This window comes from Xenorhabdus stockiae (assembly GCF_002632825.1).
Lineage (GTDB): Bacteria > Pseudomonadota > Gammaproteobacteria > Enterobacterales > Enterobacteriaceae > Xenorhabdus > Xenorhabdus stockiae.
The window spans coordinates 1-57,671 of record NZ_NJAJ01000009.1 but is presented as its reverse complement, the minus strand read 5'-3'; the positions used below and the strand labels follow the sequence as shown (position 1 = coordinate 57,671).

46 protein-coding genes, 2 pseudogenes and 1 other annotated feature (1 of these 49 running past the window's edge) are annotated in these 57,671 nt (G+C 43.0%); of the genes and pseudogenes, 30 read left to right on the top strand and 18 right to left on the bottom strand.

Features of this window, described 5'->3' with window-relative positions:
* Together exbD and exbB are read right to left on the bottom strand one after the other, a co-directional pair.
* Positions 1-242: the 5' portion of a TonB system transport protein ExbD gene (gene exbD, locus Xsto_RS06080; protein ID WP_099108776.1), read on the bottom strand. Its footprint begins 184 nt before the window's first position; the window shows 242 of its 426 coding nt (coding positions 1-242); its start codon is at positions 240-242; its stop codon lies beyond the left edge, outside the window.
* 6 nt (positions 243-248) lie between these two features.
* Entirely contained in the window at positions 249-1,280 is a 1,032-nt protein-coding gene (gene exbB / locus Xsto_RS06075) for a tonB-system energizer ExbB (RefSeq protein ID WP_099124387.1), read from the bottom strand.
* A 543-nt stretch (positions 1,281-1,823) separates the two neighbouring features.
* Here exbB and metC point away from each other — a divergent pair.
* From metC to Xsto_RS06050, 5 genes are all read left to right on the top strand, one after another.
* Entirely contained in the window at positions 1,824-3,017 is a 1,194-nt protein-coding gene (gene metC / locus Xsto_RS06070; RefSeq protein ID WP_099124386.1) for a cystathionine beta-lyase, read from the top strand.
* 233 nt (positions 3,018-3,250) lie between these two features.
* Positions 3,251-3,922 (top strand): DedA family protein, encoded by a 672-nt coding sequence (locus Xsto_RS06065; RefSeq protein ID WP_099108779.1) that lies wholly within the window; start codon positions 3,251-3,253, stop codon positions 3,920-3,922.
* Positions 3,923-4,166: 244 nt separating this feature from the next.
* A complete protein-coding gene (yqhD, locus tag Xsto_RS06060; RefSeq protein WP_099124385.1) occupies positions 4,167-5,327 on the top strand; it encodes an alcohol dehydrogenase in 1,161 nt (386 codons plus the stop codon).
* Positions 5,328-5,352: 25 nt separating this feature from the next.
* Positions 5,353-6,198: a 2,5-didehydrogluconate reductase DkgA gene (dkgA, locus tag Xsto_RS06055; protein ID WP_099108781.1), complete on the top strand. Its 846-nt coding sequence runs from the start codon at positions 5,353-5,355 to the stop codon at positions 6,196-6,198.
* A 229-nt stretch (positions 6,199-6,427) separates the two neighbouring features.
* Positions 6,428-6,766, top strand: coding sequence for a DUF2007 domain-containing protein (locus Xsto_RS06050; protein WP_241537889.1), 339 nt, complete (start codon positions 6,428-6,430; stop codon positions 6,764-6,766).
* A 710-nt stretch (positions 6,767-7,476) separates the two neighbouring features.
* On the opposite strand, the gene Xsto_RS06040 is transcribed toward Xsto_RS06050, so the two are convergent.
* Positions 7,477-8,133, bottom strand: a complete 657-nt coding sequence (locus Xsto_RS06040; protein ID WP_099108784.1) for a YtjB family periplasmic protein — start codon at positions 8,131-8,133, stop codon at positions 7,477-7,479.
* A 126-nt stretch (positions 8,134-8,259) separates the two neighbouring features.
* Here Xsto_RS06040 and serB point away from each other — a divergent pair, with 126 nt between their 5' ends.
* From serB to Xsto_RS06020, 4 genes are all read left to right on the top strand, one after another.
* Positions 8,260-9,237: a phosphoserine phosphatase gene (serB, locus tag Xsto_RS06035; RefSeq protein WP_099124384.1), complete on the top strand. Its 978-nt coding sequence runs from the start codon at positions 8,260-8,262 to the stop codon at positions 9,235-9,237.
* A gap of 32 nt (positions 9,238-9,269) precedes the next feature.
* Positions 9,270-10,655, top strand: a complete 1,386-nt coding sequence (radA, locus tag Xsto_RS06030) for a DNA repair protein RadA (protein ID WP_099108786.1) — start codon at positions 9,270-9,272, stop codon at positions 10,653-10,655.
* 211 nt (positions 10,656-10,866) lie between these two features.
* On the top strand, positions 10,867-12,093 hold the full coding sequence (nadR, locus tag Xsto_RS06025) for a multifunctional transcriptional regulator/nicotinamide-nucleotide adenylyltransferase/ribosylnicotinamide kinase NadR (RefSeq protein ID WP_099124383.1): 1,227 nt from the start codon (positions 10,867-10,869) through the stop codon (positions 12,091-12,093).
* A 753-nt stretch (positions 12,094-12,846) separates the two neighbouring features.
* Positions 12,847-13,575 (top strand): ATP-binding cassette domain-containing protein, encoded by a 729-nt coding sequence (locus Xsto_RS06020; protein WP_099108788.1) that lies wholly within the window; start codon positions 12,847-12,849, stop codon positions 13,573-13,575.
* Positions 13,576-13,637: 62 nt separating this feature from the next.
* Here Xsto_RS06020 and ettA read toward each other — a convergent pair whose 3' ends face one another.
* Positions 13,638-15,305 (bottom strand): energy-dependent translational throttle protein EttA, encoded by a 1,668-nt coding sequence (gene ettA, locus Xsto_RS06015; RefSeq protein ID WP_099124382.1) that lies wholly within the window; start codon positions 15,303-15,305, stop codon positions 13,638-13,640.
* Between the two features lie 614 nt (positions 15,306-15,919).
* Between ettA and sltY the strand changes: the two genes are divergently transcribed.
* A complete protein-coding gene (sltY, locus tag Xsto_RS06010) occupies positions 15,920-17,836 on the top strand; it encodes a murein transglycosylase (protein ID WP_169926598.1) in 1,917 nt (638 codons plus the stop codon).
* Between the two features lie 56 nt (positions 17,837-17,892).
* On the top strand, positions 17,893-18,213 hold the full coding sequence (gene trpR, locus Xsto_RS06005; RefSeq protein WP_099108791.1) for a trp operon repressor: 321 nt from the start codon (positions 17,893-17,895) through the stop codon (positions 18,211-18,213).
* Positions 18,214-18,438: 225 nt separating this feature from the next.
* On the opposite strand, the gene yjjX is transcribed toward trpR, so the two are convergent.
* A complete protein-coding gene (gene yjjX / locus Xsto_RS06000) occupies positions 18,439-18,963 on the bottom strand; it encodes an inosine/xanthosine triphosphatase (protein ID WP_099108792.1) in 525 nt (174 codons plus the stop codon).
* A 55-nt stretch (positions 18,964-19,018) separates the two neighbouring features.
* Between yjjX and gpmB the strand changes: the two genes are divergently transcribed.
* On the top strand, positions 19,019-19,666 hold the full coding sequence (gene gpmB / locus Xsto_RS05995) for a 2,3-diphosphoglycerate-dependent phosphoglycerate mutase GpmB (RefSeq protein WP_099108793.1): 648 nt from the start codon (positions 19,019-19,021) through the stop codon (positions 19,664-19,666).
* Here gpmB and robA read toward each other — a convergent pair.
* Complete coding sequence (robA, locus tag Xsto_RS05990; RefSeq protein ID WP_099108794.1) at positions 19,663-20,544, bottom strand: MDR efflux pump AcrAB transcriptional activator RobA; 882 nt, start codon at positions 20,542-20,544, stop codon at positions 19,663-19,665. The genes gpmB and robA overlap by 4 nt on opposite strands.
* A gap of 730 nt (positions 20,545-21,274) precedes the next feature.
* Here robA and creA point away from each other — a divergent pair.
* Positions 21,275-21,751 (top strand): protein CreA, encoded by a 477-nt coding sequence (gene creA / locus Xsto_RS05985; protein ID WP_099108795.1) that lies wholly within the window; start codon positions 21,275-21,277, stop codon positions 21,749-21,751.
* 123 nt (positions 21,752-21,874) lie between these two features.
* Here the strand turns inward: creA and arcA are convergent, their stop codons facing one another.
* The gene (gene arcA / locus Xsto_RS05980; protein ID WP_099108796.1) at positions 21,875-22,591 is read right to left on the bottom strand and encodes a two-component system response regulator ArcA; all 717 of its coding nucleotides are present in this window, start codon (positions 22,589-22,591) and stop codon (positions 21,875-21,877) included.
* A gap of 705 nt (positions 22,592-23,296) precedes the next feature.
* Positions 23,297-23,412: a sequence feature (Thr leader region), on the top strand.
* A gap of 36 nt (positions 23,413-23,448) precedes the next feature.
* On the opposite strand from arcA, the gene thrA reads away from it, so the two are divergent.
* From thrA to thrC, 3 genes are read left to right on the top strand one after another with little or no spacing between them, the layout of a single operon-like run.
* Complete coding sequence (gene thrA, locus Xsto_RS05975) at positions 23,449-25,908, top strand: bifunctional aspartate kinase/homoserine dehydrogenase I (RefSeq protein WP_099124380.1); 2,460 nt, start codon at positions 23,449-23,451, stop codon at positions 25,906-25,908.
* Positions 25,890-26,840, top strand: a complete 951-nt coding sequence (gene thrB / locus Xsto_RS05970) for a homoserine kinase (protein WP_099124379.1) — start codon at positions 25,890-25,892, stop codon at positions 26,838-26,840. Before thrA ends, thrB begins: the two co-directional genes overlap by 19 nt.
* A gap of 14 nt (positions 26,841-26,854) precedes the next feature.
* Positions 26,855-28,147 carry a threonine synthase gene (thrC, locus tag Xsto_RS05965; protein ID WP_099124378.1) on the top strand — a complete coding sequence of 431 codons (1,293 nt, stop codon included), beginning with the start codon at positions 26,855-26,857 and terminating at the stop codon, positions 28,145-28,147.
* A 79-nt stretch (positions 28,148-28,226) separates the two neighbouring features.
* Here thrC and yaaA read toward each other — a convergent pair whose 3' ends face one another.
* A complete protein-coding gene (gene yaaA, locus Xsto_RS05960) occupies positions 28,227-29,003 on the bottom strand; it encodes a peroxide stress protein YaaA (RefSeq protein ID WP_099124377.1) in 777 nt (258 codons plus the stop codon).
* A 198-nt stretch (positions 29,004-29,201) separates the two neighbouring features.
* Between yaaA and tal the strand changes: the two genes are divergently transcribed.
* Positions 29,202-30,155 carry a transaldolase gene (gene tal / locus Xsto_RS05950; protein WP_099124376.1) on the top strand — a complete coding sequence of 318 codons (954 nt, stop codon included), beginning with the start codon at positions 29,202-29,204 and terminating at the stop codon, positions 30,153-30,155.
* 228 nt (positions 30,156-30,383) lie between these two features.
* Positions 30,384-30,959, top strand: coding sequence for a molybdopterin adenylyltransferase (gene mog, locus Xsto_RS05940; protein WP_099124374.1), 576 nt, complete (start codon positions 30,384-30,386; stop codon positions 30,957-30,959).
* A 114-nt stretch (positions 30,960-31,073) separates the two neighbouring features.
* Here the strand turns inward: mog and Xsto_RS05935 are convergent, their stop codons facing one another.
* Together Xsto_RS05935 and Xsto_RS05930 are read right to left on the bottom strand one after the other, a co-directional pair.
* Positions 31,074-32,468 carry a glycoside hydrolase family 1 protein gene (locus Xsto_RS05935; RefSeq protein WP_099108804.1) on the bottom strand — a complete coding sequence of 465 codons (1,395 nt, stop codon included), beginning with the start codon at positions 32,466-32,468 and terminating at the stop codon, positions 31,074-31,076.
* A gap of 98 nt (positions 32,469-32,566) precedes the next feature.
* Positions 32,567-33,952, bottom strand: a pseudogene (locus Xsto_RS05930) (PTS transporter subunit EIIC); the annotation flags it as partial.
* A 713-nt stretch (positions 33,953-34,665) separates the two neighbouring features.
* Between Xsto_RS05930 and Xsto_RS05925 the strand changes: the two are divergent.
* Positions 34,666-35,307 (top strand): ArsR/SmtB family transcription factor, encoded by a 642-nt coding sequence (locus tag Xsto_RS05925; RefSeq protein ID WP_099124444.1) that lies wholly within the window; start codon positions 34,666-34,668, stop codon positions 35,305-35,307.
* Between the two features lie 715 nt (positions 35,308-36,022).
* Entirely contained in the window at positions 36,023-37,312 is a 1,290-nt protein-coding gene (locus Xsto_RS05920; RefSeq protein ID WP_099124373.1) for an MFS transporter, read from the top strand.
* Positions 37,313-37,441: 129 nt separating this feature from the next.
* Here Xsto_RS05920 and Xsto_RS05915 read toward each other — a convergent pair whose 3' ends face one another.
* The 4 genes from Xsto_RS05915 to satP form a co-directional block, all read right to left on the bottom strand.
* The gene (locus Xsto_RS05915) at positions 37,442-38,611 is read right to left on the bottom strand and encodes an MFS transporter (RefSeq protein ID WP_099124372.1); all 1,170 of its coding nucleotides are present in this window, start codon (positions 38,609-38,611) and stop codon (positions 37,442-37,444) included.
* An 18-nt stretch (positions 38,612-38,629) separates the two neighbouring features.
* The gene (locus Xsto_RS05910; RefSeq protein ID WP_099124371.1) at positions 38,630-39,808 is read right to left on the bottom strand and encodes a cysteine desulfurase family protein; all 1,179 of its coding nucleotides are present in this window, start codon (positions 39,806-39,808) and stop codon (positions 38,630-38,632) included.
* Positions 39,809-39,856: 48 nt separating this feature from the next.
* Positions 39,857-40,558, bottom strand: coding sequence for a hypothetical protein (locus Xsto_RS05905; protein WP_169926597.1), 702 nt, complete (start codon positions 40,556-40,558; stop codon positions 39,857-39,859).
* Between the two features lie 609 nt (positions 40,559-41,167).
* Positions 41,168-41,740 carry an acetate uptake transporter gene (gene satP, locus Xsto_RS05900; protein WP_099108809.1) on the bottom strand — a complete coding sequence of 191 codons (573 nt, stop codon included), beginning with the start codon at positions 41,738-41,740 and terminating at the stop codon, positions 41,168-41,170.
* Between the two features lie 349 nt (positions 41,741-42,089).
* On the opposite strand from satP, the gene dnaK reads away from it, so the two are divergent.
* Positions 42,090-44,003, top strand: a complete 1,914-nt coding sequence (gene dnaK / locus Xsto_RS05895) for a molecular chaperone DnaK (protein WP_099108810.1) — start codon at positions 42,090-42,092, stop codon at positions 44,001-44,003.
* Between the two features lie 106 nt (positions 44,004-44,109).
* Complete coding sequence (gene dnaJ / locus Xsto_RS05890) at positions 44,110-45,246, top strand: molecular chaperone DnaJ (RefSeq protein WP_099108811.1); 1,137 nt, start codon at positions 44,110-44,112, stop codon at positions 45,244-45,246.
* 156 nt (positions 45,247-45,402) lie between these two features.
* Here the strand turns inward: dnaJ and Xsto_RS05885 are convergent, their stop codons facing one another.
* Entirely contained in the window at positions 45,403-46,248 is an 846-nt protein-coding gene (locus Xsto_RS05885) for a DMT family transporter (RefSeq protein ID WP_099124370.1), read from the bottom strand.
* A gap of 346 nt (positions 46,249-46,594) precedes the next feature.
* Here Xsto_RS05885 and nhaA point away from each other — a divergent pair, with 346 nt between their 5' ends.
* A complete protein-coding gene (gene nhaA, locus Xsto_RS05880) occupies positions 46,595-47,779 on the top strand; it encodes a Na+/H+ antiporter NhaA (RefSeq protein WP_099124369.1) in 1,185 nt (394 codons plus the stop codon).
* A 207-nt stretch (positions 47,780-47,986) separates the two neighbouring features.
* Positions 47,987-48,907 carry a transcriptional activator NhaR gene (nhaR, locus tag Xsto_RS05875; protein WP_099108814.1) on the top strand — a complete coding sequence of 307 codons (921 nt, stop codon included), beginning with the start codon at positions 47,987-47,989 and terminating at the stop codon, positions 48,905-48,907.
* A gap of 75 nt (positions 48,908-48,982) precedes the next feature.
* Here nhaR and rpsT read toward each other — a convergent pair whose 3' ends face one another.
* The gene (gene rpsT, locus Xsto_RS05870; RefSeq protein WP_092513125.1) at positions 48,983-49,243 is read right to left on the bottom strand and encodes a 30S ribosomal protein S20; all 261 of its coding nucleotides are present in this window, start codon (positions 49,241-49,243) and stop codon (positions 48,983-48,985) included.
* 348 nt (positions 49,244-49,591) lie between these two features.
* Between rpsT and ribF the strand changes: the two genes are divergently transcribed.
* The 5 genes from ribF (at position 49,592) to ispH (ending at position 55,505) form a co-directional block, all read left to right on the top strand.
* A complete protein-coding gene (gene ribF, locus Xsto_RS05865; protein ID WP_099108815.1) occupies positions 49,592-50,524 on the top strand; it encodes a bifunctional riboflavin kinase/FAD synthetase in 933 nt (310 codons plus the stop codon).
* A 58-nt stretch (positions 50,525-50,582) separates the two neighbouring features.
* Positions 50,583-53,396, top strand: coding sequence for an isoleucine--tRNA ligase (ileS, locus tag Xsto_RS05860; RefSeq protein WP_099124368.1), 2,814 nt, complete (start codon positions 50,583-50,585; stop codon positions 53,394-53,396).
* Complete coding sequence (lspA, locus tag Xsto_RS05855) at positions 53,396-53,923, top strand: signal peptidase II (protein ID WP_099124367.1); 528 nt, start codon at positions 53,396-53,398, stop codon at positions 53,921-53,923. Before ileS ends, lspA begins: the two co-directional genes overlap by 1 nt.
* 177 nt (positions 53,924-54,100) lie before the next feature.
* Positions 54,101-54,571 (top strand): FKBP-type peptidyl-prolyl cis-trans isomerase, encoded by a 471-nt coding sequence (gene fkpB, locus Xsto_RS05850; RefSeq protein ID WP_099108818.1) that lies wholly within the window; start codon positions 54,101-54,103, stop codon positions 54,569-54,571.
* Complete coding sequence (gene ispH, locus Xsto_RS05845) at positions 54,552-55,505, top strand: 4-hydroxy-3-methylbut-2-enyl diphosphate reductase (protein WP_099108819.1); 954 nt, start codon at positions 54,552-54,554, stop codon at positions 55,503-55,505. Before fkpB ends, ispH begins: the two co-directional genes overlap by 20 nt.
* 106 nt (positions 55,506-55,611) lie before the next feature.
* Here ispH and Xsto_RS05840 read toward each other — a convergent pair whose 3' ends face one another.
* Together Xsto_RS05840 and Xsto_RS05835 are read right to left on the bottom strand one after the other, a co-directional pair.
* Positions 55,612-56,370 carry a GNAT family N-acetyltransferase gene (locus Xsto_RS05840; protein WP_169926594.1) on the bottom strand — a complete coding sequence of 253 codons (759 nt, stop codon included), beginning with the start codon at positions 56,368-56,370 and terminating at the stop codon, positions 55,612-55,614.
* Between the two features lie 182 nt (positions 56,371-56,552).
* Positions 56,553-57,191 carry a LysE family translocator gene (locus Xsto_RS05835; protein ID WP_099124365.1) on the bottom strand — a complete coding sequence of 213 codons (639 nt, stop codon included), beginning with the start codon at positions 57,189-57,191 and terminating at the stop codon, positions 56,553-56,555.
* A 136-nt stretch (positions 57,192-57,327) separates the two neighbouring features.
* Here Xsto_RS05835 and Xsto_RS05830 point away from each other — a divergent pair.
* Positions 57,328-57,671 (top strand): annotated as a pseudogene (locus tag Xsto_RS05830) (IS982 family transposase); the annotation flags it as partial.

The following is a 57,671-nucleotide window of genomic DNA, read 5'->3' as shown; positions in this document are numbered from 1 at the left end:
ACCTGTTGATCACCGACAAATAACTGGCTGTCTGCTTTTACCGTCAGAAAGACCGGTTTCTCCGGCCGTGGCTGTGGTTTGGCTGTTGATGCCGGTAAATCAACCTTGATATCAACGGTTGCCAGTGGTGCGGCCACCATAAAGATGATCAGCAACACTAACATGACATCAATAAAGGGTGTGACGTTAATCTCGTGTAATTCACCGCTATCGTCCAAATCTTCATTAAGACGTATTGCCATAATTAATTACCTTGCTTCTGCTTTATCAGTTTTTCTGTCAGCCAAATCAAGATCACGACCAAGCAACAAAATTGCCTGTGCCGCAGTATCACCAACCTGCCCACGGTATGATGAAATAACACGGGCAAAAATGTTATAGATAACGACCGCAGGAATTGCAGCGACCAGACCTAGTGCGGTTGCCAGCAGTGCTTCTGCAATACCCGGAGCAACAACGGCAAGGTTAGTGGTTTGTGAATGGGCAATACCAATGAAGCTGTTCATGATCCCCCAGACAGTTCCGAACAGGCCGACAAACGGTGAAATTGCACCGATAGTTGCCAGATAACCGTTTCCACGTCCCATATGGCGGCTGATTGCAGCAACTGCACGCTCCATACGGAATGATGTACGCTCTTTTGTACCGTCTTTATCGATACTTTCGGCAGATAAGCTGCGCTCAGTCTGTGCTTCGCTCAGTAACAAGCGGCTAATGCTGTTCTTACCGAAATCAGAGGAAATTTTTACTGCTTCATCCAGACTGGCAACATCAGCTAAAGCCAGTTGTTCTTTACGCAAGCGACGACGCGCTATTAACAGTTCAGATCCTTTAGAGAAAAAGAGTGCCCATGTAATAATAGAGGCAATCACCAGACCAATCATGACGCTTTTTACGACTGCGTCAGCATTCTGATACATACCAAAAACGGAAAGATCCGTCGCAAAACCGCTGGACAGATTTTCTGTTTCTGTCGCCACTGTGGTTTCTACTGCACCAGCTTCTGTTATTTCAGTAACTTCTGTAGTGACTGTTGGCTGTTCTGCCGTCGCTGCCTCGCCCGTTTTCTGCGCTTCACCTTGCTGTGTCTCTGTTTTCACTTCACTAGCCTGTGGAGCCACGGAAGATACCGGTGTTTCCGGCGCTGCTACCTGAGTGGCAGCCTGATTTTCTGGCGCGGTAACCGCTGTAGTTGGTGCAGTATTAGCTGGTGTAGTATCAGCCCATGCTGAACCTGTTAACCCGAATGCCAATAGAATAGAAGCTGTCAAATTACGCATCAGTTAGCCTTACTCTCTTTTTTATAGATTCTGTTACTTAGCAGTGAATCGCTACTCATCTTGCTAATCCTGATATATCTGTCGCCTTTCAAACCGCCTCTTTGTTGGCTGAAGCTCGAAATCGATTAGGTATATGTTTTATCACTTTTTGCCCAGTTTCATGTTTTTCATCACATAAGGGAAAAAGTCCGTTCCAAATGATATCAGACATTGAGCGATTTGATAGTAATTATCATTACTATTTAATAAAAAAAGTGGTAATAAAAAGGAGTTACTCCATCCATTTTTTCTTTTTGTACCGTTCTCACTCACCTTGAATTTTTGTCAAGTTGTAAGAATCCCTTTGTAAAAAACCGGACTATTCTTTTAACTTGCTAATGATCATACACAATGGATTTCAAGATGCGTCGCGGCGGCAAGGGAGTTCATCCCCAGGAGCATAGATAACTATGTGACTGGGGTGAACGAGTGCAGCCAACAAAGAGGCAACTTGAAAGACGAAGTGCATATTTAAGCAATCGTGATGAGTCAGGGGAGGGTTATATGTCAGAAAAAAAATTGGAAACCAGGCTAGTTGAAGTCGGGAGAAAGCGTAAATACACACAGGGAGCGGTTAATCCTATTATCCAGCGCACTTCATCCGTCATTTTCAAGACGGTTGATGATATGAGGCATGCGATAAAAAACAGGGCTAACGGTGAGCTGTTTTACGGGCGGCGTGGCACTCTGACGCATTTTGCTTTTCAGGAAGCAATGGCTGAACTGGAAGGTGGTGTGGGCTGTGCTTTGTATCCTTCGGGTACTGCCGCTATTACCAACAGCATTCTGGCATTTGTAGAAACAGGTGACCATGTTCTGCTAACCGGTACAGCTTATGAACCGACTCAGGAATTTTGCAAAAATATTCTTAAAAAGATGCATATCTCTACTGATTATTTTGATCCTCGACTCGGTGAAGAGATTGCCTCACTCATTCAGCCAAACACAAAAGTCATCTTTCTTGAATCCCCCGGTTCTCTCACTATGGAGGTTCAGGATATTCCCGCTATTGTACAGGCGGCCCGACGGGTTAATCCCGATATCGTTATTATGATCGATAATACCTGGGCTGCGGGTGTTCTTTTCAGAGCACTGGATTTTGGTGTCGATATTTCTATTCAGTCCGCGACAAAATATATTATCGGCCATTCAGATGGCATGCTCGGTACGGCTGTTGCCAATAAACGCTGTTGGGATCAATTACGGGAAAGCTCTTATTTGATGGGGCAGATTGCTGATCCTGATACTGTTTATTCCGCAAATCGAGGGTTACATACTCTGGCTGTCCGCTTAAAGCAACATGAAGAAAGCAGCCTTATCATTGCTAATTGGCTCTCCCAACGCCCCGAAGTCGCTGAGGTTTATCACCCTGCACTGCCTTCCTGTCCCGGTCATAACTATTTCCAACGCGATTTTACGGGTTCCTGCGGGCTGTTTTCTTTTATGCTGAATGTCAGCCTGACTCCCGGACAGCTCTCTGACTATCTGGATAATATGCAATATTTTAAAATGGCATTTTCCTGGGGAGGATTTGAATCACTCATTCTGGGCATTTCCCCTGAGTCACTCGCAATCCTGCGTAATTATCATTTTCCCCAAAAAACAGGAACGTTAATTCGTGTGCATATCGGGCTGGAAGATCCCCAGGATTTAATAGATGATCTGGATGCTGGCTTCTCCCGCATTACGTTGAGTTAACTGTATTTATTTTTATACTCTTCATTTTACAGGTGCTTCTTTGCTGGCAGTTTCCCCCCGCCACCACAACGCATCCTGTAATCCATGATGTGTATATGCTGAATCAAATCAACTATCCTGCTGTCGTTTTGCGGTACACTGGAACACATGGACTTGTATGATTAATTCGATTGTATGACACTGGTTGTACAAAAATTGTCATAAAGATATTGTACCGAAATTACAGGATAAATATGGAAACGTTAAGCGGGATCGTGCAAGCGCTTTGGCAGCATGATTTTACCCTACTCGCCAATCCCGATGTCATCTGGATTATTTATGGTGTTATCTTCGTCACACTGGTATTGGAAAACGGTTTATTGCCTGCCGCATTTCTGCCCGGTGATACTCTTTTGATCCTCACCGGAGCTTTAATTGCCAAAGGTGTCATGGGGTTTGTTCCGACTGTCATATTATTGACGATTGCTGCCAGTCTCGGATGCTGGCTGGGGTATTTGCAGGGGCGCTGGCTGGGACACACCCGAATGATCAAAAACTGGCTAGCCCAGCTTCCGGCAGAGCAGCGCCAACGGGCGAATGTCTTATTTGCCAAACACGGTTTAACGGCATTGCTAATCGGCCGTTTCCTCGCTTTTATCCGTACTCTCCTACCCACCTTCGCAGGTATTTCCGGTCTGAACAGCAAACGCTTTCAATTTTTTAATTGGTTAAGCGGCTTCTTATGGGTCATCATAATTGTGAGTTTTGGCTATGCCCTGAATCAGATACCCTTTGTTAAAGCACATCAGGATTTGGTCATGAATATTTTGATGATCTTACCTGTTATTCTGTTAATCAGCGGACTAGGTGCTTCGCTATTGATGTACTGGCGTCATAAAAAAGCATCATCACACAAAAACAAATGAGCAAATCGGTTATTTACCGCTGTTCCCAAAATCACACTATTTTTTCTAGCTATTAACTTATCAACAAAAAAATTAAACAATCCGAGTCCACTCAGACAAGCATCATACAGCCAATAATCTGGCATTAAGATACATGATCCTGCATAGAGTGGACTCTATCACTGCAATAAACCAACATAACTCAATAACCGAATGTTAAAACATGGGAAAAGTTTTTGTTATTCAGTCAGTAAGGATTGTTGTTATGCAAAACTTCACACTACACACCCCAACCAAAGTCATTTTCGGTAAAGGACAGATAGCCCAGTTACGCAATGAAATACCTCAGGATGCCAGAATATTGCTACTTTATGGTGGTGGCAGTATTAAGAATAATGGCGTTCTTGCTCAGGTTCATGCTGCACTGGAAGGTTATTCCGTTGACGGATTCGGCGGAATTGAACCAAACCCTGCCTATGAAACACTTATCAAAGCGGTGGAACATATACGCCATCACGATATCAATTATTTACTGGCTGTGGGTGGCGGCTCGGTCATTGATGGCACAAAATTCGTTGCTGCCGCAGTCAATTATCCCCATGAAGATTTATGGGAAATTTTGACAACCAACGGTGAAAATATCACTTCTGCACTTCCGTTCTCATGCGTTCTGACGCTACCCGCCACAGGCTCTGAAACAAATAATATTTCGGTGGTCAGCCGCCTGAAAACACACGATAAGCTGCATTTTGTATCACCTTTTATTTATCCTAAAGTCGCTATTCTCGATCCTGAAGTCACTTATTCCCTTTCTCCCCGCCAAACCGCAAATGGTATTGTTGATGCATTTGTACACACACTTGAGCAATACCTGACTTACCCTGTCAATGCAAAAGTACAGGATCGCTACGCCGAAAGTTTGCTTCTCACATTACTGGAAGAAGGGCCAAAGGTACTCAAAGATCCCAGAGATTATGATGCGCGAGCCAATATTATGTGGACGGCAACTCAGGCCCTCAACGGGCTTGTGGGGGCAGGCGTTCCACAGGACTGGGCAACCCACATGCTGGCACATCAGTTGACAGCTTTTCACAATTTAGATCACGCTCAGACACTGGCGATTATTTTGCCGCATCTCTTACAGGAAAAGCGGGATACTAAACACGCAAAACTTCTGCAATATGCTGAGCGTATCTGGCATTTTACGGAAGGAACGGAAGAACAGCGTATTAATCAGGCAATCCATGCCACTCGTGAATTTTTTGAAAGTCTCGGTGTAAAAACCCATTTCTCTGATTATCAGCTTGATGGCAGCTCTATACCGGGAATGATCCAAAAACTAGAACAGCAGGGTTTGGTTGCTTTAGGTGAACACCAGGATATTACGCTTGAAGTTAGCAAGCGGATTTACGAGGCGTCCATCTGATATTCCAAATCTGGAGGAGGTAAGAATGGGTCAGCAGACAATTATTAAACTCGTTGACGGAAATCTCATGCCGCAATTAGGAATTGGAGTCTGGCAGGCGAGTAATGAACAGGTTGTTAAAGCCATCGATACCGCGCTGAATGTGGGTTATCGCTCTATTGATACAGCCGCGATTTATCACAATGAAACAGGTGTCGGAAAAGCATTGCGGGAAAGTTGTATCCCACGCGAGGAGGTTTTTATCACGACCAAGCTGTGGAATGATCGCCATCAGGATGCAAAAACCGCACTGCAAGAGAGTCTGGATAGATTACAGCTGGAGTATATTGATCTCTTTCTAATTCACTGGCCGGTTCCCCAACAGGATAAATATGTTGAAACATGGAAACAATTTATTGAGTTAAAAGAATCGGGGCTCGTCCGCAGTATCGGGGTATGTAACTTTCATATTGAACATTTGCAGAAACTATTTTCAGAAACAGGCATTGTGCCTGCTATCAATCAAATCGAACTGCATCCCCTGATGCAACAGAGGCAACTGCATTCATGGAATGCCACACACCATATTATCACTGAGTCCTGGAGTCCGTTATCCCGGGGCGGTAAAGGTGTTTTTGATCATCCATTAGTTGAAAGTCTGGCAATTAAATATGATAAAACACCTGCTCAGATTGTTATCCGCTGGCACCTCGACAGTGGCATGATTGCTATTCCTAAATCAGTCACGCCTTCACGCATTAAAGAAAACTTTGATGTTTTTGATTTCAGGCTGGAGAAAGAGGATCTGACTATCATGGCTGGATTGGATATTGGTAAACGCCTTGGCCCCAATCCCGATACTTATAATCTGACAGTCCTCAATTTAGGATGATACTCATATAAAACCACCAAATGATCTGCCTTAATAAACGACGAAATCGTTCCTCCAATCAGGCCTGAATTCTGTTTTATACAGAGTTCAGGCTGTTTAAATATGCTCATATCTGATGTTAAATTATACTTTGGTTAATGGGTACGAATATTGCCTACGGTTTGATTAAGGAGTGCTTATGTGGAACATATCTCCGAAAATAGGGTATATGCAGTATCTGGCAACGTTTATGTCGCCGATAGAAGCTCATATTATTCGGGGCAGAATGCTATCAGAAGGCATCTATGCCCAAATATTAGATGAAGGAGTGGTATGGAATACTTATATGTGCTCCCATGCCTTTGGTGGTGTGAAGCTGCTGGTTCATTATTCTGAGCATCAACGTGCTGAAAAAATACTTTCAGGTATTTATGATAATCAATATTTATTAGACGAAAAAAATGCAGAAATTAAAGACCCGGTTTTAAACCAATCAATCCCCCCTTTATATGAATTAACAAACACGGCATTAGTTATATTATTATTTCTGATATTTGGTATTGCATTACCCTTAAAATTTAATCACTGAATACTAACATTGGATAAAAAGCAGAATATTCCTATATTCTCGCTGTAAGAATGATAATTAAAAAACTCATTAACATTATAGGAAATATAAATAATAACTATATTTAATATCTATATATAAAGAGAGGTCTATCTTTACCTCATCACTTTAGATAAAGCAAAAATAGATTGCACAGCGGAAAAGGAAAACAAGAGTAATAAAAGGAAAAACGTTTATTTATAGTGATACTCAGAAAACATTTTCATGGTGAAATTTTATAATACCGGAGTAAATGATAATGACTTACATAATAATTTCTTTATTCATGCTTATCCCTTTTTTCTTTTTGATAAAGCACCTTTTATTATCACATCATATTTATCACAATGTTTCAGGAATTATACTGACAATTCTGGCTATTTCTTTTCATATGTATGTTTTTCGTTTTGATCACATTCCGCTGCTTAGTTCAGCTCTACCGCATCACACCATCATTTTTTACGGTTCAATAGCGGCGGCACTGTTACATTGTGTGATTTATTCTATTTGCGTCAAATTGTATTACGATAAATAGCGGTAAGGAACAGCGCTGTGTTTGGCTTCATTTTAGTCAGCAGACCATCTTGCTCAATACAGCACCGTTTCTTTTCTGCCCGGAAAACTATTTCTCAAAGCACTTTTTATTTAAATAGTCTTTATTTAAATAAAGGTAGTTCTGGCACCAATACCAGTTAACGGGCAGATTCATCTCCTTTATTATTTTCATCCGATGATTTGGTTTTGGCAGTCAACAAATAAGGGGATTGCTGCCAACGGCTGGGAGCTAGCTGTAATAAATTATGAGCAAGAATAAAGCCAATCGCCAGAGCTAATAGCAACATGACCCTGAGCAGATTAGTCGTATTATCCACCTGCTTGGCTTCTGTTGCCAACCTGTGTGTATCCAGAGTCAGGCGCAGAAAACCTTTCGGTTTATTTTTTCCCGGTATAGGAACCACAATTTGCTGATTGAAATAACTGCCCGCTTTTTTACCATCCAAAGATAACCGTTCCCGGACAGAAACCAGTTCGCCACTCCGCGCAATCTGTATTCCGTTTTCCAGATAAACACTGGCATCGAGAATACGACTTTTATTGGTTAAATAGTTCAGATTATCCATAATCTTTTGATTATTGACTTCCTTGCTGCCATTCTCCATATCAGCAGACAGGCTGAATGCAACCTGTTTTGCCAATGTCCTTGCCAGATCTTCAAACTGATCCATATGGGCCTGTTGTTGTGAACGGCTAAAATAGGATACGCCCTGCATCAACAAGACCAATAATGCTATACATATTAAGATAATTGCGGTTTTGTGCAGTCGAAATTTTAATTTTGCTTTACTCATAGTTATCCCACCTAATGCTCGTTACATTCCATGTTGCCAGATGCAGTAGTGATAGGATAGTTTGAAAAGCATTTTTTGCCTGCCCTATTTATTACATGTTACATGGAATTACAGGAGTCGATATTCATGTCTAACAATCTGGCCTATCGTTACTTACCCGATGAAATCCATAAATGGCCGGGATTACCACTATCTCTCAGTGGAGATGAAGTCATGCCACTGGATTACCGAGCAGGAGACAGAGGCTGGCTGTTGTATGGCCGCAATCTGGATAAACAACGGATCAGTGATTTTCAGCATCGTCTGGGAGTCGCTATTGTTGTTGTTTCCTCATGGCGCATTGATGATTATCAGGTTGTTCGTATCGCCGGCGGCTTGTCGCCGCGTATCAAACGACTGGCGGATGAGTGTTGTCTGGATGTTGTTCCGTTGGGACAGATCCCCCGTCTGCGTTCACCCGGTTTATTAGTCATGGATATGGATTCAACTGCCATTCAGATTGAATGTATTGATGAAATTGCACGACTGGCTGGTGTAGGTGATAAAGTTGCTGAAATTACAGAGCGAGCCATGCAGGGAGAGTTAGATTTCTCAGAAAGCCTTCATCAACGGGTTGCCCAACTGGCTGGCGCTGATGCCGCAATATTGCAGCAAGTCATGGATACTCTGCCTCTTACATCCGGTTTAACCAGCCTTGTCCGCAAACTACAATCCCTCGACTGGCATGTCGCCATTGCCTCCGGAGGCTTTACTTTCTTCGCTGATACTCTGCGCCAGCAACTACGTCTTTTTGCCTCCGTTGCCAACCAACTTGAAATAAAAGACGGCAAATTAACCGGCAAAATCAAAGGGCCAATCGTTGATGCGAAATATAAAGCCACCACATTAATACGGCTGGCAAAAGAGCTGGATATCCCCCTTAGCCAGACTGTCGCCATAGGCGATGGTGCTAACGATTTGAAAATGATCCGCAAGGCAGGTCTGGGCATTGCCTATCACGCAAAACCAAAAGTATACACGCACGCTAAAGTAGGTATTCGCCATGCGGATTTAATGGGCGTTCTGTGTGTTTTGAGCGGTGGCCTGAAACACGAAGAACGTTAAAAATTATTTTGTAGAAGTATAGGGAGAATAGAGTGGCAAAAGCAGCAAAACGGGCATTTGTCTGTAACGAATGTGGGGCAGATTACCCCCGCTGGCAGGGGCAGTGTACTGCATGTCAGGCATGGAATACCATCACGGAAATCCGTTTAGCCGCGGCGTCCTCTCCCCGCAATGAACGTTTCAGCGGTTACGCAGGGGATGCCGGAGTCAGCAAAGTACAAAAACTTTCTGAAATCAGTCTGGAAGAATTGCCCCGATTTTCTACCGGATTTAAAGAGTTTGACCGCGTACTGGGGGGAGGCGTCGTTCCCGGTAGCGCTATTTTGATCGGCGGTAATCCGGGAGCGGGGAAAAGTACCCTGTTACTGCAAACCATGTGTCTGCTATCTGAACAAATGAAAACCTTATATGTCACCGGTGAGGAATCGTTACAGCAGGTCGCCATGAGAGCACACCGACTAGGCTTGCCGACAGATAAACTGAACATGCTGTCAGAAACAAGTATTGAGCAGATTTGCCTGATTGCCGAGCAAGAGCAGCCTAAGCTGATGGTTATTGACTCCATTCAGGTTATGCATATGGCTGATATTCAGTCTTCTCCCGGCAGTGTGGCACAGGTCAGAGAAACAGCGGCTTATCTGACCCGATTTGCCAAAACCCGGGGAGTTGCAATCATTATGGTCGGCCATGTGACTAAAGATGGCTCTCTGGCAGGCCCGAAAGTACTGGAACACTGTATTGACTGCTCAGTGATGCTGGATGGTGAAGCCGATTCCCGTTTCCGAACTCTCCGCAGCCATAAAAATCGTTTCGGTGCAGTTAATGAGCTGGGTGTATTCGCCATGACTGAACAGGGGCTACGGGAAGTCAATAACCCTTCTGCTATCTTTTTAAGTCGTGGTGATGAAATTACTTCCGGCAGTTCTGTCATGATTGTCTGGGAGGGTACTCGTCCTCTGCTGGTGGAAATTCAGGCACTGGTCGATCACTCTATGATGCCTAATCCACGCCGGGTAGCTGTAGGGCTTGAGCAGAACCGACTGGCAATTTTGCTGGCAATATTGCACAAACATGGTGGTTTGCAAATGGCTGATCAGGATGTCTTTGTTAACGTCGTGGGTGGTGTGAAAGTGACAGAAACCAGCGCCGACCTTGCTTTACTGCTCTCTTTAGTTTCCAGTTTCCGTGACCGCCCTCTGCCCCGTGATTTGGTTGTCTTTGGTGAAGTCGGGCTGGCAGGAGAAATCCGCCCTGTTCCCAGCGGTCAGGAGCGTATTTCAGAAGCGGCTAAACATGGCTTTAAACGAGCAATTGTGCCCTATGCCAATATGTCCAAAAAATCATTGCCTGACATGAAAGTATTCGGCGTTAAAAAATTGTCAGATGCTCTGTCTGTTCTTGATGATCTGGATGATTAATATATACCTCGTCTTTCAAGTTGCCTCTTTGTTGGCTGCACTCGTTCGCCCCAGTCACATAGTTATCTATGTTCCCGGGGATGTACTCCTTTGCCGCCGCGACGCACCTTGAAATCCATTGTGTATAGCCCGATAACCGGCCAGTTTTGTTTTTACCTTTCCCTGTTGGCATGCTATGTTGTTTAGTATACTAAACAACATAGGGGGTTATATGGGGCAGTTTGACTATTTAAAAGAGGCAATTAAACAGGCGAATCACACTTTACAACAAGTTGCTGATGCAAGTGGCATGACGAAAGGCTATTTAAGCCAGCTCATTAACGGCAAGATAAAAAGCCCGAGTGCACAGAAATTAGCATCTCTTCATCAACATTTAGGATTGGCGTACCCTATGGAAAAGAAAACTATCGGTGTTGTGTTTGGTAAATTTTATCCGTTACATACTGGGCATATCTATTTGATTCAGCGAGCATCCAGCCAGGTCGATGAATTGCACGTTTTTCTCTGTTACGATGAATTACGGGATCGGGAGTTGTTTATCAACAGTTCCATGTCTCAGCAACCTACCGTCAGTGATCGCCTGAGATGGCTGTTACAAACATTCAAATATCAGAAAAATATTCATATCCATTCTTTTGATGAACAAGGTATCGAACCCTACCCAAACGGCTGGGAAAAATGGAGTCAGAGCGCAAAACAATTTATGTCTGCAAAAGGCATTACCCCTCAGTATATCTATTCCAGCGAAGCACAAGACGTTCCTCTCTATAAAGAGCATTTTGGCATTGAAACCATTCTTGTCGATCCACAACGTTCATTTATGAATATCAGCGGCAGCCAGATACGGCAGGCGCCTTTCCGCTATTGGGAATATATTCCAACAGAAGTAAAACCTTTCTTTGTACGTACGGTTGCCATTCTCGGAGGCGAATCCAGCGGGAAATCCACACTGGTCAATAAACTGGCCAATATGTTTAACACAACCAGTGCATGGGAATATGGGCGTGAGTATGTATTTTCCCATTTAGGGGGAGATGAGATGGCGCTGCAATACTCTGATTACGATAAAATAGCTTTAGGTCACGCTCAATATATTGATTTTTGTGTAAAATACGCAAACAAAGTTGCTTTTATTGATACTGATTTTGTCACAACACAGGCATTTTGTAAGCGCTATGAAGGAAAAGAACACCCCTTCGTTCAGGCACTGATTGATGAATATCGATTTGACTTAGTCATCTTATTAGAAAATAACACCCCTTGGATCGCTGACGGGTTAAGAAGCCTGGGAAGTGAACAGGATCGTAAAGCGTTTCAGCAATTGCTTGAAAGTATGTTGAAGAAAAATAATATTGATTATGTATGTGTTAACTCACCTGATTATGATCAACGTTTTCTTCAGTGTGTAGAACTGGTTCAAGAAATGTTAGCGTATTAACAATTGTTCATATTCTCCAAAATAAATTTCAAGTTGCAGCAACCGAAAATAAACAATTATACCGGGCGGCAACTTGAAAGATTAAAGTATATATACTATTAGCCTAAACTGTTATTAGCGTAATGATTAATTAAAATGATTTATTTTCTATGGCAATTTTTGTTATTTTATGTTTTATTCTCGATTGTACTCTAATTAAATGTTTCGTTTAGTTATTTTTACAATAGTAACAAAATAGATTCTGTTAATAATATTTTTTGATGCTTAGGTTTCTCCGTTTAGGCTTGAATTGTCAGAAGATAAGTCATTTAATGGACGGACCTGTTGATTTATCTATATAAAATTCTTTTATTATCAATGATAACCACACATTTTACATGTGTTTTCTATTAAAGGATGGAGGTGATGTAAAAAAAACATTATATTTTTTATATGAGTAAAATGACTTTTTTCCTTATTATAAAATTGGAATAAAAACAGAATAATTTATACCTTTTTTATGTATGTTGTCTTTTTCTTAGTAACGACGAAAATCATTAACATTTTACTCTAAGACTAAGAAATATCTCATTTATCATATAATAATTGTAAATAATAATTGACATAAGTTTAGTATATTATTACCGAGATATTTCACAAATGAACTATTTGAATTCATATTATGTCTTATTGATATTAATAATACTGTAAATAGATTTAGATAACATATTTAAGGAAAAAGCTTTAACTTTTTAACCTAATTGTGTTGAGAATATGAACTTAAATCAATTTAAATCGATTGAAGTTATCAATATTTCATATGGTTTAACTGGTAATACAGTTAATTATGAAATGATTTCAGACATCACATTTTCTATTATACCAGGTGAAATTACTTTGATAACAGGGCCGAAAGCATCCACAAACAGCACATTGCTATCGATTGCTTCGGGTATGTTACAACCAGATCAAGGAGATGTATTCATTAATAATAACAAGCTAAAACTAATGAGTGATTCCGAGTTAGGTCAGTTTCATTCACAAAGTAGTGGGTTCATTTTCCAGAGTTTTAATTTATCCAGTGAACTTACGCTGTTAGATAACTTGTTATTGTCTAATTCTTACGGATTATCCCTTTCCCGGGAGCTGGCAGTAAAAATTGCACAGAAGTCGTTAGATATTGTGAAATTAGGTGATAAGAGCCGTTACTATCCAGGTGAGCTTTCTGAAAATGAAAGACAGCGAGCAGCTATGGCAAAAGCCATCGTGAAAAGACCTGAATACTTGTTTGCTGATGAACCGACTCGTCACCTGAACCATCAGGAATTAAAGATGTTTATTGATATCTTTAAATTTATCGCTCATGAGCAGAAAGGCACCGTCGTTATCGCCTCTCAGGATAAGCGCCTGATTCAATATGCTGACAGCATGATTACTCTGGAAAGCGGTAAAATTGTTAAGACATATGAGTCCTTTCAGGAACGAAGAGTAATGGTATCCTGATTGTTATTTCCTTAAAAAAACGGCCTGATATCAGGCCGTTTCCTATTTCACTTAAATCAGTTTTACTTGCTGATTTTTTTATACTTAATACGGTGCGGTTCCAGTGCTTCAGCACCCAGAGTACGCTTCTTGTAATCTTCGTATTCGCTAAAGTTCCCTTCAAAGAAAGTCACTTTACCTTCATCCTGATAATCGATAATGTGCGTTGCAATGCGGTCAAGGAACCAGCGGTCATGGGAAATAACCATCGCACAGCCAGGGAATTCCAGCAGGGCATTTTCCAGCGCACGCAGTGTTTCGATATCCAGATCATTGGTTGGTTCATCCAGCAGCAACATGTTGCCACCAACCTGTAGAAGTTTTGCCAGATGCAGACGGCCACGCTCACCACCGGATAATTCACCCACGCGCTTGCCCTGATCCACACCCTTAAAGTTAAAGCGGCCAACATAGGCGCGGCTTGGGATCTCAAAGTTACCAATGCGCATAATATCCTGCCCACCGGAAACTTCTTCCCATACCGTTTTCTTATCATCCATGGCATCGCGGAACTGGTCAACAGAGGCCAGTGTTACTGTTTCACCCAGCGCGATTGAACCGGAATCAGGCTGTTCCTGACCGGACAGCATACGGAACAGAGTTGATTTACCGGCGCCATTCGGACCAATAATCCCGACAATTGCGCCTTTTGGCAGAGAAAAACTCAGGTTGTCGATCAGAACACGATCACCATAAGATTTGGTCAGGTTGCTGACTTCCAGTACTTTGTCTCCCAGACGTGGGCCTGGTGGAATAAACAACTCACTGGTTTCATTGCGCTTTTGATACTCAACATTGTTAAGTTCTTCAAAGCGGGCCAAACGTGCCTTACCTTTAGCCTGACGCCCTTTTGGATTCTGACGAACCCATTCCAGTTCTTTCTCAATGGATTTACGGCGAGCCGCTTCTGAAGCAGCTTCCTGCGCCAGACGAGCATCTTTTTGCTCCAGCCATGAAGAATAGTTACCTTCCCACGGAATACCTTCACCACGGTCAAGTTCCAAAATCCAGCCAGCCACATTATCGAGGAAGTAACGGTCATGGGTAATTGCAACGACAGTGCCTTCATAGTCGTGCAGGAAGCGTTCCAGCCACGCCACAGATTCTGCATCAAGGTGGTTGGTTGGTTCATCCAGCAGCAGCATGTCTGGTTTTTCCAGCAGCAGGCGACAAATTGCCACACGGCGACGTTCCCCCCCTGACAGGTGCTCAATTTTAGCATCCCATGCAGGTAAACGCAGAGCATCCGCCGCTCTCTCAAGCTGATTATCCAGATTATGACCATCATGAGACTGGATAATCGCTTCCAGTTCACCCTGCTCTTTTGCCAGTTTGTCAAAATCTGCATCAGGATCAGCATATGCAGCATACACTTCATCAAGACGTGTCAGCGCATGTTTAACTTCGCCAACGGCTTCTTCTACCGCTTCGCGAACAGTGTGCTCAAGATTAAGTTTAGGCTCCTGTGGCAAATAGCCGATTTTAATCCCAGGCTGTGGGCGAGCTTCCCCCTCAATATCTTTATCAATGCCCGCCATGATACGCAGTAAGGTCGATTTACCGGCACCATTCAGACCAAGAACACCGATTTTTGCTCCGGGGAAAAAACTAAGAGAGATATTTTTCAGAATATGCCTTTTCGGGGGAACAATTTTTCCAACCCGGTGCATACTATAAACATATTGAGCCAATGTAATTTACCTTTTGATAATTAAGGGAATATCTATATTCATTTACGTTTAAGGGGCATGGATGGGGTATTTTACCCTAAATTAATGCCGTCGTGTTGCTACCTGTTTAGCATTCTTTCCACACGATCAAACAGAGATGAGGTAATGATCTTTATCTTCCGGGCTACCTCTTCGTTGGTTTCGCGTCGGCTTCCCTCACTCGTCCCAGACTCCGTTTTTATCAATAGATGTTTATCTATTCTTCCAGAAATTAATGAGAAGTTCCTGCCCCACAGCGGAAATCAGCCTTTTGACTGAGGAAATTCGTTTCCGACGAATTTGCCATTTCCTTGCCACTGCGATGTATCTTGAAACTCCTTGGGAATTAAGAATGCTGAAATGCAGCTTTTCCATTTTATCATCTAATTGAAATGATTAACGTATTGTATGAATCAAATGAATTAATAACCGATTATGGCAATAATATTTAATTCATATCTTTTTTCTTACTTAAACTTGCAATCAAACCACTAATTTTTACATTCATTAGTATGATAAAACACTTCAATATTATTATAATTAAAACAATTAATGTATTGTTCGTTGCCGTCAATTTTCTGGAGGAGTATGTGACTATAAATAAGTGGCAGCATTTTATCATGGCTGTCAGTCTGGCTTCTGTTGTTGGTATAGCACAGGCTGATTCTCTGGAAGCCCAGCGTGAGCGGTATCAGGCAATAAAACTCGCATGGGATGCGAAAAACATGCAAGAAGTTGAACGGTTAATGCCTACACTGAAGGATTATCCCCTGTATCCTTACCTTGAGTACCGGCAATTAGTTCATAACCTAAAAATGACATCTCCTCAGCAGGTACGCCATTTTATTGACACTCACCCAACCCTGCCACCGGCTAATTCCCTGTCATCCCGATATATCAATTTACTGGCGAGTGACGGAAACTGGCATAGCCTTCTGGCATTCAGCCCCCATAAACCAAATACTGTAGTAGCAAGCTGCAATTACTATTTTGCTAATTGGGTAACCGGAAAGCACAAGACGGCGTGGGAAGGTGCCAGAGAAATTTGGTTACGAGGGAGTTCGTTACCCGATGATTGTGACAGTTTACTGAACGTCTGGGAGCGTTCCGGCTATTTATCCGTAAATTTAATATTGCAACGTATCGAACTTGCCGTAAACGAGAATAACACGACACTTGCCAATTATCTTATTAATCGCCTGCCCTTCGACTACCATAGCTTAAAGGCTCATTTACAAAAACTACAAAGTGATCCCACATCTGTTGAACATTTTGCCAGAATGGTAAAGCCAACGAACTTTACCCGCTTCTTTGTCACTAATGCGTTTTCCCACTTTGCCCGTAAAAATACAGAAAAAGCCCGGCTCAGTATTCCTTCCATCGCCCGGGCACAAAAAATGAATGAAACAGAAAGACAGAAATTAAAAGATATCGTGGCCTGGCAATTAATGGGGGAGATTACACCGGAACAAGAAAAATGGCGGGATAACGCAATTCGCACATCACATTCCAGTACATTAATCGAACGTCGTGCCCGTCTGGCTCTCAGGAATGCTGATGAAAAAGGGTTAGCTGAATGGTTAAGTCTTTTACCTAAAAATGTCCTGCAAAAAGATGAATGGCAATACTGGCGCGCCATCACCTTATTGAATACAGGAAAGAAAAAAGAAGGAGACTCAATACTACGTAAGCTAATGGAACACCGTGGTTTCTACCCTATGGTAGCAGCACAGAAATTACATCTGCCCTATCCTCTGGTTATCAATAAGTCAGAAAGGCCTGACGCTTCCATTGCGAAATTGCCACAGATTAAGCGGATACGTGAATTAATGTATTGGCATATGGATGATCTGGCACGTTCAGAATGGATCAACCTCGTTGCAGCACAAAACAGCACAAAACAAGAGCAGCTAGCCCGCTATGCTTTTGAACAGAACTGGCCTACCCTCAGTGTGCAGGCTACGATTGTGGGCAAAATGTGGGATCATCTTGAAGAGCGTTTTCCTCTGGCATGGCAAAATGAGTTTGCTCATTTCACCTCAGATAAAAGTATTTCACAAAGTTATGCCATGGCTATTGCACGACAGGAAAGTGCGTGGGATCCACAGGCTCGCTCACCGAAAGGGGCAAGCGGATTGATGCAACTCATGCCAGCAACAGCAGAACATACCGCAAAGAGTAAAAAAATTGATGGCTACGCCAGCAGTAACCAATTGATGAACCCGACCATGAATATCAAACTTGGCACTGCATATCTGGAATCGGTGTACCAGAGTTTCGGTAATAACCGCATACTCGCCAGTGCTGCTTATAATGCAGGCCCCAGAAATGTTGAGCGCTGGCTGGCTAATAGTGCAGGAAACATCAATGCCATCGCATTCATCGAAAGTATTCCATTTGCTGAAACACGTGCCTACGTCAAAAATGTTCTGGCTTATGACATGTTTTATCATAATTTTATGGGAAAATTAGTTAATGTCTTAACCGATTCAGAATGGCAAAGACGGTACTAATTTCAGATACAATTATGGTATGATTTTGTACTAGTTAAATAGTATGGCTAAAAATTATGACACAAAATCATTTGATTGACCCTGCACTTTCCCCAGAAGAGGGTGATGACTGGTTTGCTTTTGTAGAATTATTACAAACAGCATTCGAACAAAATTTGCAACATCAGATTTTGCAGTTATTATTGACACCCGATGAGCGTACAGCACTATCAACCAGAGTTCGGATTATTCAAGAATTAATGCGAGGGCAAATGAGCCAGCGCGAGCTGAAAAACGAACTGAGTGTTGGGATTGCAACAATCACGCGTGGTTCAAATAGCCTGAAATCAGCGCCAGCACACGTCAAAGAATGGCTGGAAACACAATTATTGAAGTAAATCTATTGTGGTAATAATCGGTTAGAAAAGAGCATTTCGATATTATTATACACAATGGATTTTAAGGTGCGTCGCGGCGGCAAGGGAGCTCATCCCCTGGAGCATAGATAACTATGTGACTGGGGTGAGTGAGCGCGGCCAACAAAGAGGCAACTTGAAAGACGAAGTGTATAGATACAGAGGCCATAACGTCATGGCCTTCTGTGACTGGATCATAAAAGTTGGTTATTCAATATCTTTGTAAATTTCATGATGAATAGGAACGAGAGCCAGTATCAATGCCTGATGATAAACACTAGTGCGAGTCAGGATACCATTGGTAAAAAAGCCAATTGCCCCGCCTTTCTGTTTGATATTATCAACACCGGTCAAATAAGCCATTTCGTGACCAAGCTCACGCCCTTCACGAATGCCTTCCAGTACCTTTTCAGGCAGCATCAGGCTGGCAGAACGCGATTCACCCCGAATTTGTTTATATTCAATAACCATCCAGGCAAATGTCATGTCATCTTCGATTCCGGCTTCAACACCGACCCAAAAATCGGCTTCCGGCCGAACCTGACGAGCAGCCATAACCCGATGGCGGGCACCAGTACGAGTTTCAGTATTACCAATTGGCTGTTGAGGAACACTGCTATCTACATCGACATCTTCTATACGATATGTTCCTGCTCCAAAAACATCATCAAATGCAAGGCTAATCGCTTTTATTTTCGCAGGGTTAGTGGTTGCAGCAATAACATGGTACATAATAAATAAGTAATCCTTTGAACTATTTCATGATGCAGTATAACGGAAAATAAATATGTTACAGGTATATCTTGTTCGTCATGGCGAAACAGAATGGAACTTGGCTCGTCGTATTCAGGGACAATCTGACAGCCCATTAACTGAAACCGGACGACGTCAGGCACTCTTGGTAGCACAAAAAGTAAAATCAGAGAACATCACACATGTTATCACTAGTGACCTCGGTCGCACACGCCAAACCGCAGAAATTATCGCACAAGCTTGCGGTTGTGAAGTGATATTAGAACCTCGTTTACGGGAAATAAATATGGGTGTTCTTGAAAACCGTGATCTGAACTCCCTGACCCAAGAAGAAGAAACATGGCGTAAAAGTCTCGTTGATGGCACACCAAATGGGCGGATACCAGAAGGCGAATCCATGAGTGAGTTATCTGAACGGATGCGTGCCGCACTGGAAAGTTGCCGTGACCTGCCAGCCGGAAGCCGCCCTTTACTGGTAAGCCACGGGATGGCATTAGTCAGTCTGGTCTGTTCAATTTTAGGATTACCGGCCAACTCGGAACGCCGCTTACGGCTGAGAAACTGTTCTATCTCAAGAGTCGATTATCAGGATAGCCCATGGCTGGCTCCTGGCTGGATCGTTGAAACAGCGGGCGATATCACACATCTGGATATGCCCGCACTAGATGAGCTGCAAGGTTAGCGCTGAATCGGGATGAGATATTCAAATTCCACAACGTGGCTTTGAGACTCATCCTGCAATTTTTTCCTTTCAAGATTAGTGAGATAGTATCGCTCAACATCATACCCTTTTCTGCGGGTAATATTTAATTGAGGTAAACAGACAGTGTAGATATTGGAGAGAAACTCATCGAGCTGATCTTCTTTACCAAAATAACTGAATGAAATGTACTCCCCACCCGGTAAAACAACCGGCTGGCTATCCTTGGTGTCAAAGGTCGCATACTCCGGCTCTATTGCCGTGGTATAGAAAACTGTCTGCTCATCCTCATGCTCCGCGCTGACGGTGGAGTGATGCAAGCCATACAATTTAGGCGGCAAGACTTCCGCGTGTTGCAAATAAGCAATCCAGTAATTGTGGCGCATTTCCGTACAGGCTTTTGACCATTGCTCCAGAGTGTAAGAACAGCTGTGCTCAATACCCGTCAGCAACTGATCTTCCAGAATCACAAACTTATGTTCAGGTAACGGTTTGTTATCCAACATAATAGGAGCACAAAGACCGCTAGCACACCACTCTTCACTTCGGCGGTAAGAGGCTGGCGTCCGATTAAACTGTTTTTTGAATGCTCTGGTAAAGGTTTGTTGAGAATCAAAACGATATTGCAGAGCAATGTCCAGAATGGGACGACTAGTCAAACGCAGCGCAACAGCAGCTTTAGACAGCCGTCTGGCGCGGATATAAGAACCAATCGCTTGTCCTGTAACATCCTTAAACATGCGCTGTAAGTGCCACTTGGAATAACCTGCTTTTGCTGCAACATGATCGAGGGACAGAGGACGATCCAGATTATTATCCAGCCAATGCAGCAGATCTCGAATGATGTTGGTTTGATCCATACATCTCCCTAATTCATCAAGACAAAAAGAAAACCATACAACTGTAAGATAACTGACTGTTATAAAAAAATTTAAGAATGAAAATGCTATATAGATTAATTAATAATGAGTACCTATCATTTCCAAACACTAAGATGATTTTAACTACCTGATTTTTCACTTCATCAGGCATACCGTCGTTTTCACAACACAGTCCTTTTCCCTGTCATGACAGCAATACCTATTGTGGCTATCCAAACAAACGTTACTTTATTGCTACTCCTAAGAAGCGGCATTTTCTCTTGCGTGATAAAACAAAGCACCATGACATAATCGCAATGGATAAAGTCAGACACTAAATTAAACAAGAAAAATCTTGGAATAAACTAATGGTAAATCTGATCATTTGCAAGCTTAGCTTTAGGATCCTTTACAACAAATGAAAAGATCAATAATTAGATAATCGTCTCCTACCTGTTTATATTAGTAGATGAAAATCATCTGACCTTCGATTCCAGCGGCTTTCGATAAAGAAAGAATTTTCACGCAGTATTTAGAAAATAATGGAAATCCTGAAGGCCAGCTTAAAGCCCTTTTGTTTACTCATTTTGCATGTATATTTAGCTATAATGCCATGTTTTTCTTTATAGATACATAAACTAATCAAATGACGTTACAAAAATCATTAATTCGCATTATATGCTAATACTGGATATTTTCACTGCCTTTATTTAATTAAAGTGGACTAAATATGGTAACAATTAAGAAAATAGTGATTGCTGTTGTCCTGCTGTGTTCTCCAACGATCCTGCACGCTGAAGAGATCGGCTCTGTTGATACTGTGTTCAAATTTTTTGGCCCGGATAACAAAATAATCATTGAAGCTTTTGATGATCCTGATGTTAAAAATGTGACCTGCTATTTAAGCAGAGCAAAGACAGGAGGTATCAAAGGAGGCTTGGGATTAGCGGAAGATACTTCTGATGCCGCAATTTCCTGTCAACAGGTTGGCCCGATCGAAGTAGCAGAAAAGATCCTTAAATCGCCGAAAAAAGGGCAAGTTGTTTTCCAGAAAAGAACGTCGCTGGTATTTAAAAAACTTCAGGTTGTTCGCTTTTTCGACCCAAAACGTAATTCTCTGATCTACCTTACTTATTCCGATAAAGTTATTGATGGTTCACCAAAAAATGCCATCAGCGCCGTACCGATTATGCCGTGGAAAGAGTAAGGTACTACAATCAATAAAATTAAAAGCCCTGATGCCATTAGGTATTCAGGGCTTTTAAAAAGATAAAGTATTTTTACGAATACGATATTTTTTAGAATAAATCGCTGGTAGGCATGGTATCGATTAGTCTTCTAAATCGCCACAAAAACGATAACCTTCACCATGAATGGTAGCGATGATTTCCGGAGTATCCGCTGTAGATTCAAAATGTTTACGAATCCGGCGGATAGTCACATCGACAGTACGATCATGTGGCTTCAGCTCACGCCCGGTCATCTTTTTCAACAGTTCTGCACGAGTCTGAATTTTCCCCGGATTCTCACAGAAATGGAGCATCGCACGGAATTCACTGCGTGGCAGTTTATAATGATCTCCCATCGGGCTGACCAAAGAACGGCTGTTGATATCCAGCTCCCAGCCATTAAACCTGTAGCTTTCAACCTGACGACGTTCTTCACCTACATGGCTCAGATTCATCGTACGGGAAAGCAGGTTACGTGCCCGAATGGTTAACTCCCGTGGGTTGAAAGGCTTAGTGATGTAGTCATCAGCACCAATTTCAAGCCCAAGTATCTTATCCACCTCATTATCACGCCCAGTTAAAAACATCAGGGCAACATTCGCCTGTTCACGTAATTCACGGGCAAGGAGTAACCCGTTTTTGCCTGGCAGATTGATATCCATAATCACTAAGTTGATATCGTTATCTGACAAAATGTTGTGCATTTCTGAGCCATCAGTGGCTTCATAAACAACATACCCTTCAGCTTCAAAAATGCTTTTCAGGGTATTGCGTGTGACAATTTCGTCTTCAACAATCAAAATGTGCGGGGTTTGCATAGTTGCTACCTAAAATCGCTAAAAAAATAGAACCTGTATGACATAAGCCGTTATTATTAATAGAAAATATTCTGTTCTCGTTCTGAATCACAGAAAACGGGCTCATGTCTAAAAAATAAATGTTGTTGATATGTTTTACGCTAAAAGCACCTGTTACTTTTCTCTGAGGGTACATACCTAAAAAACCCCAATCAGAACAGGAGCTATATTAGTCTATTAACAGCAATATAACAGCTAGTAATGCATTTGCCCTCTAAAAAAACCAACTTTTGTTGATACATATCAAAATCAATTGTAGCACGTTAACATTATTTGTAATTGTTAATTTTAAATTAACAATATTGTTATATTCCTGGTGATTTTATGTTAATTAAAAGTAGTGTTATCTCCAACCTCTAAAGAGATCACACGACACTCAAATGTTAAAATCAGCGTGTTTTATCATAAAGACGAAATAATTACAAAATATGTTTTTTATAAAATTAAATGCTAGTAAAAATATTTGAAGCCGGATAATGACCAAATCAGTTAAAGATACTTTGAACGATTACAACACAGAAAATGGCGCTTTTTCCCGCTGTAATTGTAAAAATTATTTGACTTCGACCACACTTTCCTTTAACCAATAGGGGTCGAACAGAATAAAAAGACAGACAGGAAACCATGCGAGACATCAGCCCGAAAAATACAATTACCTCAAAAGTAATCACTGCAAACACAATCACCACGATTACCACCGGAACTACAGGTTACGGTGCGGGCTGACGCATAGAATAAAATAGTAAAAAGCCCGTATCCAACAAGATACGGGCTTTTTTTTGACCCTTTTTTAACAGTAAGTCAGGAGAGAAATACCAATGCGTGTACTTAAATTTGGAGGCACTTCAGTCGCAAACTACCAACGCGTACTGAGTGTGGCAAATATCGCTGAAAGTGAGCTACCCCTTGGGCAGGTTGCTCTAGTCCTTTCTGCCCCCGCAAAAATCACGAACCATTTAGTGGCAATGGTCGCTAAGACGGTTGCAGGGCAGGATATTGTTTCCAACATCAGCGATACTATCCAAATATTTACTGATTTACTGTCGGGGTTAAAAGAGCATCAGCCGAATTTCGATTATGAAAACCTGAAAACGCTCATGGAGCGTGAGTTTGCGCACCTGAAACAAACACTGCATGGTATTTCTCTGTTGAAACAGTGCCCGGATAGCATTAATGCCTCCCTGATTTGCTGCGGCGAAAAATTATCCATTGCTATTATGGCTGCCGTATTACAAGCCCGCGGGCATAAAGTTTCTGTGATCGATCCGGTTAAAAATCTGCTTGCTCATGGGCATTACCTCGAATCCACCGTTGATATTCACGAATCCTCCAAACGTATTGCAGCCCTGAATATTCCTTCTGACCATATTATTCTGATGGCCGGTTTTACGGCCGGTAATGATAATGGTGAGCTTGTCGTTCTCGGACGTAATGGTTCTGATTACTCAGCCGCGGTGCTGGCCGCCTGTTTACGAGCCGATTGCTGTGAAATCTGGACTGACGTAGATGGCGTTTATACCTGTGATCCACGATCTGTTGCCGATGCCCGTCTGTTGAAAAGCCTGTCATATCAGGAAGCAATGGAACTTTCCTATTTCGGTGCAAAGGTGCTTCATCCCCGGACTATTGCCCCTATCGCCCAGTTCCAGATCCCCTGCCTGATTAAAAATACTGTCAACCCTGATGCGCCGGGTACCTTTATCGGAAACGGGCAAAAAGATGACAGCATGCTTATTAAAGGGATCACTAACCTGAATCATATGGCGATGATTAACGTTTCAGGCCCCGGTATGAAAGGCATGGTAGGTATGGCAGCAAGAGTCTTTGCTGTGATGTCCCGTTCAGGTATTTCCGTTGTGCTGATCACTCAGTCTTCATCAGAATACAGCATCAGTTTCTGTGTACCGCAAAAAGAGCTGAACAGAGCACAGAAAGCGCTGACCGAAGAGTTTTATCTGGAGTTAAAAGATGGTGCGCTTGATCCTATTGATGTTATCGATAATCTCGCCATTATTTCTGTCGTGGGTGACGGAATGCGTACACAGCGTGGCATCTCTGCCCGTTTCTTCTCGGCACTGACCCGCGCCAATATCAATATCATTGCTCTCGCGCAAGGCTCATCAGAGCGTTCCATCTCCGCAGTGATTGACAATGATAACGCAACAACCGCAGTGCGGCTCTGCCATCAAATGCTGTTCAATACCGCTCAGGTGGTTGAAGTCTTTGTTGTCGGCGTAGGCGGTGTCGGAAGTGCATTAATCGAACAAATCCGCCGCCAGCAGTCATGGCTGAAGCAAAAACACATTGATCTGCGTGTATGCGGAATTGCCAACTCACGGGCGATGTTAACCGATATGCAGGGCATCAGTCTGGATAATTGGCAGCAGGCTTTGTCAGAAGCCAGCGAACCTTTCAGCCTGAGTCGTTTAATCCGGCTCGAAAAAGAGTACCATCTCCTGAATCCGGTTATCGTTGATTGTACATCTAATCAGTCTATCGCTGAGCAGTATTCCAGCTTCCTGAGTGATGGCTTCAACGTTGTTACGCCGAATAAAAAAGCCAATACGCTTTCCATGGCCTACTATCGTGAGATCCGTCGTGCGGCAGAAAACTCAAAACGTAAATTCCTGTATGACACCAACGTAGGCGCAGGCTTACCGGTTATCGAAAATCTACAGAATTTGCTGAATGCCGGTGATGAGCTGGTTCAGTTCAACGGGATCCTGTCAGGTTCTCTGTCTTATATCTTCGGTATGCTGGATGAAGGGATGACGCTTTCCCAAGCAACCTTACTGGCAAAAGAAAAAGGCTTCACTGAACCTGATCCTCGTGACGATCTCTCTGGCATGGATGTTGCGCGTAAGCTCTTAATTCTGGCCCGTGAATCCGGTTATGAACTGGAATTGGAGGATATTCACGTTGAGCCGGTTTTACCTGCCTCATTTGATTCCAATGGTGATGTCCCTGACTTCCTGCAACGTCTGCCACAGTTGGATCAGGAATTTACCCGCCGGGTTGTCGATGCCGCAGAGCAAGGAAAAGTGCTGCGCTATGTCGGTATTATTGAACAGGGCCGCTGTATGGTGAAAATCGCTGCGGTTGATGGTAATGATCCGCTGTATAAAGTTAAAAATGGTGAAAACGCACTGGCTTTCTATACCCGTTATTATCAGCCTATTCCGCTGGTACTGCGCGGTTACGGCGCTGGAAATGATGTAACGGCAGCGGGTGTTTTTGCTGATATATTACGCACTTTGTCATGGAAATTGGGAGTGTAATGATGGTCAGGGTTTATGCACCTGCCTCTATCGGAAACGTTGGAGTTGGGTTTGATGTGCTCGGTGCGGCGGTTTCTCCGGTTGATGGCTCACTGCTTGGGGATTGTGTTTCAGTCAAAGCTGCAGAAAAGTTTACGTTAAGTAATGAAGGGAAATTTGTCAGCAAGCTGCCCGGAAATCCCAAACACAATATTGTTTACCAATGTTGGCAACTCTTTTGCCAGCGTTTGGGTAAAGAACTGCCCGTTGCCATGACACTGGAAAAAAATATGCCAATAGGCTCCGGGCTGGGTTCCAGTGCCTGTTCAGTTGTTGCTGCACTGGTCGCCTTAAATGAATATTCCGGCCATCCTTTTGATCGCGACCAGTTACTGGAGATGATGGGAGAGCTGGAAGGACGCATTTCCGGTGGCGTACATTATGACAATGTCGCCCCTTGTTATCTCGGCGGTCTGCAACTCATCACGGCGCAAGAAAATGCCGTTTGCCAATCCATTCCTGCTTTTGAAGACTGGCTGTGGGTGATGGCCTACCCCGGCATCAAGGTTTCTACATCAGAAGCCCGCGCCATTTTGCCTGACCACTATTCACGCAGTGATATCATTAATCATGGCCGTTATTTTGCCGGATTTATCCATGCCTGCCATACCCGGCAATCCAGTTTAGCCGCCAACTTAATGAAAGATATTGTCGGCGAACCTTATCGCACACAACTTTTACCCGGTTTTGCAAACGCTCGTGAAGGAGTAAAAAAACTGGGGGCGCTGGCATGCAGTATTTCTGGCTCTGGCCCGACACTGTTTGCAATTTGCAATGAAATGGCAATAGCTGAAGAAGTCGCTCAATGGCTGCAACAACATTACGTACAAAATGATGAAGGTTTTGTTCATATTTGCCGTCTGGATCTCGCAGGCGCACGACAGATAGGGTAATAGGTAAGATAATAATGAAATTATATAATTTAAAAGACAGTCACGAGCAGGTCAGCTTTTCACAGGCCGTTAAACAAGGATTAGGAAAACAGCAGGGATTATTTTTCCCACAAGATTTACCTGAATTCAGTCGTGCCGAAATTGATGAATTATTAAAACTGGATTTTGTCAGCCGCAGCCAGCGTATACTTTCGGCTTTTATTGGCGACGAAATCCTGACTGACCAGCTAGCTGAACGTGTTAAAAATGCGTTTGCTTTCCCGGCTCCTGTATCGACTGTCGAAGATGACATCGCCTCACTTGAGCTTTATCACGGCCCGACACTGGCCTTTAAAGACTTTGGCGGCCGCTTTATGGCACAGATCCTGGCTCAGATTGCAGGAGAGCAGCCGGTCACTATTCTGACCGCAACTTCCGGTGATACCGGTGCAGCAGTTGCTCATGCCTTTTATGGTCTGAATAACGTGCAAGTTGTGATCCTCTATCCAGAAGGAAAAATCAGCCCGCTACAGGAAAAACTATTCTGTACATTAGGTGGCAACATCCATACTGTTGCGATTCAAAGTGACTTTGACGCCTGTCAGGCATTGGTTAAACAGTCATTTGATGATGAAGAACTGAAACAGGCACTGCATCTCAACTCTGCAAATTCCATTAATATCAGCCGTCTTTTGGCGCAGATTTGCTATTACTTTGAAGCCGTTGCACAAATTCCGGCAGAAAAACGTGACCAACTGGTCATTTCAGTTCCAAGTGGCAATTTCGGCAATCTGACCGCGGGTCTGCTGGCAAAATCAATGGGATTACCAGTGAAGCGTTTTATCGCAGCGACTAACATTAACGACACCGTTCCCCGTTATCTGGCAGAAGGAAAATGGCTGCCGAATCAAACCATTGCCACCCTTTCCAACGCAATGGATGTCAGCCAGCCTAATAACTGGCCACGCATTGAAGAACTGTTCCGCCGTAAAGACTGGGCACTCAGCGAACTGGGTAATGGCGTTGTCGATGACAAAACCACGCAGGACACCATGCGCGAACTGGCAGCAAAAGGCTATATTTCTGAGCCACATGCTGCGGTTGCTTATCGCATTCTGCGTGACCAGTTACAGGATGGTGAATATGGCTTATTCCTGGGAACTGCGCATCCGGCAAAATTCAAGGAAAGTGTCGAAGAGACACTCGGCCAGACATTACCATTGCCACAAGAATTAGCAGAACGTGCAGATATGGAATTGTTATCCCACCTCCTGCCTGCTGATTTCGCTACATTACGCAAATTTCTGATGGCAAAAGCCTTGAAATAACCTAGCATTTGTCACTCCACTCATTATTGTGGAGTGACACTATTTATTAATGCTTACTGGCTATCAATGCTAAGGGTTATCAATGCTGCTCAGGGCGTTTAAACACCAGTTCATTTTCTTTAGATAAGGATTCATCAAACGCATATCCTTCCAGACTAAACTCCACCAGCCGCGTAGGATCAGTTAATTGGTTCTGAATGATAAACCGGCTCATCAGGCCACGGGCTTTTTTCGCATAGAAGCTGATAACTTTGTATTTGCCATTTTTTTCATCCAGAAAGACCGGCTTAATAATCCGGGCTGCCAGCTTTTTCGTATTGACGGATTTGAAATACTCGTCGGATGCCAGATTTACCAGAACATCATCCCCCTGTTGTTCCAGTGCCGCATTCAGGTTTTCCGTGATGCGATCTCCCCAGAATTTATACAAATCCTTACCACGGGGATTTTCCAGTTTGATCCCCATTTCCAGACGGTAAGGCTGCATCAGATCAAGTGGACGCAAAACCCCATATAATCCGGATAACATTCTTAAATGACTCTGGGCAAAATCAAAATCAGCATCTGAGAACGTTTCTGCCTGCATCCCGGCATAAACATCGCCTTTAAAAGCTAAGATCGCCTGACGGGCATTTTCCGGTGTAAAATCCGGCTGCCATTCACCAAAACGTGCGGCATTCAGCCCCGCCAGTTTGTCACTGATCCCCATCAAGCTGCTGATTTGTGCCGGCGTTAACGTACGACAAACATCAATTAACTGTTTTGACTCCTCCAGTAATGCAGGTTGGCTATACTTTTTTGTGGCAAGCGGACTTTCATAATCAAGTGTTTTGGCCGGTGAAATAGTAATAAGCATGATTTTGTTCCGAATTTTTGAATGGTTATTCTCAATAATCGAGGCTTTTCCTCTCCAATTTAGCAAAAATAACCGGAAAAAGGGGAATAACAACGATAGGATTTTCCTAGCTTACGAGCCGAGCCTGACCATGTTATTATCACAGGATGGCGAGGCAACAATGCCAAAGATTTTACGTATAACGATGAGATATTAAACATGACCGATAAACTGACTTCCCTGCGTAAACTGACAACAGTTGTAGCAGATACCGGGGATATCGCGGCAATGAAACTGTATCAGCCGCAAGATGCAACAACTAACCCTTCTCTGATTTTGAACGCTGCCCAGATCCCGGAATATCGCCAACTGATTGATGACGCCATTGAATGGGCACGTGCTCAGAGCAATTCCCGTGAACAACAGATCATTGATGCCGGCGATAAATTGGCGGTTAACATCGGTCTGGAAATTCTGAAACTGATCCCCGGCCGTATTTCCACTGAAGTTGATGCCCGCCTCTCTTATGACACCGAAGCCAGTGTCGCAAAAGCAAAACGCCTGATCAAACTGTACAACGAAGCAGGCATCAGCAATGATCGTATTCTGATCAAACTGGCTTCCACATGGCAGGGTATCCGCGCTGCGGAGCAACTGGAAAAAGAAGGTATCAACTGTAACCTGACTCTGCTGTTCTCTTTTGCTCAGGCTCGTGCTTGTGCGGAAGCCGGTGTTTTCCTGATTTCTCCATTCGTTGGCCGTATTCTCGACTGGTACAAAGCAAACAGCGATAAAAAAGAATTCGCACCAAATGAAGATCCGGGTGTGATTTCCGTTTCTGAAATTTACCAGTACTATAAAGAACACGGCTATAACACTGTTGTTATGGGTGCAAGTTTCCGTAACTCCGGTGAAATTCTGGAACTGGCTGGTTGTGACCGTCTGACTATCTCTCCTGCATTGCTGAAAGAACTGTCTGAAACGGCAGGCGAAGTTGAGCACAAACTCAGCTATGAAGGTGAAATCAAGCCACGTCCTGCAGCAATGACTGAAGCTGAGTTCTATTGGGAACATCATCAGGATGCGATGGCAACCGAAAAACTAGCGGAAGGTATCCGTAAGTTTGCTATCGATCAGGGTAAACTTGAAAGCATGATCGCTGACTTGCTGTAGTCCTGAGCGGCACGCTATACCCATTGGATTTTGAGTTGCATCGCGGCGGCAAGGGAGAGAATCCCCGGGAACATAGAGAACTATGTGACTGGGGTGAACGAGCGTAGCCAACAAAGAGGCAACTTGAAAGACGAAGTGTATATTTTTTCTTCCTTAAAGGCGACATAATAACCGTGTCGCCTTTTTCACTTTCACTATTTTAATCATTTGCTGTTAATTGAGGTTCGCATGAATGTATTACGCATTGGCCTCGTGTCTGTTTCTGATCGTGCTTCCAATGGTATTTATCAGGACAAAGGTCTACCTGCATTAGAAGAATGGTTGGGAAAAACGATAACGACGCCTTTCAGTATAGAAGCCCGCCTGATCCCTGATGAGCAAATCCTGATTGAGCAAACTCTGTGCGAATTAGTTGATGAATTGGGCTGCCATTTAGTTCTGACAACAGGTGGAACAGGCCCTGCTCGTCGTGATGTTACCCCGGATGCAACTCTGGCAGTTGCTGATCGTGAAATGCCCGGATTTGGTGAGCAGATGCGCCAAATCAGCCTTCAATTTGTACCCACCGCAATTTTATCCCGTCAGGTAGGCGTGATCCGCAATCAGGCCTTAATTCTTAACCTACCCGGGCAGCCTAAAGCTATAGCAGAAACGCTGGAAGGGCTGAAAGATGATAGCGGAAAAGTCTTAGTACCCGGAATTTTTGCCAGTGTACCTTATTGCATTCAGTTGCTAGATGGCCCCTATATCGAAACTGATGAAAGCATTGTCTCAGCCTTCAGGCCTAAAAGTGCCCGCCGTTAAGATCTTAATGCTGGCTGACTGTTGTTATTACTCAACTTGTTATTGCTCAACCAGCAGAAGTTATATTTTGAAAAGGTTCTGAATACATCAGAACCTTTAAGAAACAGAGCGGGCTCAAATCAGGCTGCCACCATGAGTTTCAATAACCTGTTTATACCAATAGAAACTTTTCTTACGACGGCGTTCCAGCGTTCCGGTCCCTTGCTCATTCTGATCAACATAGATATAACCGTAACGCTTGGAAATCTCCCCTTTTGAGGCGCTAATCAAATCAATAGCTCCCCAGCTGGTGTAACCCATGACATCCACACCATCTTCAATGGCTTCCCTAACCTGCACAAGATGGTCATTCAGATAGCTAATGCGGTAATCATCCTGAATTGTCCCATCAGCTTCTACGGTATCTTTGGCTCCCAGACCATTCTCAACAATAAACAGCGGCTTCTGATAACGATCCCATAATAAATTCAGTAACGTTCGCAATCCGACAGGATCTATCTGCCATCCCCATTCTGAACTGGCCAGATGGGGATTCGGGATCATATTCAGAATATTGCTCTGCTTTTTCTGATAGTCCGCTTCATTCCCGGAAGTACACCCACTCATGTAATAACTGAATGAGATAAAATCCACCGTATTTTGCATCTCAAGCTTATCCTGTTCAGTTATCGTGACTTCAATACCATTTTCCCGGAAATAACGCAGTATATAACCCGGATATACCCCACGAGCCTGAACATCACCAAAAAACAGCCATTTCTGGTTTTGCCGGAGAGTAGCCAACACATCATCTGGTTTACAAGTCAATGGGTACATCAGCCCACCCAATAACATATTGCCGATACGGGCATCAGGGATAATTTCATGGCAAAGTTTTACCGCGCGGGCACTGGCAACCAATTGATGGTGAATAGCCTGATAGATTTCTGACTGTGTACTGTTTTTCGGCAACCCGACGCCGGTTAGTGGCTCATGTAGTGACATATTGATTTCATTGAATGTCAGCCACAATTTCACTTTTTTCTGATAACGAGTGAAAACTGTGCGGGCATAACGCTCAAAGAAATCAATTAGTTTACGATTTCCCCATCCACCGTGTTTTTTAACCAACGCCCACGGCATTTCATAATGGGATAACGTAATGACTGGCTGAATCCCGTATTTCGCCATTTCATCAAATAACCTGTCATAAAATGCCAGACCCGCTTCATTGGCTTGCATTTCATCGCCCTGAGGAAAAATCCGGCTCCATGCGATGGAAGTACGCAAACAAGTGAATCCCATTTCTGCAAACAGAGCGATATCTTCGGGATAACGATGATAAAAATCGATAGCGATATCTTTAAGGTATTGCGTACTCTCAGACTCTCGCTCAATGACCGGCCCCATAATTCCCTGCGGCTGGACATCCGAAGTAGAAAGACCTTTCCCGTCAGCTAAATAAGCGCCTTCAACCTGATTGGCAGCAATGGCTCCTCCCCACAGAAAATGTGTCGGAAACTGTTTCATACAAATATCCTCTCGGGTTACAAACTAATTGATCAATAGGGTGTTAATGATACTTTTTACTGTTAACTTTCTTTTGTAGAAGGCCTGTGCGGAGAATTAGAAGAAGCCGGAAGCCCGAACAGCCACGTGAGTACAGTGGAAATGATAAAGGCCAGCGCTGTGCCAATCATTGCCCCCCACACCGTGTTATTGACACCTGTTGGTGGGATCATCTGAGTGAAGGTAAAAATATTCACCAGCCCCGCTGAATAAATTGCGCCTTGGTAATACCCCACCACCGAACCACCAATTGCCCCCGCAACACAGCCAAAAATAAATGGGCGTCGGTAAGGCAAAGTCACACCATAAACCGCAGGTTCAGTAATACCGAACATACCGGAAGTCGCAGCAGAACCCGCCAGCATTTTTAATTTCGCATCCCGCGTTCGCAGAAATACCCCAAAGGCCGCACCTGTTTGCCCTATCACCGCGGGAAGCAACAGAGGTGTTAATGTATCGTGCCCGAGAACCGCCAAATTATTGATAGCAAGAGGAACGAATCCCCAATGAAGGCCGAAAATCACAAAAACCTGCCAGACTGCTCCCATAATCGCCCCAGCCAGTGCAGGAGCTACCCCATATACCGCCTGATAACCACCAGCCAGCAATTGGCTCAGCCATGTCGCCATTGGTCCGATAACCAGAAACACCAGTGGAACAATCAATATGAGGCAAATAAGAGGAGTGACAAATCCCTTAATCGTGGCAGGAATGTGAGCATTCAGCTTTCTCTCCACTTTACAGCTAACCCAGGACGCAAAAATAATGGGGATTACCGATGCACTGTAGTTCAGGAATGAGAGCGGGATCCCCATGAAGTACTCTGTAGAGCTTCCCGCACTTGTTGATGCCTTAAAGGCGGAGATAATCATCGGATGAACCAATGCTCCCCCGATAGCCATCGTAATAAAAGGATTGCCGCCGAATTTCTTACCGGCTGTATAACCGAGCAATAGCGGAAAAAAGTAGAACAAAGAGTCGCTGGCAGCATACCAGACATGATAAGTCCCGCTATCAAGAGACATCCATTTCAGAGTAACAGCAACCGCAAGCAGCCCCTTCAAAATACCCGCCGCCGCCATAACACCTAAAAATGGGGTAAAAATACCGGATACAACATCAATAAACTGGTTAAAAAGGCTATCTTTTTTATTATTAGCGAAATTCGGAAGCTCCGCGGTATCTGATGTTTGCTCAGCAGAAGTCAGTTCTTGCTGAATAGCCTGATAAACATCACCGACCTGATTCCCGATAACTACCTGAAACTGACCTCCGCTTTCGATAACCGTGATAATACCTGACTGAGCTTTTAACTTATCAATGTTAGCCAGAGCACTATCCCGTAATTTAAATCGTAGCCGGGTTGCACAATGGATGAGACTGATAATGTTCCCCTGACCACCAACATCCGCAATAATTTCCTGAGCTAATAGCTGGTATTTCATACTATTTTTTCCCCATTCTTCCATAGCGTGTTATTTTTCTATACCCCGTGGATTTCAAAATATATCGCGGTAGCAACTGCTCGATGAAAGGTCGAAGCCTCTTTAACAACCTCAAAATACATAAACTATACTTATGCAATGATAATCAGAATGAGTAGAATGCAGCCCACCAAAAGACAACTTGAAAGAGGGTGGGTATATTGAATGGAATACAAAGCAGTACACTTTATTCAAGCGAAAAAAAACCTGACAACCCTTCCAACACAGCAATTTAGGAAATCATTGTCAGGAGTTATACCCTAAAGATCTTCAAGTGAAGCAACTGACAATAACTTCAACTTAAAGAACAACAAGTATATCTGCGTAAATGTTTAAAATAGTGATAATTCAATTTTAAAGCCTAGTTTCTTTTGTAAATCACTCAAATTTCTCGTCATAAAAATGTGACAATGATCGCGATATTCCAGATAACTCATTCCCGTTAAGAGCAAGCTGCGTCGCGGCCGCAAGGGAACTCATCCCTGGGAACATAGATAGCCATATATTTATAAAATCGGTGAGTGAGCACAGCCAACAAAGAGGCAACTTGAAAGACGAAGTATATAAGCTGTATTAGTCATCACTTTGCCTAGTGCTCGAACCATCGGGAAAACTTTGATATCATGATATTCAATGAATCTATTGAATATCATGATATTGGGAACCAGATGTCAATGTTTGATAAACAAATTCTTGTTGAGATTGCCGAAATAGCCAAAGTACTGGGAAATGCCCATCGCCTGACATTACTTGAGTGCCTGATGAGTTCTGAGCAATCCGTCGAATGCCTGTCAGAGCTTTCCGGCCTGTCTATTGCTAACACATCCCAGCATCTGCAACATTTAAAACGTTCAGGTATCCTGCAATCCCGTAAAGTCGGTAAACATGTGTTTTATCGTCTGGGGGATGGCCCGGTTATGGATATCATTACCGCTATCCAGAAATATGCTGAATTTAATCGGGCAGAAATGCGCAGATTGATCGATGATATGGATAATCAGGAAGCCATTTCATGGGATGAATTGTTGGATCGAATCAAGGAAAAGAGCACCATACTATTGGATGTCAGGCCGAAAGAAGAGTTCAATCAGGGGCATTTACCGAATGCCATCAATATCCCGATTGATGAACTGGAGAGCCGATTAGATGAACTGACTTCCAACTCAAATCTTATCGCTTACTGCCGCGGCCCCTACTGCGTTCTTTCTGCCAATGCCCTTGAATTATTACGCGCCAAAGGCATTCGTGCCCGCCACTTTAAAAAAGGATTTTCCGGTTGGAAAGATGCCGGGATGGATGTTGAAAGTATTTCTTAGGTTATTATAGGCCTGTAACAGGCCTATCTCTTACAGTTTTCTATTCTCAAAACACAACGCAATGACACAATAACGGTTCTGCACTGTGCACAAAATCAGAATAATAAAATAAATCATATTATTAGAAATAGATAATGCTTATCGTAAATCTAATACATTGTTTTCTTTTATAGATAGCAATGCGCAGATTCATATATCCAATACTATGTTTATGGATCAATGTGATTGAACCAGATAAGAATTAAAGGAGGTCTATTTCATATATAGTCATGTCTTCCTGCTATTCCAATAGAATTAGATGATTATTGCATAAAAGGTGTTTTACGTAATCGGAAAATCCATCAGGTCGTTAATATTTTCAAGAATTATTATGAAGCAATGATTAACGATTTACCCCTGCATCAAATTGAAATAAAAAGAAAAAACAGAACACGCAATCTATAAGGTAAAATTTAATTTTGCCTAATGACGTGTCTTTTGTCTAAAAACCGAAGATTAACATCTATAATATTATAATGTTACCCCACCTTACAAAAATCACAGATTAAATACCTTTTAATATTAAATTAGATCTGTTTTTAGCTTTATTAGAGTCTGATAGAATCATCAGTATACCTGTTGTTTTTCAATATATAGTTTTCTTAACTACATATTGAGATCCATAAAGTATATAAACTCATATGAAAAATATTTTATAACTATAAATCGGTACCTTATGTCACAACATCACAATCGTTCTCTAAACAAACAGGATTATAAAACTCTTTCTCTGGCAGCTTTAGGCGGAGCATTAGAGTTTTATGACTTTATTATCTTTGTTTTTTTTGCTGTCGTACTGGGGGAACTGTTTTTCCCTGCTGACATTCCTGAATGGCTCCGACAACTCCAGACTTTTGGTATTTTTGCCGCCGGTTATCTGGCACGGCCTTTAGGCGGGATCATCATGGCACATTTTGGTGATCTGGTCGGGCGCAAAAAAATGTTTTCTCTCAGTATCCTGCTCATGGCTTTACCTACATTAATTATCGGCATGTTACCGACCTACGCTACAATTGGCATTATCGCCCCACTACTTCTGTTAGTGATGCGAATTATGCAAGGAGCGGCAATCGGTGGTGAAGTTCCCGGTGCATGGGTATTCGTGGCAGAGCATGTTCCCCGTAAACATATCGGTTTTGCCTGCGGAATACTGACTGCGGGATTGACTCTCGGTATTTTACTTGGCTCTCTGGTCGCAACTGCAATTACTTCGGTTTACAGTAAACAGGAAGTTTTAGACTGGGCATGGCGTTTGCCTTTCTTCCTTGGTGGTCTCTTTGGCCTATGTGCCATGTACCTGCGTCGCTGGCTACATGAAACGCCGATATTTAAGGAAATGCAGGCACGTAAGGCATTATCAGATGGTCTACCCCTGAAATCCGTCATTCAGAATCATAAACGAGCCATTACTGTTTCCATGTTGCTGACCTGGCTTCTTTCTGCGGGTATTGTCGTCGTCATTCTGATGACTCCTACCTATATGCAGACAGTTTTTCATCTCGAACAACCCATGACGCTGAAAGCCAACAGTCTGGCAATTGTGTCACTTTTTATTAGCTGCGTATTAGTCGGGCATTTCTGCGATAAATGGGGGGCTAGCAAGGTTTTATTAGCAGGCAGCTTATTACTGGGCGCAGCCGCTTGGTTCTTCTATCACAATATCAGTCATGATCCCATCAGACTATACAGTGCTTATGCAATCGTAGGGTTCTCTGTGGGAGTTATCGGTGCTGTACCTTTTATTATGGTTCACAGTTATCCACCGGAAGTCCGCTTCAGCGGTATTTCTTTTTCATACAATCTGGCCTATGCCATTTTTGGCGGACTAACACCGATTATCATCACTCTGTTAATGCAATATACGCAATTAGCTCCCGCATACTATATGCTGATGCTGTCTGCGATAGGAGTGTTATTAGGGCTTTATCTGAGTAAAAAAACAATATCAGGTAATCAGACAATATAAAGCAAGAGATAATCATAACCACCCGCTATATGGGTGGTTATGATTGGTGAGATAGGCTAAAGAGTTTAGTATAAAAATAGATCAATGCATTTTCACTATTACTCACTTCTTTAATCCGACAGAACCTTTTTATTTCTCTAGAACAACTCCACCCAATTGTCGCCTCGGTAATGCTATAACAAGCTCTAGAGTCGCTATCACAGCGAGCGTAGTGATAAATAAGGATTTGCCTGCTTCAACTAATATCCAACCACCTATTATTGGAAAACCGAATATCCCTACAAAGTAGGAGACAACGAACCAAGTAAGCGCTGCATGGCGATTCTCAAGAGCAGATTCATTTATCGCCCAAGTTTGGATAACAGGATAGACCAATCCATACCCCAGACCCGTTAAAATAGCGGCTACAATCTGAAAGGTTGAATGAACAGGTACACCAAACAAAGATAAAATGCCCAGAACTAAAAATGACATAAGTGTGATAACAAGTGGAATACGAGGTACAGTTGATAAATAGCGAGCCAGCAGAAGCCGTGATATAACCACAGTCACTACATGAACAGCAAAAAATGTGCTGGCTCTTGAATCTGTTCCTTCCACAATTGAACTCTGGAACGACATCATGCCAGAAAACACGCAGCCCCCCAGTCCTACCATAATAATCGGACGGATTGCACTAGTAACCGCAATCTTCGATATATTCTTTATCCAGGGTCTTAATGATAATTCCCGTTGAGCTTGGGGTTCTCTAAACCCAAATACCATGAAAAATAGCGATGCAAAAATAGCAACAACACCAACAAGAAGAAACGCTATCAGGATAGGTATTTTTAGTTGTTCAACAACGATATAGAGTAAAATGGGGCTGCCACAAATTCCTGCCATCTGGAAAGCACTGAAACGTGTAAACCAGTATCCTCTATCTGCATCAGAAATACGTTCAGACAACGCCATTGGTCCGCTGATATAGAACATGCCCCAACCAAGGCCAATCAGAAACGCGCCTATACGTGGCATGTAGCTCAGATCACCCGCGGAACCGCTGAGAAAAAAATAACCACATGACACTGATAAAGCGGCTAAGGCTGCGAAACGCGATGCTTCCAGCCTCCCGGCAAACCATCCAACTAAAGGAACACCAATCAAAGTGCCGATTAAAGCCACACTCAGTGTCATTCCTGCGTCAATATCACTCCCTCCTTGTGACCGAAAAAATTCAGAAATTAAGAAAGTCGCTCCATATCCACCCGCAGTAAAAGTCGTGCCGAAGAGGAGAAAAAGTGCTGATGTCGTTCGCATAAATCAAATCCTATATCACTAAGAACTGAATGCTCTTGGAACCATAGACCTCAGTTTATTTATTGCTTCTTTCAACTTATGGCAAACATAGTCTATTTCTTCTTCATTGTTAAATCTTCCCAAACCGAAACGTACACTGGCTTGAGCTTGTTCATTACTAACACCTATAGCCTTTAGCACATGTGATGAAGCTCTGTTTGCAGACGTGCATGCAGACCCTGAGGACAGTGCAATATCAGAAAGCTCAAGCAACAGTGAGTCTGCATCTATTCCTTCAAACGATACATTAAGTAACCCCGGCAGGCATGCGGTTAGATGGCCGTTTATCCGAATACCTTCCACATTTTCAATAAGATATTGTCGCAATATATTTCTCAGATGACCTAATCTCTGTGATTCATCTGGTAAGTTTTTAACAGACAACTCAACTGCACGACCAAATCCCACTATCCCTGGGACATTAAGAGTACCAGAGCGCAGACCCCGTTCATGTCCGCCACCAACAATGAGGGGAGATAAAGCAATATTTTTATCACGCGAGTTGATATAAAGTGCTCCAATACCTTTGGGGCCATATATTTTATGTGCAGAAAATGAGGCTAGACTAATATTCATACGTTGTACATCAAACTCTATTTTGCCAAGCGCCTGTGTAGCATCGGTATGAAAAATTATATCCTGCTCTTTACAAAGAGCGCCTATTTCCTCAATTTTTTGCAATGAACCAATTTCATTATTTGCCGACATAATAGAAACCAGATAAGTATCATCTCTCAATGCGCGATGTATTGAGTCAGGGCATACAACACCGTCACTTTGTGGTTGCACATAGGTAACGTCTATTCCCATTGATTCAAGTTTAGCGCAACAATCAAGAACAGCCTTGTGCTCAATCATTGATGTGATGACATGCCCTTTTTTATTTTTATGCTGAAGAGTTGTGATGGCAAGATTAATCGACTCGGTTGAGCCAGATGTAAATATAATATCCGATGGGCTTACTGCATTGATTGATGATGAAATTAATTTCCTAGCATGCTCAACGGCCTCTCTGGCTTTCCAGCCAAAAGCATGGCTGATACTAGATGCATTGCCATACTCATGAGTAAGATAAGGCATCATAGATTGAAGCACTTCAGGATCTAATGCAGTTGTAGCATTATTATCTAGATATATTAATTTGGATAGAGTTTGCATAATGTTCCACTTTGTAATGTGAAGATGGAATTATATTATTTAAAATAATTAGGCAATTGTTATATCACCCTGACTCACATCACCCGTTTCGCTAACGAGGTTAAGACGAATAGCACTGGAAACACCTAACATATGGCTAAGTTGGAGTCCGCGAGCATATGCTAGCGCTCTGGACCACACACAATCTTCAAAAAATACTTCCAAAAGTGTATCTGTATTATTACCTGCTGCTTTTTCAAAATACTCTTTTGTAATAGCTGCGCAGGTGAGTTTTTGAGTGGGCTCTTCATAAGAAACATCAGACATTGATGGTTTGGAATCTGATGTGCTTTTGGCAACCATACGTTGCTTGAGTATTTCGGGAATTTCCTCAGAGGCAAGAATGTGAACTAAGTGCTGCCTAGCGGAATCCTCATGAATAACTCGTATTTCACTAAGTGATATTTGATGCTTTTCAGCTATGGGTAAAAAAACGTTTACAATTGAGGTGTGGAGTTGGCTCAAACGAGGGTTTCTTTTTTGAGAATTAGATAGATTATCTGCCAAAAATTGTAGACGAAATATTCCACGGTGATCGAAAGCTATCGATATTCTTGGTAATTGACCACATTTATCTTGGATTTTTTTTGCTAATACAAGCGCTGCTTCAAAGGCTTTTAGTTGTGCTTCGACAACTATTTTATCCTCTTGGTCAAGATAAACACGTGAATTGCCAGCGAGTATACTAATATTATTTTCTTGTATATTTATATTCATTAACTATTCGCTCGTCATATTTAATTGTTAATCCACGCAGATGAAGATAGCACATGAAAAATTCATCAAAAAATTTTCAAATTGAAAAGTATAAGCTAGATCAAAATATTATATGAGGTTGGAATTAGAGCTTGGATAAAAATTAAATTCCTCGTTTAACTTATTAAAAGCAGTGACAATCATCCTTTCTCAATATTTACCACCCTGATGATTCCATGCTTTATGGGATATGTCTTCACACCAAAACAATAAAGTCTTAATTTTATTTTTAATTGTTCTCCAATAAACATTTTTATTGTTTGCAACTTAATAAAAATTAATAACCCTACTGTTCCTTGAGCCTATTCATGGGGTTTTTAATATAAATCAGTAGCACATGTAAAAATTAACACTAAAGTTTTTTATTAACTAATACCTTTCCAATATGGGATATAATGGCTCTGTAATTAATTAAATAGAATTCAATATAAATATAGAAATTAAAATAGCAGTAATTATAAAATCTGGTATTTACCATAGCTTTTATTCGGTTATAAGAAAAAACAGGATGAGTAAAACGACTCATCCTGTTCATTTTTGCCGGACAGCTAATTACATCTGATATCAGGCGTGTTTTTTCTCACCAATTGGCAGAATGGTACGGCCATATTGTTCATTCAGAACTTCAGCCATTGCCAGATAGAAAGCACTTGCCCCACAAATAACACCTTCAAAACCGGCAAAAGTCAGAAGGCTGGCGTTACCAGTGATGTTACCAATCGCCAGCAGAGCGAACAGTACAGTCAGGCTACCGAAAATGAACTGCAAAGTGCGGTTAGCTTTCAGAGTGCCAAAGAACATAAACAGCGTGAAAATACCCCACAGTGCAAGATAAACGCCGAGGAACTCAGAGCTGGTTGCTTCTGCCAGACCCATTTTTGGCAGGAACAGCACACCAATCAGACTCAGCCAGAACATTCCGTAAGAAGTAAATGCAGTTGCACCGAATGTATTTCCTTTTTTGTACTCAATGATGCCTGCCAGCACCTGAGCCAAACCACCATAAAAAATTCCCATACTTAAAATAACAGACGTTAATGGGAAAAAACCCGCATTATGCAGATTCAATAAAATGGTTGTCATGCCAAAACCCATCAAACCCAATGGGCCTGGGTTCGCCAACTGATTAGAACTCATATTTTCCCTATAAATTCAAATAAAACAAAGTATTAAAAAAGATTCTCATAGCACTTTTCTATGCCAGAAAACCATAAAAGGCGGCGGATCATAATGTGATGGCATCAACTACACAATGCCCTCAGAAAAATTTTTTTATTAAATCTCAATTTTTTTTCAATCTCCCCCTTGATGCTGAGCTGAATGACCCCATCTAAGTCTCAACTACAGTTACTACTGACACTTCAGTAACGGCTGAAAACATACAATGAGGAATTTCTGGCAGACAGTGCCATTGAAAAGAAAACATTCATCCTCATATAGCGTAGTAACTTGACCGAATATATGAATTCTTTGTGGAGGCGTTTAGATGGGTAAAATCATTGGTATCGACTTGGGAACTACCAACTCTTGTGTAGCAATTATGGACGGCACAACAGCACGTGTGCTTGAAAACAGCGAAGGTGATCGTACAACCCCTTCAATCATCGCATATACTCAGGATGGTGAAACTCTGGTTGGTCAACCAGCTAAACGTCAGGCTGTTACTAACCCGCAAAACACCCTGTTTGCCATCAAGCGTTTGATTGGCCGTCGTTTTCAGGACGAAGAAGTACAGCGTGACGTTGCTATCATGCCATACAAAATCACCAACGCAGACAATGGTGACGCATGGCTGGAAGTAAAAGGCCAGAAAATGGCACCACCTCAGGTTTCTGCTGAAGTCCTGAAAAAAATGAAGAAAACCGCAGAAGACTATCTGGGTGAGCCAGTAACAGAAGCAGTTATCACTGTTCCTGCTTATTTCAACGATGCACAGCGTCAGGCAACTAAAGATGCGGGCCGTATCGCAGGTCTGGAAGTTAAGCGTATCATTAACGAACCAACTGCGGCAGCGCTGGCTTATGGTCTGGATAAAGAAGTTGGTAACCGTACTATTGCAGTTTACGACTTGGGTGGCGGTACTTTCGATATCTCTATCATCGAAATCGACGAAGTTGACGGCGAAAAAACGTATGAAGTTCTGGCAACCAACGGTGATACTCACTTAGGTGGTGAAGACTTCGACAGCCGTATGATCAACTATCTGGTTGATGAGTTTAAGAAAGAACAAGGTATCGATCTGCGTAACGACCCACTGGCTATGCAGCGCCTGAAAGAAGCAGCAGAAAAAGCGAAAATCGAGCTGTCTTCCGCTCAGCAGACTGACGTGAATCTGCCATACATCACTGCAGATGCAACCGGTCCTAAGCATATGAACGTTAAAGTAACCCGTGCAAAACTGGAATCTCTGGTTGAAGATCTGGTGAAACGTTCTATCGAACCACTGAAAGTTGCACTGAATGACGCTGGTCTGTCTGTATCTGACATTCAGGATGTCATTCTGGTTGGTGGTCAGACTCGTATGCCAATGGTTCAGAAAGCTGTTGCCGACTTCTTCGGTAAAGAACCACGTAAAGACGTTAACCCTGATGAAGCAGTTGCAATGGGTGCGGCAGTTCAGGGCGGTGTACTGGCAGGTGACGTGAAAGACGTTCTGCTGCTGGACGTAACTCCACTGTCTCTGGGTATCGAAACCATGGGTGGCGTGATGACTTCTCTGATTACGAAGAACACCACTATCCCAACTAAGCACAGCCAAGTATTCTCTACAGCAGAAGACAACCAATCTGCGGTAACTATCCACGTATTGCAGGGTGAGCGTAAGCGTTCCAGCGATAACAAATCTCTGGGTCAGTTCAACCTGGACGGCATTCAGCCAGCACCTCGTGGTATGCCTCAGATCGAAGTGACTTTCGACATCGATGCCGATGGTATCCTGCACGTTTCTGCGAAAGACAAAAACTCTGGTCGTGAGCAGAACATCACCATTAAAGCATCTTCTGGTCTGAATGAAGAAGAAATCCAGCAAATGGTACGTGATGCAGAAGCTAACGCAGAAGCTGACCGTAAGTTCGAAGAGCTGGTTCAGACTCGCAATCAGGCAGACCAACTGGTTCACGGCACTCGTAAGCAAGTTGAAGAAGCTGGCGACAAACTGACTGCTGACGAAAAAACCGCTATCGAGAAAGCTGTTGCTGAGCTGGAAACTGCGGCGAAAGGTGAAGATAAAGCTGAAATCGAAGCGAAAATTCAGGCTCTGGTTGAAGCATCTAAGAAACTTCTGGAAATCGCACAGCAGCAGGCTCAGGCAGGCGCAGCTGATGCAGAAGCAGGCAATGCCGCGAAGAAAGATGACGACGCTGTAGACGCTGAATTCGAAGAAGTTAAAGACAAAAAATAATAGCCCTTAGCGGGCAAAGTAACAGGACGCCTGTTACTTGTTAACTAGCACGGGCGTTGAGGTAACACTCTACGCCCGTTTGTGCGTGTTAGGGGTAAACAATACGATGGCAAAAAAAGACTACTACGAGGTTTTGGGTGTCTCCAAGACCGCTGATGAAAAAGAGATCAAGAAAGCCTATAAGCGACTGGCAATGAAATTCCATCCTGACCGTAATCAGGGTGATAAAGAAGCTGAAGCCAAATTTAAAGAAATTAAAGAAGCGTATGAGATCCTGACAGACTCTCAGAAGCGCGCAGCTTATGACCAATATGGTCATGCCGCCTTTGAACAGGGTGGTATGGGTGGAGGTGCTGGTGGCTTCGGTGGTGGCGCTGATTTTAGCGATATCTTTGGTGACGTTTTCGGAGATATTTTCGGTGGTGGCCGTCGTCAACAGCGTCCAAGCCGTGGTTCTGACCTGCGCTACAGCATGGACTTAACACTGGAAGAAGCTGTCCGTGGTGTGACCAAAGAGATCCGCATCCCAACTCTGGAATCCTGTGAAAGTTGTCATGGCAGTGGTGCAAAAGCAGGCACTAGTCCTGAAACCTGTTCTACCTGTCAGGGTGCTGGTCAGGTACATATGCGTCAGGGCTTCTTTACTGTTCAGCAGCCATGTCCTCAATGTCATGGCCGTGGAAAAATCATCAAAGAACCATGTAACAAATGTCACGGTCACGGTCGCGTTGAAAAATACAAAACACTGTCTGTTAAAATCCCGGCAGGTGTCGATACCGGTGACCGCATTCGTTTAAGTGGTGAGGGTGAAGCTGGCGAACACGGCGCTCCGGCAGGTGATTTGTACGTTCAGGTTCAGGTTAAAGCGCACCACATCTTCGAACGTGATGGCAGCAACCTTTATTGTGAAGTGCCAATCAACTTTGCAACTGCAGCACTGGGTGGCGAAATTGAAGTACCGACTCTTGATGGTCGCGTCAGCCTGAAAATCCCGGCGGAAACTCAGACCGGCAAATTGTTCCGCATGAAAGGCAAAGGCGTTAAATCCGTTCGTGGCGGTGCACAGGGCGATTTACTGTGCCGTGTTGTCGTGGAAACTCCGGTTAAACTGAACGAAGAACAGAAAGAGCTGATGCGTCAACTGGGAGAATCTTTTGGCGGAAAAAGCGGGGAAACCAATAGCCCACGCTCCAAAAGCTTCCTTGATGGCGTGAAAAAGTTTTTTGATGATTTGACTAAGTAATTTAGTTTATTTATCAGAAACGAATTTACTCAGCCAAAAGCTGGTTTTAATTCCCCAGTCACATAGATAAGACAACTGTGTGACTGGGAATGTTCTTAGCCAGCAAAAAATAGCTTAGAAGACGATAAATGTCCCCGACAAATTAGAGTCATCCCCCTACCCTAATTTCATTCCGACAACCCCACTGACAATCACAACACAAGCCAGCAATCGCATTTTACTAAACGGTTCCCGTAAGATGAAAACCGATAATAGCATTGCAAATAATATGCTGGTTTCGCGTAATGCAGCGACCAGTACAATTGGAACATGGCTCATTGCCCAAATGGCAATACCATAGCTGACTAGCTGCATGAATCCACCAAGAAGCCCCGGTTTCCAATACTGACGAATACTTTGTCTGACAGTATTTCTGTATTTGAAATACATCATCCCACCCATTACCCAGCCATAGACAGCAAACAGCCACAGAATATAAGTCAGGGCATTATCACTGGCTCGGGCCCCTACACCATCAACCAACGTGTAACAGGCAGTAAAAACAGAAGTTGTAATCGCTGCAATCAATGCCCTGCGATCCAGTCGGAGAGATTTCTTCCCATAAGGAAATGCAATAAAAATGACACCAACAATAATTAAACCAACACCCAGCATCGCTAAAGGTGGTAACGTTTCCTGTAAAATAATCCAACTCAGCAAAGCGGTAATAAGCGGCGCACATCCTCTGGCTATGGGATAGATCTGGTTTAAGTCTCCCATTTCATAAGAGCGGCTTAAAAACAGGCAATAACCAATTTGTAGTACACAAGATAATATTAACCACGGCAGAGAACTGATTGTCGGTAATCCAACCCATAATAACCCCAAAGTTGAGATTAACCCGGAAAAAAACGCGATAAGTGCAATTCCCAAAAATCGATCAGCACTCACTTTTATCACTGCATTCCAGCTGGCATGTAATAAGGCAGCTCCAAGCACGGCAAATAATACTAGTGTTTCCATAATCGTATTTACCTTTGTCTTTTTATTGTTATTGATTAGTTTTTATTAAGTTAATAAATCATCCTCCATAAATCCCTAAGTTAGTCAAACTTAATTTCTCTCGAGTAATCCTCGGAAAACACAATGTTAAAAACACATTAAATCGAATATACCGAATCATATCGCATAAATAACCTACTTTTTCCGAAATCAAAGTTAATGTAGTATTTATAACTTCATTAGCCATAATCACGATATTTATAGCCACATTATTTATAAAAATAATATTTATACCCAATATTCAGGTGACTATTGTCTCTACAACAATAGTATCTACAACCTAATTCATCTTATAGGTTATTAATTTATGACTGCAATTATTCGTCAATTCTTAAAATTAGAAGCAGCGGGAGGGATCCTCCTCATTATTGCTGCCATTATTGCGCTGGTGATGGCAAATACGCCATTGGAGGCTATCTATCATCAGTTTCTTAACTTGCCCGTTGCGGTTCAGTTTGCTGCACTGGAAATCAATAAACCATTATTACTATGGATAAATGATGGATTGATGGCCGTTTTCTTCCTGATTGTTGGTCTGGAAGTTAAGCGAGAACTCATGGAAGGTTCTTTAGCCAGCCGTGATAAAGCCATTTTTCCAGCCATTGCAGCCCTCGGAGGTATGATTGCCCCAGCATTAATTTATCTACTCTTTAACGGCAGTGATGAAATCACCCGTCAGGGTTGGGCTATTCCCGCCGCCACCGATATTGCATTTGCTCTTGGTGTGATGGCTCTCTTAGGGAATCGCGTACCTACAGCGCTAAAAGTATTTTTGCTCGCACTGGCAATTATTGATGATTTAGGGGTCATTATTATTATTGCCCTGTTCTACACCAAAAGCGTTTCAATGGTTGCTCTGGGGCTGGCTGCGACAATGATAGGGCTGCTTGTATGGATGAACTGGCGTGGTGTTGCCAAAACATCCGCTTATTTGGTGGTTGGAGTAATTCTGTGGGTTTGTATCCTTAAATCAGGTGTTCATGCCACGTTAGCGGGAGTGATTGTCGGTTTTCTGATCCCTCTGCGCTGTAAAAATGGTCACTCACCTTCCGAAGCACTTGAGCATGGTTTACATCCGTGGGTAGCGTATTTAATCCTGCCACTCTTTGCTTTTGCCAATGCCGGGATTTCACTACAAGGAGTCTCTCTGGAAGGTTTAAGCGGCATGTTACCTGTCGGTGTTGCTCTTGGCCTGTTTATCGGAAAACCGTTAGGCATTTTCCTGATTAGCTGGCTCTCAGTGAAGTTGGGTATTGCCAAATTACCGGCAGGAATTGGAATGCAGCAAATCTTTGCAGTCTCTGTCCTGTGTGGAATCGGCTTTACAATGTCTATTTTTATTTCCGGTCTGGCATTTGAAGGTCTTAGTGAAGACTTCAGTACCTACTCACGTTTAGGGATATTGATTGGCTCGACCACGGCTGCTTTTATTGGCTATGGTTTGCTCAATAAACTCCTGCCAAAGAAGGTTTTAGCGAAGAAAAAAATATAGCCAAATGCCGTTGAATAGACTAATTTAGGCGCATAATCGAGACAATTCCAAATTAATTCATCCTCTTAATATTCACGGTATAACGTCTCACCTGCTGTACCGTGGATATTCATATTAGAAGAAAACAGGAGAGCATCATAATCTGGCAGCCTGAAACGTAAGGTCACGGCTGTTGTACAGATATGAGGTATACACAAGGATAAATATATGCGGGTTTCACATTTAAACTTTAACCACCTTTACTACTTTTGGCATGTTTGTAAAGAAGGTTCTGTTGTCGGGGCTGCTGAAGCTCTATACCTGACACCACAGACTATTACCGGCCAGATTAAGGCGCTGGAAGAACGCATGGGTGGAAAACTGTTTAAGCGTCAGGGAAGAGGATTAGTTCCGTCAGAGCTGGGACAACTCATTTTCCGCTATGCTGATAAGATGTTTATGCTCAGCCAGGAAATGCTGGACATCGTCACCTACAGCAGAGAATCAAACCTGCTGTTTGATGTCGGGGTCGCAGATGCCCTATCCAAACGTCTGGTCAGTAAGGTATTAGAAACCGCGGTAGTGGAACATGAGAAAATCCATCTGCGTTGCTTTGAATCAACCCATGAAATGCTGCTTGAACAGCTCAGTCAACATAAACTGGACATGATTTTATCTGATTGCCCGGTTGATTCCACTCAACAGGAAGGCCTGTTTTCCGTCAAGCTGGGAGAGTGCAGCATCAGTTTTTACTGCCGCGAACCGATCCCGGAAAAACCTTTTCCGGAATGTCTGGAAGAGCGTCGTTTATTGATCCCCGGCCGTCGTTCAATGCTGGGCAGAAAACTGCTGACATGGATACGCAATAAGAACCTTGAGGTTGAGGTATTGGGAGAGTTTGACGACGCAGCGTTAATGAAAGCGTTTGGTATGTACCATAATGCTATTTTTATCGCTCCGTCTTTCTATGCCAATGATACTTTTGCTGACAGCGATATTATTGAGATAGGCAGACTGGAATCAGTACAGGAAGAGTATTATGTCATCTTTGCTGAAAGAATGATCCAACATCCGGCTGTTCAGCGCGTATGTAACAAAGATTTCTCTGATTTATTCAATGTTCCGTTAAAAAACAGATTAGAGAAATAATACGAGCCAACATCATCGGGTATATACAAAAAAACCGGCAAAAGCCGGTTTTTTCAGCATAATTAAAACAACGAATTACATTGCTTTAATTTGCGCTGCCAGAGCAGATTTATGACGTGCTGCTTTGTTTTTGTGGATCAGACCTTTACAGGCGTGACGATCAACAATTGGTTGCATGTCATTGAATGCGTTCTGTGCAGCTTCTTTATCGCCAGCAGCGATTGCCGCGTATACTTTCTTGATAAAAGTACGCACCATAGAACGACGGCTTGCGTTATGCTGACGGCGTTTCTCAGACTGTACGGCGCGTTTCTTAGCTGATTTGATATTAGCCAAGGTCCAACTCCCAAATATATTCTATCGAGGACAATTCAAAGGCCGAGGAATATGCCTGTTCAGCCTTCTTTTGTCAATGGATTTGTGCAAATAAGCGTCGTTGTACGGCGACGCTGGTTACGTTGTGATGGGGCAGGATTTTATCAGCTTACTGAAAGGGAATACAGCCTTTCACAATAAAAAACTCAATGAATCACTGAGAAATGCGATAAATTAAATATTTTTCGGGCATCTAACCTGTTTTTATTGTATGAATCAGGTTATTAATTAAAACCCTTTGTGATCGTGGGTTAACCTTGTGCGCTGTACAAGGTATAATCCGGCAATTTTCACGGTATTGAGCCAGCTATGGAGCTAATTCGCGGTATACACAATATCCGGGCGCGTCACCATGGTTGCGTGCTGACGATTGGTAATTTTGATGGTGTCCATCGCGGGCATCAGGCTTTATTGAAACATTTGAAGCAAGAAGGGCTGCGTCTCGGGTTACCGACAATGGTGATGATTTTCGAACCGCAGCCACTGGAAGTATTTGTCGCTGATAAAGCACCAGCCCGCCTGACACGGCTACGGGATAAAATAAAATATTTATCCCAGTATGGTGTTGATTACTTGTTATGTGTGAAATTCGACAGAAATTTTGCTGCCAATTCACCGGAAGCATTTGTTTCCCGGTTGCTCGTGGAAAAACTGGGTGTTAAGTTTCTGGCGGTTGGTGATGATTTCCGTTTCGGTAAAAACCGTCTTGGCGATTTTCACTATCTACAGCAGGCAGGTAAACAATACGGCTTTGATGTTGCCAGTACAGACAGCTTTTGTGACAGTGGTCTGCGGATCAGCAGTACCGCCATTCGGCAATCATTGCAACATGATGATCTAACATTGGCTGAAACATTACTGGGGCATCCTTACAGCATAAGTGGCCGGGTCGTTCACGGTAATCGTCTGGGAAGGACTATTGGCTTTCCCACGGCAAACTTACCTCTGAAGCGGCTGGTTGCTCCCGTGAAGGGCGTTTATGCTGTTGAAGTTTACGGTTTAGGTGATACTCCTTTGCCGGGTGTTGCCAATATCGGAAATCGCCCTACCGTTTCTGGTCAGGGCCAGCAACTTGAAGTACACCTGATTGATACCCAAATGGATCTGTACGGGCGTCATATTGATGTGGTATTGCGCAAAAAATTGCGTGATGAACAGCGATTTGCTTCGCTTGATGCGCTTAAACAGCAAATCGCAAATGATGTGGTCTCTGCGAGAGAATACTTTTTGCAGCGATCCTAATCATCTACTTGAACCCCACTTGAGGGGTATAGCGGAAAATTGGAACTGAGAATCTATAATGAGTGACTACAAAGACACCCTAAATTTACCGGAAACAGGGTTTCCTATGCGCGGGGATTTAGCCAAGCGCGAACCAGATATGTTGAAACGTTGGTACAAAGAAGGTTTGTATCAGGCCATCAGAAAAGCAAAATCCGGCAAGAAGAGCTTTATTTTGCATGATGGCCCTCCATATGCAAACGGCGATATTCATATTGGTCACTCAGTTAATAAAATTCTCAAAGATATTGTTGTTAAGTCCAAAGGATTATCAGGCTACGATTCGCCTTATATTCCGGGTTGGGACTGCCACGGTTTACCCATTGAGCTCAAGGTTGAGCAGATTATTGGTAAGCCGGGGGAAAAATTTTCCGCCGCAGAATTCAGGGCTGAGTGCCGCAAATATGCAATGACTCAGGTCGAAACACAAAAAGCGGGTTTCAAACGTCTGGGTGTTCTGGGTGACTGGGATAAACCTTACCTGACCATGGACTTCAAAACTGAAGCAGACATCATTCGTGCTCTGGGTCGTATCATTGGCAACGGTCATTTGCTGAAAGGTGTTAAACCTGTTCACTGGTGCACTGACTGTGGTTCTTCCCTTGCTGAAGCTGAAGTTGAATACTACGATAAAACTTCCCCTTCCATTGATGTCCGTTTCACTGCCGTTGATGCAGATGCCGTCTATACCAAATTTGGCGTACAACCACAGAATCTGCCGGTTTCTCTGGTCATCTGGACAACCACACCGTGGACACTGCCTGCTAACCGTGCAATTGCACTGGGTGCAGAAATCACCTATCAATTGGTTAAAGTTAACGATGAATGTCTGATTCTGGCAGCAGAATTAGTCGAATCCATTATGCAGCGTGCAGGTATCACTTCATGGGAAGTGATGACCGATTGCACAGGCGCTGATTTAGAATTGATGCGTTTCAACCATCCATTCATGGGCTTTGAATCTCCTGCAATTCTGGGTGATCACGTCACACTTGATGCGGGTACAGGTGCCGTACATACTGCCGGTGGTCATGGCCCGGATGACTATACTATCAGCCTGAAGTATGGTCTTGAAATCGCGAACCCGGTCGGCCCGAATGGCTGCTACATCTCCGGAACCTACCCATCACTGGATGGTCAGTTTGTATTCAAGGCGAACGATATCATCGTTGAGCTACTGCAAGAAAAAGGCGCATTACTTAGCCTGGCAAAAATCCAGCACAGCTACCCTTGCTGCTGGCGTCACAAAAAGCCAATTATCTTCCGTGCAACGCCACAATGGTTTATCAGCATGGATCAGAAAGGCCTGCGTGAACAATCACTGAAAGAAATCAAAGGTGTTGAGTGGATCCCGGGTTGGGGACAAGCACGCATCGAATCCATGGTCGAAAACCGCCCGGATTGGTGTATATCCCGTCAGCGTACATGGGGTGTACCAATGTCGCTGTTCCTGCATAAAGAAACACAGGAACTGCATCCTCGTACACCAGAGCTGATCGAAGAAGTTGCTAAACGTGTTGAAGTGGATGGCATTCAGGCATGGTGGGATCTGGACATGTCAGAGCTGCTGGGTGATGAAGCGGCAGATTACATGAAAGCTCAGGATACACTGGATGTTTGGTTTGACTCAGGAAGTACCTGTTCTTCCGTTGTCGATGCCCGTCCTGAATTCAATGGCCATTCCGCTGATATTTATCTGGAAGGCTCAGATCAGCACCGTGGCTGGTTCATGTCCTCGCTGATGATTTCTACCGCTATTAAAGGCAAAGCTCCTTACCGTCAGGTTCTGACTCACGGTTTCACCGTGGATGAGCACGGACGTAAGATGTCCAAGTCCATCGGTAACACCGTTAGCCCACAGGATGTGATGAACAAGCTGGGTGCAGATATTCTGCGTCTGTGGGTAGCTTCAACCGATTACTCCGGCGAAATCGCGGTTTCAGATGAGATCCTGAAGCGTTCTGCTGATGCTTACCGCCGTATCCGTAATACTGCGCGCTTCCTGCTGGCAAACCTGAATGGTTTCGATCCTGAGCAGCATATGGTGAAAGCAGAAGACATGGTGACTCTGGATCGCTGGGCGGTAGGTCGTGCGCAGGCGGCACAGGCTGATATCCTCAAACACTACGATGAATACGATTTCCATGCTGTTGTTCAGCGTCTGATGCAGTTCTGCTCTGTAGAAATGGGTTCATTCTATCTGGATATCATCAAAGATCGTCAATACACCGCAAAAAGCGACAGTGTTGCACGTCGTAGCTGCCAGAGCGCTCTGTATCATATCGCAGAAGCATTGGTTCGCTGGATGGCTCCGATCCTTTCCTTCACTGCTGATGAAATCTGGAATGAACTGCCGGGTAAACGTGCACAGTTTGTTCTGACCGAAGAGTGGTACGATGGCCTGTTCGGTCTGGCAGATAGTGAAGATATGAACGATACTTTCTGGGCTGAGCTGCTCGAAATTCGTAGTGAAGTGAACAAAGTACTGGAACAGGCTCGTGCTGATAAACACATCCGCAGTTCACTGGAAGCTTCAGTAACACTGTATGCTGATGAAGCACTGGCCGGAACACTCAACAAACTGTCAGATGAGTTACGTTTTGTGCTGTTAACTTCACAGGCAGAAGTTGCTGCGTACACCACTGCCAGTGATGATGCACAACAGAGCGAACTTCAGGGTCTTAAAATTGCCTTCCGTAAAGCAGATGGTGAAAAATGCCCACGTTGTTGGCACTATGCTAAAGACTTGGGATTGGTGGCGGAACACGCAGAACTTTGTGGCCGCTGTGTGACTAACGTTGCCGGTAACGGTGAAGAGCGTAAATTTGCCTGATGAAGAAACCCATTTGTTCCACTGGCCTCCGCTGGCTTTGGTTAGTTGTTGTGGTATTGATATTGGATCTGGGCAGTAAGCAATTAATATTGCAGAACTTCAGCCTGTATGAATCTATACCACTTATACCCTATTTTAATCTGGCTTATGCACAGAACTTTGGGGCAGCCTTTAGTTTTCTGGCTGATAAAGACGGCTGGCAGCGTTGGTTCTTTGCATTGATTGCAATTGCCATCTGTATCACATTGCTGGTTATGATGTATCGTTCCAGTGCCAAGCAGAAACTGAGCAACATTGCTTATGCTTTGGTGATTGGTGGGGCACTGGGAAATCTGTTCGATAGGCTGGTACACGGCTTTGTTGTCGATTTCATCGATTTTTATGTCGGAGAATGGCACTGGCCTACCTTTAATATTGCAGACTCTGCAATTTGCATCGGGGCAGCACTCATCATCATTGAGAGTTTTACCAGCCCGGGTGATAAAAAAGCCTCATCGAAAGAACAGTCATCGAAAAATAGTCACTAAAAAAACAATAAGAAACCAGCCTCGGTAATAAAACCGGGGCTGGTCATTCCATCAATACCCAGTGGATTTCAGGTTGCATCACAGTGGCAAGTGAGTAAAGCAGCCAACAGCGAAAAGGCAACTTGAAAAGACGACGGGTATAACTGCAATCGTTTTTTATTAAAAGGTTTGAGCGATATGTCAATGCAGGTGCAGGCGCACAGTGCTGTTTTATTACATTTCACCCTAAAGCTGGATGATGGCTCAACAGCAGACTCGACTCACAGTCAAGGTAAACCCGCATTATTCCGTTTAGGTGATGGCAGCCTCTCTGAGCCACTGGAACAACAGCTTCTTGGCCTGAAAACTGGCGATAAACATCAATTTACACTGGCAGGCGAAACTGTTTTCGGCAAACATAATCCTGATTTAGTACAATACTTCACGCCTCGTGATTTTGCGGATTCAGGTATTCCTGAAGCTGGCACTATCATGCTATTTACGGCGATGAACGGCAGTGAAATGCCGGGATTTATCAAAGAAGTCGCGGAAGGTTCCATCACTGTTGACTTTAACCATCCGCTGGCTGATCAAAACATCACTTTCGAAATTGAAGTGTTGGAAATAGACCCTCAGTTGGAGGAAAACCATGCAAATATTGCTGGCTAACCCTCGTGGTTTTTGTGCTGGTGTTGATCGTGCCATCAGCATTGTTGAGCGTGCATTAGAACTCTATGGCGCTCCGATTTATGTTCGTCATGAAGTCGTTCACAACCGTTATGTGGTTGACAATCTCAGAGCTCGGGGCGCTATTTTTATTGAGGAAATTTCAGATGTACCTGATGGTGCAATTCTGATTTTCTCCGCACATGGCGTTTCGCAGGCTATCCGTACAGAAGCCCGCTCCCGTAATCTGACCATGTTGTTTGATGCCACCTGTCCTCTGGTGACAAAAGTACATATGGAAGTTGCCCGGGCGAGTCGTAAAGGCAAAGAAGCCATTCTGATCGGGCATGCCGGCCACCCGGAAGTAGAAGGCACAATGGGGCAGTATAACAACCCTGAAGGCGGTATGTATCTGGTGGAATCACCGGAAGATGTGTGGAAATTGCAGGTTAAGGATGAAAATAACCTGTGTTTCATGACACAGACTACGCTTTCTGTAGATGATACCTCTGACGTTATTGATGCACTTAATACCCGATTCCCGAATATTATTGGCCCACGTAAGGACGATATCTGTTATGCCACAACTAACCGTCAGGAAGCGGTGCGTGATCTGGCAACCGATGCCGATGTTGTTCTGGTGGTAGGCTCCAAAAACTCATCAAACTCCAACCGTTTGGCTGAACTGGCACAACGTATGGGAAAACCCGCTTATTTAATTGATTCTGCCGAAGATATTAAAGAGGAATGGGTTGATAATATCAGCGCTATTGGCGTCACTGCCGGCGCCTCTGCCCCGGATATTCTGGTGCAGCAGGTCATTGAGCGTTTGAAAACTCTGGGAGCAAAAACAGTTAATGAACTGCATGGACGTGAAGAAAATATTGTCTTTGAAGTCCCTAAAGAATTGCGGGTTGATATAAAAGAAGTTAATTAAAGTATTTTTCACCCGGCTTTTTGTTAGAAAATTTAATTGATTAATCATGAATAATTTTTCTTGCAAAAAGCCGGGGCTACAGTTTTTATAATGCGTTAATGGTAATTTAAATAAAGTTATATGTATAACGCTTAGAATGCCCATCCCATATCCATTTATCCGGTCTTTTAGCAGGGTCTAACTCTAGGTTTCTACCTTTGTCAATAAATCCCATCTTCATATACGCTGGCTTTGCTTTCTCAAATGGCTGGAGTTTTAGTTTTCCTTTTTTGCCTGACTGCTGTGATTTATTGACTGCATATTCAACCAGAAAAGGGCCACAGCCTCGGATACCACAGTGTGTTGCCAACAAATAAATATGAGGTAACTTATGCTTCATTGATAACTGCATAACACCTACAGGAACTCCCTTAAAATAAGCAACAAAAAATACCATACCTAATTTACTAATATTTTTTGAGTCAGCAATGTAACCCGCTATATTTTCCTCAATCCCCACAAATATATCGAGTGACTCACCATATCTTGCATTCCAACTTTGTTGCTCTGAACTAATCGGGCCAGAAGAATCGTCAACTTTCCAATCAGGAAGCATTGTTTTATTTTTTATCATTCTCGTTGCATGTAGTGCATCTGAGGCTTTAACTTCTCTAACGGTGATAAACCATCTGATATCAATTGATGTTAGCCATAACTCTGAAAAGGATTTAGTGCGGGTTAGAGAACCTAAACCCATAGGATGAGGAACGTTAAAAGATTTTGATCTAAACATATTATGATCCACCTTATTTTTATAAAAAACAATTTGGTTTCCTTTCCTTGTTTTTATTATGATTTCAATAAAAGTATTCACATTAACTGTCAAAAAATATAAACCAAAATAGAACATCACAATGAAATAATAGTTAAATCAAACCGAATAACCAAAAAAATAACTTATAACGACTTGCTTTATCACATCATTTCTATTTATCAAAAATTTCAAACTTTTATTCTGGCGTAATATTAAATAACTTACGGTTTGGATTAACTCTATATTCATATTTTTTATGCAGAAATAAATACTAGACGAATTGCAAATCCAATCAGGATTAAGCCAATTACACGTTCAAACCAGTATCCCATCTGAATAAATTTCAACCTGATCACCGAATTAGAAAAAAGCCAGCTAACCAGAATAAACCATGCTGCATTCACCATACACATCCATACACCATAAAAAACCTGAACAGATAACGGCGTCGTAGTGCTTACCACGGTTGTAAAAACAGCCAGAAAAAATAGCGTTGCTTTAGGGTTGGTCGCATTTGTCATAAACCCGATAAAAAAAGCTCTTCGCAGATTTTGCTGCTGCACTGGCGCTTCATGAGAAAGAACAAAATCAGCCTGTTCCGGTTTGCTTCTGATAAATTGAATACCCAAATAGCATATATATACACCACCAATTATTTTGGCGACTGTCATCAGCCAAGGCGTTGAGTGGATTAATGGACCAACCCCAATCAGTGTATAAATCACGTGGACTGATATACCCACACCAATACCAATAGCAGTAAAAATACCCACCCAACGGCCAAAGTGTATGCTTTGTCTGATAGTCACGGCAAAATCCGGCCCCGGAGCAACAACAGCCAGAAAATGGATCAGCGCAAGCCCCAAAAATTCATGTAGATAGTTAGAAAGCATATTTAATACTCTTTATATAAGCAGAATATCCTGATTGTATTAAATAACCTGAGCTTCGCTTAAGAAGGGAACTAAAGTGCCTGAGGCACGATCAAAGTTTTTGCTAAAGAAAACAAAATCGTGGAGATCCTCAGGCATGTATAATTTAGAAGAACTTTACTGCTGCGTCGATGACTTTTGCCAAAAATTTATCCCTCTTTGGCATCAACAACTCATTGAAAACGGATTACGTAAACGACACCGCGAAGCGTCCCTTTCTCTCAGCGAAATCATGATGATCCTCATTTTATTCCATATGAGCCATTATCGTGATTTTAAAACGTTTTATAATGAACATGTAAAACAATACCTTATCCACGACTTTCCCGGATTAGTCAGTTATACCCGTATGCTTACCCTGAAGAAAAGGACGCTTATCCCTTTATGCGCTTTTCTGTCGTCACGTAAGGTAACAACTCAAGGGATCGCCTTTATTGATTC

Excerpts from the sequence above, each read along its gene's own strand:
- Xsto_RS05835 (WP_099124365.1), bottom strand. The coding sequence starts at position 57,191 with ATGCTTTCTAACTATCTACATGAATTTTTGGGGCTTGCGCTGATCCAT.
- Xsto_RS06050 (WP_241537889.1), top strand. The coding sequence starts at position 6,428 with ATGTCGCCGATAGAAGCTCATATTATTCGGGGCAGAATGCTATCAGAA.
- Xsto_RS06065 (WP_099108779.1), top strand. The coding sequence starts at position 3,251 with ATGGAAACGTTAAGCGGGATCGTGCAAGCGCTTTGGCAGCATGATTTT.
- thrA (WP_099124380.1), top strand. The coding sequence starts at position 23,449 with ATGCGTGTACTTAAATTTGGAGGCACTTCAGTCGCAAACTACCAACGC.
- ribF (WP_099108815.1), top strand. The coding sequence starts at position 49,592 with ATGGAGCTAATTCGCGGTATACACAATATCCGGGCGCGTCACCATGGT.
- nhaR (WP_099108814.1), top strand. The coding sequence starts at position 47,987 with ATGCGGGTTTCACATTTAAACTTTAACCACCTTTACTACTTTTGGCAT.
- metC (WP_099124386.1), top strand. The coding sequence starts at position 1,824 with ATGTCAGAAAAAAAATTGGAAACCAGGCTAGTTGAAGTCGGGAGAAAG.
- exbB (WP_099124387.1), bottom strand. The coding sequence starts at position 1,280 with ATGCGTAATTTGACAGCTTCTATTCTATTGGCATTCGGGTTAACAGGT.
- lspA (WP_099124367.1), top strand. The coding sequence starts at position 53,396 with ATGAAGAAACCCATTTGTTCCACTGGCCTCCGCTGGCTTTGGTTAGTT.
- gpmB (WP_099108793.1), top strand. The coding sequence starts at position 19,019 with ATGTTACAGGTATATCTTGTTCGTCATGGCGAAACAGAATGGAACTTG.
- thrC (WP_099124378.1), top strand. The coding sequence starts at position 26,855 with ATGAAATTATATAATTTAAAAGACAGTCACGAGCAGGTCAGCTTTTCA.
- Xsto_RS05920 (WP_099124373.1), top strand. The coding sequence starts at position 36,023 with ATGTCACAACATCACAATCGTTCTCTAAACAAACAGGATTATAAAACT.
- dkgA (WP_099108781.1), top strand. The coding sequence starts at position 5,353 with ATGGGTCAGCAGACAATTATTAAACTCGTTGACGGAAATCTCATGCCG.
- ispH (WP_099108819.1), top strand. The coding sequence starts at position 54,552 with ATGCAAATATTGCTGGCTAACCCTCGTGGTTTTTGTGCTGGTGTTGAT.
- satP (WP_099108809.1), bottom strand. The coding sequence starts at position 41,740 with ATGAGTTCTAATCAGTTGGCGAACCCAGGCCCATTGGGTTTGATGGGT.
- Xsto_RS05910 (WP_099124371.1), bottom strand. The coding sequence starts at position 39,808 with ATGCAAACTCTATCCAAATTAATATATCTAGATAATAATGCTACAACT.
- yjjX (WP_099108792.1), bottom strand. The coding sequence starts at position 18,963 with ATGTACCATGTTATTGCTGCAACCACTAACCCTGCGAAAATAAAAGCG.
- ileS (WP_099124368.1), top strand. The coding sequence starts at position 50,583 with ATGAGTGACTACAAAGACACCCTAAATTTACCGGAAACAGGGTTTCCT.
- thrB (WP_099124379.1), top strand. The coding sequence starts at position 25,890 with ATGGAAATTGGGAGTGTAATGATGGTCAGGGTTTATGCACCTGCCTCT.
- mog (WP_099124374.1), top strand. The coding sequence starts at position 30,384 with ATGAATGTATTACGCATTGGCCTCGTGTCTGTTTCTGATCGTGCTTCC.
- yaaA (WP_099124377.1), bottom strand. The coding sequence starts at position 29,003 with ATGCTTATTACTATTTCACCGGCCAAAACACTTGATTATGAAAGTCCG.
- Xsto_RS05925 (WP_099124444.1), top strand. The coding sequence starts at position 34,666 with ATGTTTGATAAACAAATTCTTGTTGAGATTGCCGAAATAGCCAAAGTA.
- Xsto_RS06040 (WP_099108784.1), bottom strand. The coding sequence starts at position 8,133 with ATGAGTAAAGCAAAATTAAAATTTCGACTGCACAAAACCGCAATTATC.
- serB (WP_099124384.1), top strand. The coding sequence starts at position 8,260 with ATGTCTAACAATCTGGCCTATCGTTACTTACCCGATGAAATCCATAAA.
- Xsto_RS06020 (WP_099108788.1), top strand. The coding sequence starts at position 12,847 with ATGAACTTAAATCAATTTAAATCGATTGAAGTTATCAATATTTCATAT.
- Xsto_RS05915 (WP_099124372.1), bottom strand. The coding sequence starts at position 38,611 with ATGCGAACGACATCAGCACTTTTTCTCCTCTTCGGCACGACTTTTACT.
- tal (WP_099124376.1), top strand. The coding sequence starts at position 29,202 with ATGACCGATAAACTGACTTCCCTGCGTAAACTGACAACAGTTGTAGCA.
- dnaJ (WP_099108811.1), top strand. The coding sequence starts at position 44,110 with ATGGCAAAAAAAGACTACTACGAGGTTTTGGGTGTCTCCAAGACCGCT.
- arcA (WP_099108796.1), bottom strand. The coding sequence starts at position 22,591 with ATGCAAACCCCGCACATTTTGATTGTTGAAGACGAAATTGTCACACGC.
- trpR (WP_099108791.1), top strand. The coding sequence starts at position 17,893 with ATGACACAAAATCATTTGATTGACCCTGCACTTTCCCCAGAAGAGGGT.
- dnaK (WP_099108810.1), top strand. The coding sequence starts at position 42,090 with ATGGGTAAAATCATTGGTATCGACTTGGGAACTACCAACTCTTGTGTA.
- Xsto_RS05935 (WP_099108804.1), bottom strand. The coding sequence starts at position 32,468 with ATGAAACAGTTTCCGACACATTTTCTGTGGGGAGGAGCCATTGCTGCC.
- nhaA (WP_099124369.1), top strand. The coding sequence starts at position 46,595 with ATGACTGCAATTATTCGTCAATTCTTAAAATTAGAAGCAGCGGGAGGG.
- Xsto_RS05885 (WP_099124370.1), bottom strand. The coding sequence starts at position 46,248 with ATGGAAACACTAGTATTATTTGCCGTGCTTGGAGCTGCCTTATTACAT.
- robA (WP_099108794.1), bottom strand. The coding sequence starts at position 20,544 with ATGGATCAAACCAACATCATTCGAGATCTGCTGCATTGGCTGGATAAT.
- yqhD (WP_099124385.1), top strand. The coding sequence starts at position 4,167 with ATGCAAAACTTCACACTACACACCCCAACCAAAGTCATTTTCGGTAAA.
- nadR (WP_099124383.1), top strand. The coding sequence starts at position 10,867 with ATGGGGCAGTTTGACTATTTAAAAGAGGCAATTAAACAGGCGAATCAC.
- fkpB (WP_099108818.1), top strand. The coding sequence starts at position 54,101 with ATGTCAATGCAGGTGCAGGCGCACAGTGCTGTTTTATTACATTTCACC.
- creA (WP_099108795.1), top strand. The coding sequence starts at position 21,275 with ATGGTAACAATTAAGAAAATAGTGATTGCTGTTGTCCTGCTGTGTTCT.